At 40.5% G+C, this 57,671-nt stretch carries 58 protein-coding genes, 1 rRNA gene and 1 pseudogene (1 of these 60 running past the window's edge); 32 read left to right on the top strand and 28 right to left on the bottom strand.

From position 1 onward, the window contains the following. The 4 genes in view from FTU12_RS10405 to FTU12_RS10390 are tightly spaced (at most 28 nt apart) and all read left to right on the top strand, a layout consistent with a single transcriptional unit that may run on beyond the window. On the top strand, window positions 1–194 hold the final stretch of the coding sequence (locus tag FTU12_RS10405; protein WP_180114316.1) for an energy transducer TonB. Its footprint begins 505 nt before the window's first position; only the last 194 of its 699 coding nucleotides appear in the window; its start codon lies off the left edge, out of view; the stop codon is at window positions 192–194. Between the two features lie 28 nt (window positions 195–222). After that, entirely contained in the window at window positions 223–1,086 is an 864-nt protein-coding gene (locus FTU12_RS10400; protein WP_078194237.1) for a MotA/TolQ/ExbB proton channel family protein, read from the top strand. Between the two features lie 14 nt (window positions 1,087–1,100). Continuing rightward, window positions 1,101–1,526, top strand: coding sequence for a biopolymer transporter ExbD (locus tag FTU12_RS10395; protein ID WP_078190074.1), 426 nt, complete (start codon window positions 1,101–1,103; stop codon window positions 1,524–1,526). Window positions 1,527–1,544: 18 nt separating this feature from the next. Beyond that, window positions 1,545–1,958: a biopolymer transporter ExbD gene (locus tag FTU12_RS10390; protein WP_078190075.1), complete on the top strand. Its 414-nt coding sequence runs from the start codon at window positions 1,545–1,547 to the stop codon at window positions 1,956–1,958. Between the two features lie 104 nt (window positions 1,959–2,062). Here the strand turns inward: FTU12_RS10390 and FTU12_RS10385 are convergent, their stop codons facing one another. From FTU12_RS10385 to FTU12_RS10360, 6 genes are all read right to left on the bottom strand, one after another. After that, window positions 2,063–2,521: a nucleoside deaminase gene (locus tag FTU12_RS10385; protein ID WP_180008179.1), complete on the bottom strand. Its 459-nt coding sequence runs from the start codon at window positions 2,519–2,521 to the stop codon at window positions 2,063–2,065. 39 nt (window positions 2,522–2,560) lie between these two features. Further along, window positions 2,561–3,205, bottom strand: coding sequence for a dethiobiotin synthase (bioD, locus tag FTU12_RS10380; RefSeq protein ID WP_180114315.1), 645 nt, complete (start codon window positions 3,203–3,205; stop codon window positions 2,561–2,563). Continuing rightward, window positions 3,202–3,990 (bottom strand): malonyl-ACP O-methyltransferase BioC, encoded by a 789-nt coding sequence (gene bioC / locus FTU12_RS10375; RefSeq protein WP_180114314.1) that lies wholly within the window; start codon window positions 3,988–3,990, stop codon window positions 3,202–3,204. The genes bioD and bioC overlap by 4 nt, the downstream gene beginning before the upstream one ends. Before the next feature lie 7 nt (window positions 3,991–3,997). Then, window positions 3,998–5,155, bottom strand: a complete 1,158-nt coding sequence (locus tag FTU12_RS10370; protein WP_180026717.1) for an 8-amino-7-oxononanoate synthase — start codon at window positions 5,153–5,155, stop codon at window positions 3,998–4,000. Next, complete coding sequence (gene bioA, locus FTU12_RS10365; RefSeq protein ID WP_180114313.1) at window positions 5,152–6,444, bottom strand: adenosylmethionine--8-amino-7-oxononanoate transaminase; 1,293 nt, start codon at window positions 6,442–6,444, stop codon at window positions 5,152–5,154. Before bioA ends, FTU12_RS10370 begins: the two co-directional genes overlap by 4 nt. 86 nt (window positions 6,445–6,530) lie before the next feature. Next, window positions 6,531–7,262, bottom strand: coding sequence for a YqiA/YcfP family alpha/beta fold hydrolase (locus FTU12_RS10360; RefSeq protein ID WP_180114312.1), 732 nt, complete (start codon window positions 7,260–7,262; stop codon window positions 6,531–6,533). Between the two features lie 190 nt (window positions 7,263–7,452). Between FTU12_RS10360 and FTU12_RS10355 the strand changes: the two genes are divergently transcribed. Then, window positions 7,453–8,019, top strand: a complete 567-nt coding sequence (locus FTU12_RS10355) for a peroxiredoxin (RefSeq protein ID WP_180026714.1) — start codon at window positions 7,453–7,455, stop codon at window positions 8,017–8,019. A gap of 57 nt (window positions 8,020–8,076) precedes the next feature. Here the strand turns inward: FTU12_RS10355 and bfr are convergent, their stop codons facing one another. From bfr to FTU12_RS10340, 3 genes are all read right to left on the bottom strand, one after another. Then, a complete protein-coding gene (gene bfr / locus FTU12_RS10350) occupies window positions 8,077–8,541 on the bottom strand; it encodes a bacterioferritin (protein ID WP_067762676.1) in 465 nt (154 codons plus the stop codon). A gap of 361 nt (window positions 8,542–8,902) precedes the next feature. Beyond that, the gene (rlmF, locus tag FTU12_RS10345) at window positions 8,903–9,877 is read right to left on the bottom strand and encodes a 23S rRNA (adenine(1618)-N(6))-methyltransferase RlmF (protein WP_180005444.1); all 975 of its coding nucleotides are present in this window, start codon (window positions 9,875–9,877) and stop codon (window positions 8,903–8,905) included. A gap of 353 nt (window positions 9,878–10,230) precedes the next feature. Continuing rightward, complete coding sequence (locus tag FTU12_RS10340) at window positions 10,231–11,019, bottom strand: hypothetical protein (RefSeq protein WP_180114311.1); 789 nt, start codon at window positions 11,017–11,019, stop codon at window positions 10,231–10,233. Window positions 11,020–11,194: 175 nt separating this feature from the next. Here FTU12_RS10340 and FTU12_RS10335 point away from each other — a divergent pair, with 175 nt between their 5' ends. Then, complete coding sequence (locus FTU12_RS10335; RefSeq protein WP_180114310.1) at window positions 11,195–12,529, top strand: ISNCY family transposase; 1,335 nt, start codon at window positions 11,195–11,197, stop codon at window positions 12,527–12,529. 963 nt (window positions 12,530–13,492) lie between these two features. Next, window positions 13,493–14,554, top strand: coding sequence for an SDR family oxidoreductase (locus FTU12_RS10325; protein WP_373683069.1), 1,062 nt, complete (start codon window positions 13,493–13,495; stop codon window positions 14,552–14,554). 93 nt (window positions 14,555–14,647) lie between these two features. Here the strand turns inward: FTU12_RS10325 and FTU12_RS10320 are convergent, their stop codons facing one another. Both FTU12_RS10320 and omp38 read right to left on the bottom strand, forming a co-directional pair. Then, on the bottom strand, window positions 14,648–16,825 hold the full coding sequence (locus tag FTU12_RS10320) for a TonB-dependent siderophore receptor (RefSeq protein WP_180114353.1): 2,178 nt from the start codon (window positions 16,823–16,825) through the stop codon (window positions 14,648–14,650). A gap of 433 nt (window positions 16,826–17,258) precedes the next feature. After that, window positions 17,259–18,308 carry an outer membrane protein Omp38 gene (gene omp38, locus FTU12_RS10315; protein WP_180009167.1) on the bottom strand — a complete coding sequence of 350 codons (1,050 nt, stop codon included), beginning with the start codon at window positions 18,306–18,308 and terminating at the stop codon, window positions 17,259–17,261. A gap of 378 nt (window positions 18,309–18,686) precedes the next feature. Between omp38 and FTU12_RS10310 the strand changes: the two genes are divergently transcribed. The 3 genes from FTU12_RS10310 (at window position 18,687) to FTU12_RS10300 (ending at window position 21,154) form a co-directional block, all read left to right on the top strand. Further along, window positions 18,687–19,208 (top strand): GspH/FimT family pseudopilin, encoded by a 522-nt coding sequence (locus tag FTU12_RS10310; protein WP_180114309.1) that lies wholly within the window; start codon window positions 18,687–18,689, stop codon window positions 19,206–19,208. Window positions 19,209–19,321: 113 nt separating this feature from the next. Further along, complete coding sequence (locus FTU12_RS10305) at window positions 19,322–20,497, top strand: thiolase family protein (RefSeq protein ID WP_180114308.1); 1,176 nt, start codon at window positions 19,322–19,324, stop codon at window positions 20,495–20,497. Window positions 20,498–20,704: 207 nt separating this feature from the next. After that, a complete protein-coding gene (locus FTU12_RS10300) occupies window positions 20,705–21,154 on the top strand; it encodes a VOC family protein (protein WP_180114307.1) in 450 nt (149 codons plus the stop codon). Window positions 21,155–21,223: 69 nt separating this feature from the next. On the opposite strand, the gene FTU12_RS10295 is transcribed toward FTU12_RS10300, so the two are convergent. The 5 genes from FTU12_RS10295 to FTU12_RS10275 form a co-directional block, all read right to left on the bottom strand. Next, on the bottom strand, window positions 21,224–21,709 hold the full coding sequence (locus FTU12_RS10295) for a DUF934 domain-containing protein (RefSeq protein WP_180085417.1): 486 nt from the start codon (window positions 21,707–21,709) through the stop codon (window positions 21,224–21,226). Further along, window positions 21,702–23,345, bottom strand: coding sequence for a nitrite/sulfite reductase (locus tag FTU12_RS10290; protein WP_078194255.1), 1,644 nt, complete (start codon window positions 23,343–23,345; stop codon window positions 21,702–21,704). Before FTU12_RS10290 ends, FTU12_RS10295 begins: the two co-directional genes overlap by 8 nt. A 265-nt stretch (window positions 23,346–23,610) precedes the next feature. Further along, window positions 23,611–26,016, bottom strand: coding sequence for a glucose/quinate/shikimate family membrane-bound PQQ-dependent dehydrogenase (locus tag FTU12_RS10285; RefSeq protein WP_180114306.1), 2,406 nt, complete (start codon window positions 26,014–26,016; stop codon window positions 23,611–23,613). A gap of 171 nt (window positions 26,017–26,187) precedes the next feature. After that, the gene (locus FTU12_RS10280) at window positions 26,188–27,426 is read right to left on the bottom strand and encodes a carbohydrate porin (RefSeq protein WP_257227312.1); all 1,239 of its coding nucleotides are present in this window, start codon (window positions 27,424–27,426) and stop codon (window positions 26,188–26,190) included. A 216-nt stretch (window positions 27,427–27,642) separates the two neighbouring features. Next, window positions 27,643–28,764, bottom strand: a complete 1,122-nt coding sequence (locus FTU12_RS10275) for a CaiB/BaiF CoA-transferase family protein (protein ID WP_180102441.1) — start codon at window positions 28,762–28,764, stop codon at window positions 27,643–27,645. 210 nt (window positions 28,765–28,974) lie between these two features. Between FTU12_RS10275 and FTU12_RS10270 the strand changes: the two genes are divergently transcribed. Continuing rightward, the gene (locus tag FTU12_RS10270) at window positions 28,975–29,985 is read left to right on the top strand and encodes an AraC family transcriptional regulator (protein WP_180005120.1); all 1,011 of its coding nucleotides are present in this window, start codon (window positions 28,975–28,977) and stop codon (window positions 29,983–29,985) included. A 50-nt stretch (window positions 29,986–30,035) separates the two neighbouring features. Here the strand turns inward: FTU12_RS10270 and FTU12_RS16515 are convergent, their stop codons facing one another. Then, window positions 30,036–30,473 (bottom strand): hypothetical protein, encoded by a 438-nt coding sequence (locus FTU12_RS16515; RefSeq protein ID WP_257224698.1) that lies wholly within the window; start codon window positions 30,471–30,473, stop codon window positions 30,036–30,038. Between the two features lie 38 nt (window positions 30,474–30,511). Here FTU12_RS16515 and FTU12_RS10260 point away from each other — a divergent pair, with 38 nt between their 5' ends. The 3 genes from FTU12_RS10260 (at window position 30,512) to FTU12_RS10250 (ending at window position 34,680) form a co-directional block, all read left to right on the top strand. Beyond that, window positions 30,512–31,717, top strand: coding sequence for an acetyl-CoA C-acetyltransferase (locus FTU12_RS10260; RefSeq protein ID WP_180108973.1), 1,206 nt, complete (start codon window positions 30,512–30,514; stop codon window positions 31,715–31,717). 307 nt (window positions 31,718–32,024) lie between these two features. Further along, entirely contained in the window at window positions 32,025–34,157 is a 2,133-nt protein-coding gene (locus tag FTU12_RS10255; RefSeq protein ID WP_180114304.1) for a 3-hydroxyacyl-CoA dehydrogenase NAD-binding domain-containing protein, read from the top strand. A 184-nt stretch (window positions 34,158–34,341) separates the two neighbouring features. Next, window positions 34,342–34,680, top strand: coding sequence for a hypothetical protein (locus FTU12_RS10250; protein ID WP_078190097.1), 339 nt, complete (start codon window positions 34,342–34,344; stop codon window positions 34,678–34,680). A 79-nt stretch (window positions 34,681–34,759) separates the two neighbouring features. Here FTU12_RS10250 and FTU12_RS10245 read toward each other — a convergent pair whose 3' ends face one another. Together FTU12_RS10245 and FTU12_RS10240 are read right to left on the bottom strand one after the other, a co-directional pair. Further along, window positions 34,760–35,185, bottom strand: a complete 426-nt coding sequence (locus FTU12_RS10245) for a GNAT family N-acetyltransferase (protein ID WP_257222638.1) — start codon at window positions 35,183–35,185, stop codon at window positions 34,760–34,762. Window positions 35,186–35,196: 11 nt separating this feature from the next. Then, window positions 35,197–36,420: pseudogene (locus FTU12_RS10240) on the bottom strand (SAM-dependent methyltransferase). 107 nt (window positions 36,421–36,527) lie between these two features. On the opposite strand from FTU12_RS10240, the gene FTU12_RS10235 reads away from it, so the two are divergent. Together FTU12_RS10235 and FTU12_RS10230 are read left to right on the top strand one after the other, a co-directional pair. Beyond that, window positions 36,528–37,169 carry a hemolysin III family protein gene (locus FTU12_RS10235; protein WP_078190100.1) on the top strand — a complete coding sequence of 214 codons (642 nt, stop codon included), beginning with the start codon at window positions 36,528–36,530 and terminating at the stop codon, window positions 37,167–37,169. Window positions 37,170–37,314: 145 nt separating this feature from the next. After that, entirely contained in the window at window positions 37,315–38,628 is a 1,314-nt protein-coding gene (locus tag FTU12_RS10230) for an MFS transporter (protein WP_180011625.1), read from the top strand. A 293-nt stretch (window positions 38,629–38,921) separates the two neighbouring features. Here FTU12_RS10230 and FTU12_RS10225 read toward each other — a convergent pair whose 3' ends face one another. Next, complete coding sequence (locus tag FTU12_RS10225; RefSeq protein WP_180041733.1) at window positions 38,922–39,932, bottom strand: metallophosphoesterase; 1,011 nt, start codon at window positions 39,930–39,932, stop codon at window positions 38,922–38,924. A gap of 104 nt (window positions 39,933–40,036) precedes the next feature. Between FTU12_RS10225 and FTU12_RS10220 the strand changes: the two genes are divergently transcribed. After that, on the top strand, window positions 40,037–41,656 hold the full coding sequence (locus FTU12_RS10220) for a phospholipase D family protein (RefSeq protein WP_257224739.1): 1,620 nt from the start codon (window positions 40,037–40,039) through the stop codon (window positions 41,654–41,656). A 43-nt stretch (window positions 41,657–41,699) separates the two neighbouring features. Here the strand turns inward: FTU12_RS10220 and FTU12_RS10215 are convergent, their stop codons facing one another. Beyond that, window positions 41,700–42,524, bottom strand: a complete 825-nt coding sequence (locus FTU12_RS10215) for a 1-acyl-sn-glycerol-3-phosphate acyltransferase (RefSeq protein WP_180114352.1) — start codon at window positions 42,522–42,524, stop codon at window positions 41,700–41,702. 412 nt (window positions 42,525–42,936) lie between these two features. Here FTU12_RS10215 and hflX point away from each other — a divergent pair, with 412 nt between their 5' ends. The 6 genes from hflX (at window position 42,937) to FTU12_RS10185 (ending at window position 47,173) form a co-directional block, all read left to right on the top strand. Then, window positions 42,937–44,271, top strand: coding sequence for a ribosome rescue GTPase HflX (gene hflX / locus FTU12_RS10210; RefSeq protein WP_180114303.1), 1,335 nt, complete (start codon window positions 42,937–42,939; stop codon window positions 44,269–44,271). Between the two features lie 43 nt (window positions 44,272–44,314). After that, window positions 44,315–44,686 (top strand): hypothetical protein, encoded by a 372-nt coding sequence (locus FTU12_RS10205; RefSeq protein WP_168379556.1) that lies wholly within the window; start codon window positions 44,315–44,317, stop codon window positions 44,684–44,686. 11 nt (window positions 44,687–44,697) lie between these two features. Continuing rightward, a complete protein-coding gene (locus tag FTU12_RS10200; RefSeq protein ID WP_078190106.1) occupies window positions 44,698–45,372 on the top strand; it encodes an LrgB family protein in 675 nt (224 codons plus the stop codon). A 248-nt stretch (window positions 45,373–45,620) separates the two neighbouring features. After that, complete coding sequence (locus tag FTU12_RS10195; RefSeq protein ID WP_111884999.1) at window positions 45,621–46,073, top strand: DUF2147 domain-containing protein; 453 nt, start codon at window positions 45,621–45,623, stop codon at window positions 46,071–46,073. Window positions 46,074–46,133: 60 nt separating this feature from the next. Then, window positions 46,134–46,583, top strand: a complete 450-nt coding sequence (locus tag FTU12_RS10190) for a DUF2147 domain-containing protein (protein WP_168379558.1) — start codon at window positions 46,134–46,136, stop codon at window positions 46,581–46,583. Between the two features lie 143 nt (window positions 46,584–46,726). Next, a complete protein-coding gene (locus FTU12_RS10185; protein WP_180005129.1) occupies window positions 46,727–47,173 on the top strand; it encodes a DUF2147 domain-containing protein in 447 nt (148 codons plus the stop codon). Between the two features lie 53 nt (window positions 47,174–47,226). Here the strand turns inward: FTU12_RS10185 and FTU12_RS10180 are convergent, their stop codons facing one another. The 5 genes from FTU12_RS10180 to FTU12_RS10160 all read right to left on the bottom strand — a co-directional run bounded on the left by FTU12_RS10180 (window position 47,227) and on the right by FTU12_RS10160 (window position 51,255). After that, window positions 47,227–48,072 (bottom strand): symmetrical bis(5'-nucleosyl)-tetraphosphatase, encoded by an 846-nt coding sequence (locus FTU12_RS10180; protein ID WP_180050326.1) that lies wholly within the window; start codon window positions 48,070–48,072, stop codon window positions 47,227–47,229. A 6-nt stretch (window positions 48,073–48,078) separates the two neighbouring features. Further along, window positions 48,079–48,891, bottom strand: coding sequence for a 16S rRNA (adenine(1518)-N(6)/adenine(1519)-N(6))-dimethyltransferase RsmA (rsmA, locus tag FTU12_RS10175; RefSeq protein ID WP_180011634.1), 813 nt, complete (start codon window positions 48,889–48,891; stop codon window positions 48,079–48,081). 30 nt (window positions 48,892–48,921) lie between these two features. Next, window positions 48,922–49,779: a pilus assembly protein PilJ gene (locus FTU12_RS10170; protein WP_180114302.1), complete on the bottom strand. Its 858-nt coding sequence runs from the start codon at window positions 49,777–49,779 to the stop codon at window positions 48,922–48,924. A 21-nt stretch (window positions 49,780–49,800) separates the two neighbouring features. Next, window positions 49,801–50,784 carry a 4-hydroxythreonine-4-phosphate dehydrogenase PdxA gene (gene pdxA, locus FTU12_RS10165; RefSeq protein ID WP_180114301.1) on the bottom strand — a complete coding sequence of 328 codons (984 nt, stop codon included), beginning with the start codon at window positions 50,782–50,784 and terminating at the stop codon, window positions 49,801–49,803. Between the two features lie 90 nt (window positions 50,785–50,874). Then, on the bottom strand, window positions 50,875–51,255 hold the full coding sequence (locus FTU12_RS10160) for a hypothetical protein (RefSeq protein ID WP_180114300.1): 381 nt from the start codon (window positions 51,253–51,255) through the stop codon (window positions 50,875–50,877). Between the two features lie 191 nt (window positions 51,256–51,446). Here FTU12_RS10160 and rplM point away from each other — a divergent pair, with 191 nt between their 5' ends. Continuing rightward, complete coding sequence (gene rplM, locus FTU12_RS10155; protein WP_004722943.1) at window positions 51,447–51,875, top strand: 50S ribosomal protein L13; 429 nt, start codon at window positions 51,447–51,449, stop codon at window positions 51,873–51,875. Window positions 51,876–51,887: 12 nt separating this feature from the next. Continuing rightward, a complete protein-coding gene (rpsI, locus tag FTU12_RS10150) occupies window positions 51,888–52,274 on the top strand; it encodes a 30S ribosomal protein S9 (protein WP_180114299.1) in 387 nt (128 codons plus the stop codon). A gap of 62 nt (window positions 52,275–52,336) precedes the next feature. Here the strand turns inward: rpsI and FTU12_RS10145 are convergent, their stop codons facing one another. After that, window positions 52,337–52,582, bottom strand: coding sequence for a hypothetical protein (locus FTU12_RS10145; RefSeq protein ID WP_180114298.1), 246 nt, complete (start codon window positions 52,580–52,582; stop codon window positions 52,337–52,339). A gap of 164 nt (window positions 52,583–52,746) precedes the next feature. Here FTU12_RS10145 and FTU12_RS10140 point away from each other — a divergent pair, with 164 nt between their 5' ends. The 7 genes from FTU12_RS10140 (at window position 52,747) to FTU12_RS10110 (ending at window position 57,349) form a co-directional block, all read left to right on the top strand. Then, entirely contained in the window at window positions 52,747–53,400 is a 654-nt protein-coding gene (locus FTU12_RS10140; RefSeq protein ID WP_180114297.1) for a glutathione S-transferase N-terminal domain-containing protein, read from the top strand. 28 nt (window positions 53,401–53,428) lie between these two features. After that, a complete protein-coding gene (locus FTU12_RS10135) occupies window positions 53,429–53,857 on the top strand; it encodes a ClpXP protease specificity-enhancing factor (RefSeq protein WP_180041717.1) in 429 nt (142 codons plus the stop codon). Window positions 53,858–53,875: 18 nt separating this feature from the next. Beyond that, window positions 53,876–54,517 carry a hypothetical protein gene (locus tag FTU12_RS10130; protein WP_180114296.1) on the top strand — a complete coding sequence of 214 codons (642 nt, stop codon included), beginning with the start codon at window positions 53,876–53,878 and terminating at the stop codon, window positions 54,515–54,517. Window positions 54,518–54,946: 429 nt separating this feature from the next. Then, complete coding sequence (locus FTU12_RS10125) at window positions 54,947–55,306, top strand: hypothetical protein (protein ID WP_078190120.1); 360 nt, start codon at window positions 54,947–54,949, stop codon at window positions 55,304–55,306. 86 nt (window positions 55,307–55,392) lie between these two features. Then, window positions 55,393–56,052, top strand: a complete 660-nt coding sequence (locus FTU12_RS10120) for a hypothetical protein (protein ID WP_257227310.1) — start codon at window positions 55,393–55,395, stop codon at window positions 56,050–56,052. A 330-nt stretch (window positions 56,053–56,382) separates the two neighbouring features. Then, on the top strand, window positions 56,383–56,928 hold the full coding sequence (locus tag FTU12_RS10115; RefSeq protein WP_180114295.1) for an ATP/GTP-binding protein: 546 nt from the start codon (window positions 56,383–56,385) through the stop codon (window positions 56,926–56,928). A 10-nt stretch (window positions 56,929–56,938) separates the two neighbouring features. Further along, window positions 56,939–57,349: a roadblock/LC7 domain-containing protein gene (locus FTU12_RS10110; RefSeq protein WP_180114294.1), complete on the top strand. Its 411-nt coding sequence runs from the start codon at window positions 56,939–56,941 to the stop codon at window positions 57,347–57,349. Window positions 57,350–57,568: 219 nt separating this feature from the next. On the opposite strand, the gene rrf is transcribed toward FTU12_RS10110, so the two are convergent. Beyond that, window positions 57,569–57,671 (bottom strand): 5S ribosomal RNA (gene rrf / locus FTU12_RS10105); the annotation flags it as partial.

Genomic DNA, 57,671 nt, shown 5'->3' with positions numbered 1-57,671 from the left:
CTGTCCGCATCTCTGTATTGGTTGGGCCTGACGGCAGTGCGAAACAAGTGAAGGTCAAAAAATCGAGTGGTACTAAATCTCTAGATAAGGCTGCTAGCAAAGCATTCAGCTTATGTACATTTAAGCCTGCACTCAAAAATGGTGAGCCAGTTGAAGATTGGTTTGATATTGAATACGAATTTAAACTTGATTAATGAATCTACAAAAATTTGGAGAATATAAATGAATAAAATGATGAAATCTGCGCGTATTTTTGCATCTGCTACAGTTTTAGTAACAAGTACATTACTCCCACTGCAAGCAGCATTTGCTGAAGAATCTGCAAATACTGCAACAACACAAGTAGAAACTACGAATACAACAAATACACCTGCACCGCCACCAATGCCTACAGCAACCAAAGAAGTCTATAACCCGTATGGCTTAGAAGCACTATGGCGTGAAGGTGACATCGTTGCTAAATCGACACTCTTTATCTTGGTCCTGATGTCGATTGGAACTTGGTACATCATGGTCACTAAATTTATTCAACAAGCTAAAATTAAACGTCAAGGCAAAGAAGCCGAAGCTAAATTTTGGGATGCTGCTTCAATTGATAGCGCAGCAGAAACCTTAGACGAATCGAGTGCATACCGCTTTATTGCAGAAAAAGGCATTAATTCAACCAAAAAACACGGCGGTAATCTGCTGGAACGTATCGACTTCAACACATGGGTAACTATTTCAATCCAGCGTGCTATCGATAAAATTCAAAGCCATTTAAGTGGTGGATTAGCTTTCCTCGCTACTGTAGGTTCGACTGCACCATTTGTGGGTTTATTCGGTACAGTTTGGGGTATTTACCATGCTTTAACGGCAATTGGTATTTCAGGTCAGGCATCTATTGATAAAGTTGCAGGCCCAGTCGGTGAAGCCCTAATTATGACGGCAATTGGTTTGGCTGTAGCAGTACCTGCGGTTCTTGGCTATAACTGGTTAACACGTCGTAATAAAGCAGTTCTAGATAATGTTCGTACCTTTGGTTCAGATCTACACACCGTACTTTTAAGCGGTGAGATCAAAAACAATAATAACGACACAAAATAAGAGAGGCATCAGCCATGGGAATGATGGTCAATTCAGATGGTGACGAAGATGATGTAATTTCAGCCATTAACACAACACCTTTGGTTGATATTATGTTGGTGCTGCTCATTATTTTCTTAATTACAGTACCTGTTGCAATCCATACAGTTCCGGTGAAGTTGCCTGAGGAAAAGAATACGCCTTATGAAACTAAACCGATCAATATTCAGATTGCTGTCAATAAAAATGGCGATATCTTCTGGAATGAAAAATACATTGCAGATAAAGATACGCTGATCAGTCGACTACAAGCGGAAGCTAAAAAGCGTCCGCAACCTGAAGTTCATATCCGTGGCGATCAGGTGACAAAATATGAAGCGATTGATGAAGTCATTAGTGCAACACAAGCAGCAGGAATTGGCAAAATTGCTTTTGTCACCACCCCTGTTGCCGCACCATAATCGGATGAGGGACAAGGTATGGGAATGAATGTCGGTTCCGATAAAGACGATGATGTTATGTTGGACGTCAACATGACGCCATTGATCGATGTGATGTTGGTTTTGCTCATTATGTTTATTATCACAATTCCAATTCCAAATAACTCGATCAATATTGATTTGCCAAACGGTACGCCACCGCCAACCAATGAAAAGCCGCCTGAGCCGGTCACTTTACGGATTGATGCGCAAGGTAAATTATTTTGGAATGGTCAACCCGTTGCCAATAAGCAAGCTTTAGAAACACTTTTTGCTGGTGTTGCACAACAAGCAGATCAGGATACGATCAAAGTGCAACCTGACAAAATGACAGAATATAAAGATGTCGCTATGGTGATGGCAGCAGCACAACGTTTGAATGTCAAAAAAATTGGGGTCTCAGCAAATCAATAATTGCTCCCCAACAAAAAAAGCCAACTGATCACCTCAGTTGGCTTTTTTAATTCTTCACAGAAATCTATACAGTTAGTGACTCAGAAAGAAACTCTTAGTATTTATTAAGTATTTTTCTGCTTCCAAAATTCATATAGCTCATGATCACAGTTTGGCTTTAACTGACTAAAACTCAACCCTTGCTGCTCATGAGGTTCATGTCTTAATTTTTCGGCAATCTCTGCTGTAGATAAGCCATAGGCTTCTGCATCAGCATTTGAATAGGCATACACAATTTTTTCAACTCCAACCATTCGCAGAGCTGCCAAACACATTGGACACGGTTGTCCGCTCGCATAAACGACACAGTCCTTCAAAGACGTCGTATTTAAATTTTGTGCGGCTTGTCTTAATGCATTTAACTCGGCATGAGATGTCGGATCGCCTGAGATTAATATTTCATTCACCCCTGTACTCACCACAGCACCATGCTTAACGATCACAGCACCAAATGGTCGCCCACCTTGCTCAATATTTTCTTTCGCAAGTTGAATCGCAAGTTCTATAAACGCATGATCCGTCATAATTACACCCAATCATTGTCAATATATAGAGTTAGCCCATTATGCCAATACAGGAACATCAATCCATAACGCCTCTGGAAAGAGTTTGGCTAAATATGCTTTTAAATATTCAGCAGTATCTTTAGAAATCAATGCATCTTGCGATTCATCATTTAAATTATAAGCCAGTGCATAAAGCGCCAAGCCACGACTTTTTAGTGCTTCCAAACTTAAAATCGTATGGTTAATGCTGCCCAAACGCCCCGAAGTCACCAAAATAACGGGATATTGCTTCTCTACAACATAGTCGATGGTTAAAAGGTCCGTAGTCAATGGCACCATCAACCCTCCCGCACCTTCGAGTAAAACGTTGTCATATTTTTCAGTTAAACGTTTTGTCGCGTATTCAATTTTAGCAAAATCAATGTCACGTCCATCGAGTTTGGTGGCGAGATGTGGCGACGCAGGATAACTAAATATTTCAGGCATCGTAAGTTTGGTTTCATCTTCGACCAACAACCCCGTACCCATAATTTGACGATGTTGTTCTATATCCTCAGAAATATCGACATTGCCTGTTTGAATCAACTTTTGCGTGATCGTTCGCACCCCTTGTTCATTCCATATTTTAGCCAAATAGCCCGTGGTATATGTTTTACCGATGCCTGTATCGATCCCACTAATGAAATAAACTTGCCCTGTCATGGCATTCTCCGTGCAATACAAAAAATCGGATGATAGGTCAGTGTATAACGCATCTGCCCAGACTCATCACGCAAAGAAAACTGTTGATATGCTGAATAAAAATCAAAGAGCGATTGTTTCGTCCATCGGAAATGTGATGCTGTCGCAGTCACACCTGTCGCTTTTAAATGCTGCAAAACCTGCTTTGGATGATCAAAATATAATGCCGCTGTCTGCTCTGAAAGATGCAGAATTTCAAAACCATTTTGACTTAATATGGCTTGAAGCATTTCAACATCGAGGTAGTCCAAACCCTGCCCAGTCAAAGCTTTTATTTCCTGTAAATTTTGCTTTCCAAAGGTCGAAAAACAAAAATATGCCCCTGGATTTAAATTTTGAAAGGCTTTTTCAACAATGCCCGCAAAGTTCCCTACCCATTGCAAAGCCGAACTAGTTGCGATCAAGTCGATATGCTGTGGAAATTCAAGTTGTTCGATATCTCCAAGTCTGTACTGAATCTGCGGACTTGACGGAAAATGCTGTTGAATTTCTGCATATAGATCATTTAAAACCAAATGATTGATTTGCATATTTTCCAGCATTAAATGGCTTAAATTCCCCGAGCCACATCCAATTTCAAAAACCGTTTCTATAGGATGATTTTGCAACTTTAGACAATACTGCTGCATCAACTCAAATAAATGTTGAACAATCTCTTTTTGTACAACGGCATGTTCAGCATAGCTCTGCCCTGCCTGAGCAAATCGCAAAGCCACTTGGGATTTATCAATCTCAAAATTATTCACAAGTCACTCACAACAATTGAGTCAACTGATCAAGATCTGTTTGTGCAATCTGAGCAGTGAGTGAAATGCGTAAGCGCGAACTATGCTGCGGCACAGTGGGTGGACGTACAGGCATGATATAAAAACCTGCCGCTTGCAAAGCTTGAGCCTTAGCAACAGTTTTATTCGACTCGCCAATAATGACGGGCACAATATGTGATGTAGATGGACAATCAAAACCTTGGGATTGCACCGCTTGTTGCAAATTTTGACTGATTTGCTGTAAATGGTGACGCTCTGCTTTTAAATTTAAAACGTTCTTGAAAATAAAATCTGTCCACACCATACAGATCGGGGGCTGTGCAGTACTAAAAATCAACGGTCGCATCGAGTTAATCAAATAGTCACGAATAATCGAATGACAAATGAGATACCCCCCTATTGAAGCCAGTGCTTTACCAAATGTACCGACTAAAAGATCAATATCATCCATCACCTGATATTGCTCAGCACAGCCTAAACCACGCTCACCGCGCACACCGATTGCATGCGCCTCATCGACATACAACATCACTTTGGAAAATTGTTTTTTGATCCGTACCAATTCAGCCAAATCAGTTTCATCACCATCCATACTGAAAATCGATTCAGTCACCACAATGATCCGCTCAAAAGCCTCATCTTCATGGTATTTACATAAAAGCTGAAATAGATGCGCCAAATCATTATGGCGATAACGTACATATTTCGCACTCGATAATCGGATGCCATCAATCATACTGGCATGAATCAGCTTATCCGCCAATATCAAGGTTTTACTGTCTGCCAGTGCAGGTAAAATCCCGATATTCATGTGATAGCCGCTGTTAAATAACAGTGCTGATCGGCCATGAAAGGCATCACTTAATGTTGATTCAAGTTGCTCATATTCTGGAAAATTCCCCGTCAGCAACCGCGAAGAGGATGAACTCATCCAACGCTGTGCGTTCGGGGTTTCATCAAAAAATTGTTCACGTAGATGTTGGTTTGAAGCCAAACCTAAATAGTCATTTGACGCTAAATTCAACATGTTGTGATCGTGAATACTAATGTAACGATCGTGCTGATGATTTGAAGTGAACTGACGTAAGTTGCCTTGCTGTTTTAGTTGATCAAGTTGATCTGAAAAATGGTTGAGCAGATTCATGCTGGCTGCTCCATGTTTTTCACCACCTCAACCATTTGTTCTAGCAAAATTTTTAATTCATGCTCAGAAATAATATATGGCGGCATCACATAAACTAGCTTACCGAATGGACGAATCCAAATGCCACGACGGACAAACTCCTGTTGTAGCATTTTCATATCTACATTGAAGGTCAATTCCACCACACCAATAGCACCAAGTATTCGCACATCTTTGACATGTTCAAGCGATGAAAGTGCTAGTAAATGAAACTTCAATTGAGTTTCGATACGTCGAATATTGGCTTGCCAATCTTGAGAAAGCAGCAGTTCGGTACTTTTTACAGCCACAGCGCAAGCCAAAGGATTTGCCATAAAGGTTGGGCCATGCATAAACACGCCGGCTTCGCCTTGGCTAATCGTATTTGCGACTTTCTGCGTAGTCAGGGTTGCAGACAAGGTCATATAACCGCCTGTCAGCCCTTTACCAATACACATAATATCTGGCTCGACTGCAGCCCATTCCCAAGCAAAGAGTTTTCCTGTTCGCCCAAAGCCAGTCGCAATCTCATCAAAGATCAGCAAGATATTGTATTGCTTGCAGAGTAATTTAGCTTGACGCAAATATTGAGGATGATAGAAACGCATACCTCCTGCGCCTTGTACAATCGGCTCAAGAATCAATCCCGCAATATTTTCATGCTGTTCAATCAGAGTCTTTTCTAGTTCAGCAATATCCGCTGAATTCCACGCTTGGTCAAAGCCAATTTGCGGCGCAGGAACAAAAATTCGATTTGGCAAACTTGGGCCAAAAATTTGATGCATCCCTGTCACGGGATCACACACAGACATCGCATTCCAAGTGTCGCCATGATAGCCAGAACGTGGAGTGACAAAATTGGTTTTATTCGGTTGATGCAAAGACGCCCAATACTGCACTGCCATTTTCAAGGCTACTTCGACAGCAACCGAACCTGAATCAGCAAAGAAGATTTTATCTAAACTGGGCGGGGTGATTTTTAACAGTAATTTAGCCAGTTGAATCGCGGGATCATGCGTCAATCCACCAAACATGATATGAGACATCTGTTGCAGTTGATCGATCACAGCCTGATTTAGCTCGGGATGGTTATAACCATGAATCGCACACCACCATGAAGACATACCATCAATCAATTGACGACCATCTTCAAGCTCAATCATCACCCCTTGCGCACGTTTCACTTTAAACGTTGGAAGGGGCTGAGTCATCGATGTATAGGGATGCCAAATATGCTGCTGATCAAATTGTAGATCGGTTAAATTGGCCATCCCTCACTCCATGTATCAGGCTAAAACATCAATGTGGCAAGATGTTAAACCCACGGCAAGGAAAAATAAATTGCCATAAAGCCCAGCTAGTCAGAGATTTGTTCTATTTTCTTTAAATATTGGCAGATTTTGCAACTTATGACCTCAGATTGAAACAATGGAAAGCCATGTGAGCCAGAAACCAATTCTGTCTCCAAAAACTTTACAGCTAAATTACGCAGTAAGCGTTCAACTTTGTAACTAACCAAATAATCTTGCTTAGCAAAAATATGGTATTGATGACCTGTGTAGTTTTTCAAGATACTGACATTATTAAGCTTCTCCAAACAGTTTAATCCTGCTCGAAGCACATCTAAATTTTGCGCTTGAATCAAACTTTGCAAGATGATGAAATCTTGCTTGGTGCTATAAGTACCCTGACAAACCATATAACCAAACTTTTTTAGGGTCGAAATTGCATCCTGCTCGAAAGATTGTTTGAAGCTTTGAAAAGTCGCTTGATCCATCGCAGCAGACCACTTTTCATGAGCCACAAAACTTGGATTTGAGCCAAGTGTGATCAGCACTTTTTGTTGTTGATATTTTTTTTGAATTTCATCTACCAAAATCGTCGCCAATTGACCACCAAGTGACCAGCCAATAATCACATCAAATTGCTGCGCCAATTCAACTTTCTGTTCGAGCACTTCTAGATTTAAGGCATCAAAAATATTCCATAATTCGACCTGATAACCTTGCGCGATCAATGCCTGCTGTAAAGGAGTAAGTAATTTACGACCGCCGCCCCAACCAGTAATAAGTAAAATCTGTTGTTTCAATGCAAACTCTAAAATTAAACGATTCCAAATAGTATAAAAGTTCAGAGCAAGTTTGATAGTGGCATTTCAGCACATCAACCGGTTTGCCAAAAGACATTCAAAATCGACTTCAATAAATAAAAAATCAGCCAGCCTACAGCGCTTTAAAATTTGTTAAGATCGAATAAAGAACAATATAAACTGATGCTCTATGAAAGTTTCTTCATTGCTTAAAATCTGTTTAATGACATGTGCTTTAATAGCAACGACCCAAATCACAGTTGCCGAAACATCAATACTCAGCACCAGTCAAAACAAACAAAAACAATGGGTTGGCACACCCGCACCCAACTTTAAATTGCAAGATCAAAATGGAAAATGGCACGAACTGAAGCAATATCAAGGGAAATGGCTCGTTCTGTACTTTTATCCCAAAGACAACTCACCCGGTTGTACAGAAGAAGCCAATCAATTTAAAACCCTATATCCACAATTTTTAAAAACTAATGCGGTTGTTTTGGGCGCAAGCTTAGATGATGTTGCATCACATCAAACGTTCTCTAAAGCACTCGGACTTCCCTTTCCAATTCTTGCCGACCTCCAACATAAGCTGGCGACACAGTTAGGTATTGTACGAAACTTAGGGATTTTGAAAGTTGCCAAACGTGAAACCTTTCTGATTGATCCGAAAGGCATTATTGTTTATCACTACACCAGTGTGAATACACAGACACATGCGGCGCAAGTCTTGGCAGATATTAAAAAACTACAACAATAGTTTTCATGGCCCAATAAAAAACCCAGCAGAAGCTGGGTTTTTTGGATATTTTTTAAATTACATTTGAGACTGAATATAGTTTGGTAGACCAATAAGTTCGATCAAACGCATTTGCTTTTCAAGCCAGTAAGTATGATCTTCTTCAGTATCTGACATTTGCTGACGGAGCATATCACGGGTCACATAGTCACCCTTTTCTTCACACAATTTTACGCCTTGTGCAAGTTTCTCACGAACATGATATTCAAGCGCCAAATCCGCTTTTAAACAAGTCACAACGTCTGTACCGACTTCAATATCATCACGATTCATATTCGGCGTTCCTTCAAGGAACAATACGCGCCGAATCAATGCATCTGCATGTGAGCCTTCTTCTTGGCTTTCATGATCGATACGTTCAAAGATTTTACTTAAGCCCCAATCTTCATACATACGGGAATGAATTAAGTATTGATCACGAGCAGCCAGTTCGCCACCGATCAGCATATTTAAGTAGTCTACGACTTCTGGATTGCCACGCATTTTCTTCACTCCATACCCTTTTCAAATATTATGGACAAGTTTCAAAATGAATGCAAAATATAATTTTTGTAAGTTTATGATTTATATAAAATTTAAATGATAAACATACGCATTTGCAGTTCAATTCCGCGCATTTTTCACATATAAAAGAAGCCCTTGCAGAAAATTTAAGGCATTTGGAACACGAAATAATCAAAAATCGCTAGATGCTGTTTTTTGTAACAATTAACAATGCGTCTTGTTTAGCAAAAATATCTCCTGATTGATTCAACACACTGAGCTTATCGCTATGGGAAACTTTATATTGATGCCCTATGCATTGCTGTCAAAGACAAGGCGAAAATCTCCAACGAAGACAGACTTAAGCTGAAGTCCAACGTGCATTCTTCCACGCTTGCTGTTGCCTTAAATCTAGAAAAGTCCAAGCGACAAAACGGCTTTCTTTTTGTCCCTGCGTCATTTTAATGGTTTTCACATCCACTGCGCCGCTCTTCGCTAAGGCCTTTAAAAGCACGGGCAATGTTGTTTTCTTGGAAACCAGCGTACTAAACCAAAGGCATTGCTCAGCAAAATGAATACTCTCTTGCACCATTTGGCAGACAAATCGTTCTTCACCACCATCACACCAGAGTTCGTTCTTTTGACCACCAAAGTTCAATACCACCTTGGTCCGATTAACTGGCTTACCCAGTTTTCTTAATTTTTGCGTTGCTGTCGCGTTGGCTTCATCTTGCGAGGCATGAAATGGTGGATTACACATGGTCAAATCAAAACGATCTGAAGGTTTAATCACACCATTGAAAATATTGCTCGCTGTCTTCTGCAATCGAATCTGAATCCCTTTACGCAGATTCGGATTGGCCTCCACAATAAATTGAGCACTTTTAACCGATGCAGCATGTATGTCTGAGCCGACAAATTTCCAACCATAGCTCCGATGACCAATGATCGGATAAATACAGTTCGCGCCAACCCCAATATCTAAGACTTGAACGGCGTGTCCAGTTGGAATCTGCCCTTTATTGTTTGCACTCAACAGGTCAGCTATATAGTGGATATAGTCCGCTCTACCCGGAATAGGTGGGCAAAGATAATCTTGAGGAATATCCCAATATTGAATGCCATAAAAATGCTTGAGCAATGCTTTGTTGAGCATTTTCACAGCGTGCGGATCAGAAAAATCTACCGATAAATCATTATATTTATTTGGGCTGACAAAAGGCGCAAGTTCCGGACAACTCTTGATTAACTGCGGAAAATCGTAACGACTGCGATGCAGATTTCGTGCATGTAGTTCCGATTTTTGTTGCGGAAAAGATTTCTTTGCTTGCGCCATATGAATGCCAATAATCAACGGGAGAACAGAATCATCTGATAAGGCAGGATATCTACCTGCAAATTAGTTGATATTGTACGTGAATTTACCCCCCAATTGCTCCCCCAACCTGTTATTTGTCTTTCTGCAAATCAATAACCACGTGGACATCTATTCTTATTTAATCTGTACATTTTTGGTTGCTATAGCATTAGATTTCATTAAAAAAACCGTGGAAGATGAAGAATCAACAAAAAAGCCCAATCTGTGATGATAGGGCTTTTCATATCAGCATAAAATAATGATTTATATGAAATAAAAGTTAGTATTCGTATAGCGTGTATTATGTTAATTTTAGGGGAACTTAATATTCATTATCCATCTAAATCAAATATATCTAGAGAATCAACATACGGTAAGATCATATAATTATGATCTGATAAATGTCGTTTCAACCTACTACTAGTTTCTTGATTATAAGAATAAATGTTATCTAATTCTTCGAAGAGAGAATCCAGTTTCTCTAAGGTAAAGCTTGGCTTCTTGATAAAAAATAATAAACTCGCACCTAAGCCAACATATTCTAGATCAAAATTCTTATCCAAATATTGGATTAAACTGAAAGATTCAAAAGGAGATAGATCACAACTAAAATATCCATTGAGCTGTGCTGCAAATTTTTCATGATCATTTTCAGAATTAACTAATTTAATTTGAATAACTTCATCTAAAATTTTTTCAGGCTGCTCATTAATTTTTAATAAAACAGATAGGTCTTGATCACTATAATTAAATTTTCCATGTAGATCATGAATGTTCACCTTATTTTCAGATCTTAATAATTGATCAATATGATACTTAACCTGAAATGGCAGGGTGTTGTCATAGCTTATATCTTCATCTTCACCCTCTTCAATAATTTCCGATGTATCAAAATAAAGTCCATCTCCCATCGAAGCATGCATAGACGTATATTCACACTGTCCTATATCTTCTAAAAGCATTAACACTTTCTTAGGAGCATTTTTTGCTTTAATTTCTAAATACAAATTGAGAACATCTTTCCAAGATTTAGATCCACTAATTGTTGCAAAACACAACAATTCTTGAGCCTCATCACTTAAAAGGGGATTTGCTTTCTTTTCGATATTAAGTGTAGTCATAAGATTTTTAGAAAGTTAACTGAAGCCAAGAATTATGTCAGATCTCCTCCATTTAACATAATGGCTGTTATACGAAATGAAAATGTTAGAACCCATTTAAAGTGTCTATATTCTCACCAATAAAAATGTCTAGTTTATGATGGTTTTTATCACCATGGACTGGATATAAATATAGATGCTGATCACTATGTCTGACAAAGAAATTCAACGGCTTGCAGTTCTGCAAGACGTTCGAGATCATCGTATTACCCAGGTCCGTGCTGCTGAAATCCTAAATCTTTCCACCCGTCAAATTACCCGGTTATTGCAGAAGCTCAATCAAGATGGTGTCTCAGGTATGGCACATGCCAGTCGTGGTCAACCTGGCCATCGTCGCCATGATGACTTGTTAAAATCAAAGTGCCTTTCCATTATTGCTGAACATTTACTGGGCTTTGGACCCACCTTGGCGCATGAGAAGCTCAACAGCATGTTTGACCTGAATATCCCGGTAGAAACGCTTCGGCGCTGGATGACGGCCAATGACCTGTGGATTCCGCGATCCAAGCGCCTGAAGCGTCCATATCAGCCACGTTATAACCGGGATTGCTTCGGTGAACTGATCCAAATTGATGGCTCATATCATGACTGGTTTGAAGGTCGAGCTGCAAAATGCTGCTTGTTGGTTTATATCGATGATGCCACTGGAAAGCTGTTGCATCTGCGCTTTTGTGAGGCTGAAACGACCTTTGACTACATGCTTTCAACCCGAGCCTACATTGAACAATACGGCAAACCTCTAGCCTTTTATAGTGACAAGCATTCGGTATTCAGAGTTAATCAGAAATCCAGGCAAGACAGCCAGATTACGCAATTTGGGCGGATTCTGAATAATTTGAACATCGATATTATCTTTGCCAACTCACCCCAAGCCAAAGGTCGTGTGGAACGTGCCAACAGAACCCTTCAGGACCGTCTGATCAAAGAGATGCGCCTGGAAGGCATCGGTTCGATTGCAGAGGCCAATATATGGTTACCCTGCTTTATTGAGCAGTTCAATCAGAAGTTCGCCAAATGTTCGCGAAACTCAAAGAACCTGCATCGGCCATTAAGCGAATCTGATCTTGAACTGGATGATATTTTTACCTGGCAGGAACCGCGTAAGGTCACCAAGAATCTGACCCTGACCTATGACAAGTGTATTTATATGCTTGAACCGACAGAGCTGAATCATAAGCTTGTTGGGCAATACATTTCATTTCTGGAGTACCCGGATGGTACTGTGGCAATCATGCATGAAGGACGGAAGATCAACTATAGCGTCTTCAATAAACTGGCTGGACTACAGCAGAATGATGTGGTTGAGAATAAAAGATTAGGTTCGGTCCTGGCCCATATCCAGCAGCAACATGAGGAATTGGAGAAACAGAATAAACGTTCCCGTCTCAAGAAAAGTATGCCGAGTCGTAAAGCTCAGAAAGTTGTTATTGAACAAAGAAATTTAAATCCTGTGCTTGACTCTTGTAGTTAAAAACAGGACATTTTAAATGGTTTATCGCATAGACATTTTAATTGGTGAATAACAGAAAAAACCTAGGCACTGGTCTAGGTCTTAAATTTTAAAAAATACATAAAAATTAATATAATAGTCTCAACATTTGCCTATTGTGACTTGTTTTAACTCTAATGAATCATCAAATTCAAAATGTAAATAGTTATCAAATATTCTGTATTTAAGCCAACTGTCACCTTCTCTTTCGGGGGGGGGCCAAATAGATTGGCTACAGATTGCTTCGTACTTTTATGATTAATACCTATAATCAGATCTTCTAAAAACGGGTATAAGTAATATTCTTCATTCTCTTTGACTTAGATAAAAATGGTATCTAGTATTTGATGTTCATTAAACCTGAACGTAACCCCTCTCTTAAAAATTGCCAATAGAATAGCTTTTCTCCACCGAAATTAGTCTCTAATGAGTCAAACTCACTTGCAACAAGAATAACTGCTTTCAAAATATCTGAACTTGACTCTTTAGTTCCAAGACAGGATACAAAAATCTCTACATCACCTGAAAAATTCACTTATTACATACCAATCAAAATCTTCTTTATTCTTTGGTTTTATCATATTTAAAGTGAAATCTCTGATTCAAAATTAAAATTTTCAAAAGCTGCATCTATTACGAAATGAAGAAGCCTAGACCTAAGATCTAGGCTTTAAATTAAAGCTCACAAGTTAGATATGACTCTTTGTCCATTTATTTATGAGATTTTGCGCCCATAATCATAAGAATATGCATCTATCCAACACTCATCCCATCTGAGCATTTTTAAGATCAATAAAAAATCACTTTTGTAGCGCTCTCATGAGATTTCTGCTGAATTTAGAGCACATTAAACTCAATAATAAAAATATATTTTTTCAAATTAATCAAAGACAAAACTAAATATTCTCAATATGATAAAAAATGCGTCAATTAAAGTTGAAGAACATGAATACCAAGACAACACCGATACTCGTTACAGGCGCCACAGGCTATATTGCCAGCTGGGTCATTAAAAATCTGCTTGAACAAGGACATACAGTTCACGCCACCGTACGCGATCTGAATAAGAAAAAAAGCTTTGCTCACTTAGAGAATATCGCAAACCAAAGTACTGGCACATTCAAACTGTTTGAAGCCAATTTACTTACACCGCATGCCTTTGATGAAGCCATGCAAGGCTGTGAAATTGTGATCCATATGGCATCCCCTTTTGTAGTGACCAACTATAAAGATGCAGTAAAAGATATTATTGAGCCTGCGGTAATAGGCACAGAAAATGTATTAAACAGCGTCAACCAAACAGAATCTGTAAAACGCGTGGTGGTGACATCCAGTATTGCTTCAACTTATGGCGATGCGATCGACATTAAGCAAACAGCAAATAACCAATTTGATGAGTCTCACTGGAACACCACCAGCTCTGAAACCCATCAGCCCTATCCATATTCAAAAGTCATGGCGGAGCGCAAAGCTTGGGATATGCAAAAAGCACAAAACCGCTGGGAACTGGTTTGTGTCAACCCAGCGCTGGTTCTTGGCCCTTCACTAACTGCGATGACCAAGTCTGGCAGCGTTGAAGTGCTTGAGCAGTTTGCTAACGGTATGACCCTCGCAGGTGTACCGCCGATGTGGAATGGCATTGTAGATGTCCGTGATGTTGCGGATGCACACTTGCAAGCAGCCTTTAACCCAAATGCAAAAGGCCGTTATATTATCAGCGGCGGCACGCTCAGCCTGCTGGAAATGGGCAAAATTCTGCGCCAGCACTTTGGTCCAAAATTCCCCTTCCCGCGCAACCAGTTGCCTAAAGCCGCATTTAAATTGTTTGGCCCGCTGGCAGGTTTTTCCAAGTCTTTTGTTGAGCTGAATATGGGTTTTCCAATCTACTTCAATGCCGACAAAAGTAAGTCCGAGCTAGGCATCAGCTACCGCAATATTGAAACCAGTCTTGTTGAGCATTTTCAGCAGCTGCTGGATGATGGTGTGGTGAAGCAATATATTCCCTAAATTAGACATTCATTAAGCTAATAACTTGCTCAATTAGTTTGAAAAAAAGCCACCTTAAATAGGTGGCTTTTTGAATTGACGTGTATTGGTTATTTAAAAGTCGAATGTTAAGCCAACTTTATAGGTACGTGGACCACCCACTAAGGCATAGCCTGAGTTAAATGTACCTTCCCAATATTTTTCATCAGTCACGTTATCAATATTCGCTAAGAACGTTGTGTTCACACCACCTAATTGAGTTTTATAGCGCGCACCAAGATCTAAAATTGTGTAGTCTGGCAGTTTAAGTGTATTGGTTTCATTTAAGTACTGTTCACTCACGTAGTTTGCACGTGCATTGACATTCAAACCATCCACATACGGCACTGCATAATCCAAGCTGAGTGTTGCGGTAAAGTCAGGAATACCATATACCGTATTACCTTGATTAGTTACGCCACTTTTCACCGCTGCTTTGGTATATTCAGCATCAATATACGCCAAACTACCCATCAGATTTAGTCCTGTATAAATCTCTCCAGAAAATGCCCATTCGACGCCACGTGAACGTGTTTCTGCATCATCTGTTGTGATTTGATTAACACTACTGCCGGTAATTCCATCAGAATAATCAGAAGACATCGTCGATGGTTTTTCAATTTGATACAGTGCAAATGTATTTAACCAACTACCTGTTTGATATTTAGCACCCAATTCATATTGTTTGGTTTGGAATGGCGCAAAGGTGACATTATTGTTGGCATCTGTAACATTATTCACCGTTACACCTTCAGAAAGACCTTCAACATAGTTTGCATAAATAGAAAGATTCTCACCAAATGGTTTAACCACAACACCTAAGCTTGGGGATATTTTATCGTCTTGATAGCCTGTATTTTTCTGTAAATTCTTTGTGTCGATATCTTGATAACGTGCACCAACAATAAATTGCAACTTATCATCTAACATTGAAATCTGATCAGATACCGTATAGCTGGTATATTTATTATCTAAATTCGGTTTAACCACTGGGTACGCAGAAGGCATCCCTACAGTCGTATCAGGATCATACAAATTAGTTGAATTAATTTTCTCTTGTGTTGCCGCAACATGCTGATCTGTTTCTTTGGTCAAATAATCAGCTCGAACATTTACAGCATGTTTTACAGCACCCGTATTAAACTTATATTGAATACCTGTATTTGCTGATGTAATCGACTCTGATGACCCCGTACGATAGTACTGAGATGTGGCATGACCATCTGCTTGGCCAACGACAAGACGCGTACCAAAAATATGGCCACTATAGGCCTTTTCAATATGTCCTACACCTGCATAAACATTTAAGTCAGGTGTAAATGCATATTCACCACTTAAGCCTACAAACTCACTATCAGTATGGCCTTCCAAATTTTTAAAATAATTGGTATCGCCTTTAGGTGCAGCAAGCACGCCATTATAGGTATGGCCATGAGCATCTTTGACACCAAATGCCACCATCGCAGGCGAACCACCATTACGATCATCACGTACCGCATAGGCATCAAAATTCAGTTTCAATTTATCGGTTGTATAGTCTGCAGCAATTGCACCTGATGCATGTTTATCTTCCATGCCTTCAATAATGTGCTCACCTTGACCATAAGCACCATTCACACGTAGACCAAATTCTTTTTCAGCACCAAAACGTCGCGAAACGTCAAAACCTGATTGGTAAAACCCACCTTCTTCCATCGAAGCTGAAACTTGAGTTTTTTCTTTATCTGCACGCTTAGTTTTAGCGATGACCACACCACCGACCTCACCAGCAGGCGACATACCTGCAACCAAGGCATTCGGGCCTTTTAAAACCGTTACCGAATCTAGAAATTCAGTCGGTACGCGTCCATAAGGCGCCATACCGTACATACCATTGAGTGCAATGTCATCGTGATTGATGTCAAAGCCACGAATATTAAAGTTTTCATTCAAGTGGCCTTGATTGGTGGTAATGCGGATACTTGCATCATTTCTCAGCACTTCACCCACGGTGGTCGCTTGTTGTTCTTCAATTAACTTTTCACTATATGCAGCAACGCTAAATGGCGTATCAACAATTTTTTGATTTCCCAGTGCACCAAGGTCTGTTTGCGCTTTCAATTTTCCATTTGCAAGCTGCTTTTCGGCTGGCACCTCAACTTCAATCGTCTCAAGTACCGTTGTATCCGCTGCAAGCGCAGATGTTGACCCTCCAACACCGAGTAGCACCATAGTTATAGAACGTACTAAGTGTGTTTTTGCAAAATTATTCATCATTTCAAGATTAGTTTTATTTGAATAAGAATCATTATTATATTTAGAATAATTCTCAACTTCATCATGAATCCCGATGATTATATTTTTTTAATGAGAAATATAAATATTATTTTTTTATAAATTGTAGATAAGACAAATGTAAATAATTGTTTTTTTATTGCTTTTATAAAAAAATAAAAATACAACCTGGTTATGTTCAATTAAAGCTCTTAGGCAAACAGATGATTAATTAATATACAATAGTTTGAATTTTTACATGCTTAATTGCCACATGAATAGATAAATCCTTTTACATCCAACGATTATTTAAAAGTAAACAACGCTTTTGCGTTAGTGCCTTTTAGCCAAATTTAAATCTCCTTTTTTAAATTTTTAACAAAAAAAAGCGACTCAAAAGAGCCGCTTTTTTCTAACCGAAGTTAAACTCAAATTATTGAGCTTGACCAGGTTGAGCCACTACAGTACGGCTACCAGAAATCGTAGCGAATACGCGACGGTTCATAGCACGGCCTTCTTTAGTGTTGTTGTCAGCGATTGGTTGATCCCACGCGAAACCTTGAGTAGATAAACGAGCTGGGTCAACGTTGTATTCGTTAACAAGCGAAGATTTAACAGAGTTAGCACGAGCTAGTGATAAACGTTCGTTTAGAGCACGTGGACCAGTGTTATCTGTGTGACCTTCGATGTTCGCTGTAGCATTAGGGTATTCGCCTAATTTTTCAGCTACTTTAGCAATTTCAGGTTTGTATTGATCTTTGATGTTAGATTTGTTTGTATCAAAGAACACACGAAGTTCCATGTTAAGATCTTCAGTCAATTCTTGAGGAGCTGGAGCAACTGGAGCAACTGGAGTTACAGGAGCAACTTCAACTACAGGAGCAGCAGGTTTCAAGTGACCGCCAAGAACTACGTTAAGACCAGCTAAAGCTGTATAGTTCCAGAAATCTTCATCGATGTTGTAAGTAGCACGAGCTTCAGTACGTAGAGATAAAGCATCGTTTAAGCGCCAGAAAGCACCAAGACCTGCATTACCTAAAGTACCTTCTTCAGTAGTACCACGGTCAGTGCCAGCACCACGAGCATTTACGTCGTCAAATTTGTATTTGTAGTGACCAGCACCTAACAATACATATGGCTTAACTTTGCTGTCATAGTTTTTAGTGATCAAATCAGAAGTAGCATAGAAGTTACCGTTGATTTGAGTTTGTTTGTATTCGCCGAAATCAACGTCTACATCACCTTTCACTTGGTTATATTCAGCTTCGAAACCTAACCATGGAGTTAATTCAACACCAAGTGCTGCACCAACAAACAAGTCATCTTGTAGCTCAGGACTTTCAGTTAAGTTACCACGGCTGTTGTTGTGTTGAGAATCTTGGAAAGTGTAACCAAGCATTAATGGAGTAACAGTTACGCCTGCGTTTGCAGCTGCTAAAGGAGCAGCTACGAGCATTGCTAATGCAATACGACTCATTTTCATGGATTTATCCTCCAGAGATAACAATTGTTGTTCAAGCTCAAGCCGAAAAATTGGCTATCCTGAGATAGGCTTTCTTATACCCCAGTTTTTTTTTTAAGCTATTCACGCTGAATCATACAAACACTTTATTCTTTTTCCAAGTGCTTGATTAATCTAATCAAGTAAATTATTGACAAAATTACTTACAATTTCCGTTGTAATTCGGTAAATTTTTACTCAATTTTGAGCAGTGAATCGCCTATTGTCACTTGCTATTTTCATTTTAACAGCTTTATCTAAAATTGAGTAATAAAATTCTATACTCAAAATTAATATCGCCATTAAAAACACATATTACATTAGACATATAAAAATAATATTAAATTTTGGATTAAATCAATGCCTTACAACAAAGAAACCGGCTTTACTTTATTTGAACTTTTGGTCTCAATTGCGATTATGGTCATTATCGTGACGATAGCTTTACCACATTTCAACAATTTAATGGCGCAGCGCGAAGCGAATAACATCAAATTGACTATTCAGAATCACAATGCTTTCGCACGGGCTCAGGCCACAATTTATCACTCCAATATTGTGATTTGTCCTAGTCTTGACTTTAAACTTTGCCAACCTAACAACTGGAACAGTGGTCTGATCATATTTATTGACAGTAATAAAAACCGTCAAGTCGACGCAAATGAAAAAATATTACTGCAAGATAAACTCAACTTAAAATATGGTGATCTCTCTTGGCGTGGGACTCTACACATTCCAAGTCTAACCTTTCAGGCCAGCTCAGGTTTACCCAATGGTTCAAATGGCAGTTTCTACTACTGTTCGAAATCAACGCTTCAACCGATCCGAGCGGTCTTAAGTCGAATGGGACATATCCGATTTGAAAACCCAGCCACTTGCTAATTTGAGAACCGGTGAGTCCAAAGCAGCCTTTTAAATTTGCTTTATTCCTGTTCAATTTTACTTATACTGCTGACGTATTCAAAAATTAATGTATAAGAAAATGGAGATATGTAATGACTGATATCGTCATCGTGAATGGTGCCCGTACAGCAATGGGTGGTTTTCAAGGGAGTTTAGCCGCAGTTACTGCACCTGAATTAGGCGCAGTTACGATTAAAGCAGCCATCGAACGCGCGGGTTTACAACCGACAGATGTTGAAGAAGTCATTATGGGCTGTGTGCTTCCGGCTGGTCTGAAACAAGGTCCTGCCCGTCAAGCGATGCGTAAAGCTGGTCTTCCAGATTCAACTGGTGCCGTAACCATCAACAAGCTGTGTGGTTCAGGTATGAAGGCCGTGATGCAAGCGGCAGATATGATTAAGGCAGGTTCGGCTCAAGTCGTGGTTGCAGGTGGTATGGAGTCAATGACCAATGCGCCGTATGTATTGACCAAAGCACGAGCTGGCTACCGTATGGGCCATGGTGATGTTAAAGATCATATGTTCTTAGATGGCCTAGAAGATGCAGAAACGGGCCGACTCATGGGTTCTTTTGCGCAAGATATGGCAAATACAAAAGGCTATACACGTGAACAAATGGATGACTTCGCCATTCGCTCGCTTAAACGTGCTCAAACTGCAATTACTGAGGGTTATTTTGCTGACGAAATCGTGCCTGTCACTGTTTCGAGTCGTAAAGGCGATGTGATTATCGATAAAGACGAACAGCCTTTTAACGCCAATATCGAAAAAATTCCAACGCTGCGCCCTGCTTTTGCTAAAGATGGAACGATTACCGCTGCCAATGCAAGTTCTATTTCTGATGGTGCGTCTGCTTTAGTTTTAACTTCAGCAGATCAAGCTTCAGCAAAAGGTTTAAATCCGCTCGCAAAAATTGTGGCTTATGCATCAAATTCACAACATCCATCCGAGTTTACCATTGCACCTGTAGGCGCAATTCAAAAAGTTCTAGATAAATCGGGTTGGAATGTTGCTGATGTCGATTTATGGGAAATCAATGAAGCCTTTGCGATGGTCACGATGTGCCCAATTGATGAATTTAAATTAGATGCTGAAAAAGTAAATGTCAACGGTGGTGCTTGTGCGCTTGGACATCCTGTTGGTTCTACAGGTTCACGCATTATCCTAACGCTGATCCATGCATTAAAACGTACTGGTGGTAAGCGTGGTATTGCTGCGCTGTGTATTGGTGGCGGTGAAGCGACTGCTGTGGCGATTGAATTGCTTTAATGCTCTGTAGACTCCTTTCGCAAAGGGCGATTTAGAGGGAATATTCTTTAATCCTCCCCTAACCCCTCCTTTAATAAAGGAGGGAGACTGAAAAATCCCTCTGTAAGAGGGATTTTTTATGCTTACATTTTAGACATAAATTGTTCACATACAGGTCAGCAAAGGCTCTTAAAATAAATGTCTAAATAATAAAAATGGATGACCTTTATGCAGCTCAATCACTACTTGAATTTTCAAGGCAATACCGAGGCAGCCTTTAATTTTTATCGTTCTGTATTTGGTGGAGAATTCCTCAATGTGATGCGTTATGGTGATATGCCTGCTGAGGAAGGCATTTCATTATCCGATGCAGATCAGCAAAAGATTCTGCATATTTCCTTGCCAATCAATGAATTTAACGTGCTGATGGCCTCAGATGTCAACGAACAATTCTGTGCGCAATCCAATCAACCCTTTACCTTAGGCAGCAATCACTATATTTCGATTAATTTAGAAAGCAGTGAACAAGCTGAAGCCAAACGATTGTTTGATGCATTGTCCAAAAGTGGCTCTATAGAAATGCCTCTCGAAAAGACCTTTTGGGGTGCACTCTATGGCGCATTTACCGATCAGTTCGGTATTAAATGGATGGTCAATTGCCAGCTTAAAAATGAATAATCACTCATTAAAAGTATTTCGATCAATAAAAAAGCCTCCGAATGGAGGCTTTTTTATTGATCAAGGCACTTAAGCACCAGTTTGATAATGCGCTTGCGGCACTGCAGTTGAAGCTTGATATGGATTGGTAAAATCACCTAAGCCAGCAGCAGCTTCCGCAATGTCTTTACCTTCTTTCACTACAAAAGTATCGAAACCTGAACGCTTCATGTAGTTCAACACATCTTTGAATACATCACCTGTTGCACGTAGCTCGCCTTGAAAACCTTGGCGACGTAACAACGCAGCAAATGAATAGCCACGACCATCGTTAAAGCCTGCAAACTCGATAAAGATTGCGTCTAACTGGTCAAGCGGGAATTCATTGGTTTCAGGTGAAGCATCCACCGTTACGAAAAGTGCTTTTTTACCAGTTACATTCGCAAGTTGATCTAACTGCTCAACTGTTAAAACCACGTCACCTTGTGGCAACACACCATCTTCACCAATGACTTGGTAAGTATTGTCTGCAATCGAGCCATCTTTAGAGAGGACTTGTAGTGCTGTATTAAGCATATGCACGCTCCTTAAATGGTTGGATGCCAACACGGCGGTAAGTATCAATAAACTCTTCGCCTTCTGCACGAAGGTCTAGATAAGTATTTAAGATTTCTTCGATGATGTCTGGTACAACTTCGGCTGCAAATGATGGGCCTAAGATGTCACCAATTGATGCATCATGGTCTGCATTACCACCCAAAGTGATTTGATAGAACTCAGCACCCTTTTTGTCTACACCTAAGATACCGATGTTACCCACATGGTGGTGACCACACGCATTCATACAACCAGAGATGTTCAGATCCAATTTACCTAAATTGTAAATGGTATCTAAGTCATCAAAACGACGTGTAATGGCTTCAGAAATTGGAATCGATTTCGCATTTGCTAATGAACAGAAATCACCACCTGGGCAGCAAATGATATCGGTTAAGAACCCAATATGCGCACGTGCAAGATTGTGTTGATCAAGGATTTTCCATAGATCAAACAAATCTTTTTGCGGTACATCCACAAGCGCAATGTTTTGCTCATGTGTGGTACGGAACTCACCAAAGGTATATTTGTCAGCCAAGTCAGCAATCAGGTTCATTTCTTCAACAGTCATATCGCCCGGTGCAATACCCGCACGTTTCAAAGAAATCGTAACGATGCGGTAACCTTTGACTTTATGTGCATTGGTGTTGATGTTGAACCATTGTTTAAATTTCGGCTCTGCGGCAAATTGCTCTGCAAAATCTTCATCCGCATAATCTTGGTAATCAAATGGTGTGAAGTTCTCATCCATTTTCGCCAAGGTATCAGCATCAATTTTTAAAGTTTTGATGGTATGTGCAAATTCAGCTTCCACTTTCTCTGCAAATACTTCTGGTGTTAATGCTTTCACCAAAATTTTGATACGTGCTTTATATTTGTTATCACGACGACCGTGTAAGTTGTATACACGAAGTACCGCTTCTAAATAAGCAATCAAATCTTCACGTGGCAAGAAGTCACGAATAAAGCTACCAATCACTGGTGTACGGCCTAAACCACCACCAACTTTGATTTTATAGCCAATCTCGCCTGCTTCATTTTTCACGATATACACACCGATATCATGGAAAGACGTTGCCGCACGATCAGTTTCTTCCAGTGCTGAAACTGCAATCTTGAACTTACGTGGCAAGAAAGCGAATTCTGGGTGGAAAGTTGACCATTGACGAATCAATTCACACGTTGGGCGTGGGTCAGCAATTTCACCCGCAACCACACCTGCATATTGGTCAGTAGTTGTGTTACGAATACAGTTACCCGAAGTTTGAATCGCATGCATTTGAACAGATGCGAGCTCTTGTAACATGTCAGGCACATTTTCTAGTGCAGGCCAGTTAAACTGAATGTTTTGACGAGTAGATACGTGCGCATAACCACGGTCATAGTCCTGAGCCAATGACGCAATTTTACGTAATTGTTTAGAATTCATCAGGCCATAAGGAACTGCAATACGTAGCATCGGTGCATAACGTTGTACATAAAGGCCGTTTTGAAGACGCAGTGGACGGTATTCATCTTCCGTCAATTTACCTGCTAAATAACGTTCCGTTTGATCACGGAACTGTGCAACACGTTCATTAACCAGTTGCTGGTCAAAATCAGTATATAAATACATGGCGTACAGCTAGTAATTTCTATTATAACAATGCACAGCATAACGAGATTTCATCTATCAAGAAAATGCGTTTTTTACATATTTAATAGCGATTTTATTGATAAGACTGTCGCAATTTCACTGATATAGCGGATTCCGGTCATTTACTTTTTATTTATTAATATATTGAATTATTTCTCCATTACTTAGCATAAATTTACATAAAGAATTTCAGCCAATAAAAAGCCCGATAAATCGGGCTTTTTATTTAGCGATGTAAAATCACTTATTTTTTATCTGGTAACGCATACGCAACAAGGTAATCACCAAGTTTTGTACCAAATGAACCATGACCACCAGCCATGATCACAACATATTGTTTACCATTTGCTTCATAAGTCATTGGAGTCGCTTGACCACCTGCGGGTAGACGACCTTCCCACAAAGTATCACCATTCGTTACATTGATTGCACGGATATAGTTATCTTGTGTTGCGCCTACAAACATGACATTACCAGCAGTCGAGATTGATCCACCAAGACCCGGTACACCAATTTTCACAGCAGGTAATTGGAACAATTTCGGTAAACTATCACGAATTGTACCAATACGTTTTTTCCAGACCACTTCATGTGTATTTAAATCTACACCTGCAGTAAAGCCCCATGAAGGTTGTTTACAAGGTAAGCCAAGTGGTGACAAGAAGGCTTTGATTTCCACACCATAAGGTACGCCATACATCGGTTGCACGCCTTGTTCAGTACCTGCACCTTTCGCAGTTTGCTCACGGTTTGGATCTGTAGGAATCAACTTAGTGACAAATGGCAAGCCAATTGGGTTCATCACAGCAACTTGACGATCTTGGTTCACCGACATACCGCCCCATTCAAATACCCCAAGGTTACCTGGGAATACCAATGTGCCATTTTCAGAAGGTGGTGTATAAATACCGTCGTAGTTTAATGATTTGAAATACACACGACACATCAACTGGTCAAACATAGTGGCACCCCACATTTGTTTATCAGTCAATTTATCTTTGGGTGCTAAATCAAAATCAGAGAACGGTTGAGTTGCAGAATAATACTCACCTTTAGTTTGTGGACCACGTTTTACAGTTTGTGGAACCGCTTTTTCGGTGATTGGCACAATCGCTTTACCGGTACGACGGTCAAGGACGAATGCATTACCTGTTTTGGTTAAGACATAGATCGCAGGAACAGTATTACCTGATTTATCTTTGATATCTGCCAATGAAGGTTGTGATGGTACATCCATATCCCACAAATCATGATGTGTGGTTTGGAAGTTCCAGATCAATTTACCAGTCGATGCATTAATCGCAAGCATTGAGTTTGCATAACGTTCATCTAATGGCGTACGGTGACCACCGAAGATATCAGGAGTACCCACACCTGTAGGAACATAGACAATATCTAATTTGTCATCATAGGCTAAAGGTGCCCATGCATTCGGTGAGGCTACAGAGTATTTTTGACCTTCGCCTGGCATGGCATTTGGATCTTCCGCCCCTGTATCAAAGATCCACAATAATTCACCAGTATTGACATCATAACCACGGATGACACCAGATGGCTCTTTAGTCGAGAAGTTATCGGTAGTTGAACCGCCAATCACAATGGTTGTGCCAGTAACCACTGGAGGTGAAGTTGGGATATAACCGCCCGGATACGGATAAGGCATATCTTTTTGTAGATCGACTTCGCCGTTATGACCAAAATCACTACATGCTTTACCTGTGTCAGCATTGACTGCAACCAAACGACCATCATTTACAGGCAAGATCACTTTGCGCGGACATTCAGTTGAAGTCGAGCGTTTGTTCTCTAAGCTTTTTGCAAACTGAGTGGTATTTGCAGCGTCAAAATAAGACACACCACGACATGTTAAATGTTGATAGGTATTGTCCGCTTTAAGTTTCGGATCGAATGCCCATTTTTGTTTACCTATCGCAGGATCAAGTGCAATTAAACGTTGGTGAGTTGTACACATAAACATGTCATTACCGACTTTAATCGGAGTGACTTGGTTTGTGGTTTCACCTGAGTCATTTTCTGTTGGCAATTCACCTGTACGGAAAGTCCACGCCACTTCTAAATCTTTCACGTTGTCGCTATTGATTTGAGCAAGTGGAGAATAACGTACACCACCTTGTGTACGACCATAGGCAGGCCAATCTTCAGGAGCAATGCCCTCAATCGCTTTGGCAGTTTGAGGTTGTGCATTTTTAATTTCACCGTTAATTTCTTGCGGATCATTAAAAATTGAATAGATCATTACGATAATCGCAATCACCAGTGTGCCTGATAATGCAATTTTCGCCGTTTTGCCATTTTCCATGCCGCGTGTCACGGCAGGAATCAGTAACCAAAGGCCCAATAAGCCTAAAATATCAAAACGCGGTGCAAGTGCCCAAAAGTCAGAACCTGCTTCCCAAAGTCCCCAAATCACTGTACCCAGCATCAACGCTGCATAAATGTATAAAGAACTGTTTTGAATTTTTCTTAAGTATATTGCTGAAGCCAGCATTAACAGGCCAGCGATTATGTAGTACCAAGAACCGCCAAGGACTGCCAGCCAGATACCACCAATCAATAGAACTAAGGCGAAAATTGCCATCACAACGACGGTAAATGTTCGCATCCCAGTTCCAGTAGATGGGTTGCTCATGTTGACCACCTCTATTGTCGAATGTTGTATTTGGTGCGTGAAACACATTCAACGCACCACCGTTTTTATGTCGCAAAGAGAAGTTGTTACAAAAACAATTCAAGGGGGAAAAGTCGTAATTCTTCTCAGAATTACCGAATTGCTTTTATAAGAACTCTAATTGGACATCAATTAAAATGCTGTTTGAAATTTGATACCGCCGACCCACGCATTCTCACCATTTTTGTAAGCACCGACATGACGGATATATTGAATATTTGGACGAATAGTCAGCCAGTTTGCCGCATGAATACCGTAGTAAATTTCTGCGTCATACTCTTCACTTTGTAGGCCGCGTGCATCAACGCTGTTATTGGCAATATTGGCGTCATTCACATCATCATTGATACTGATACGACCCAAACCAATCGCAATTTCATCCTGAGGACGTGCATCGAATGCGCCTTTGTATACCAAGCCAATGTTTTGCATATCACTCACATTGTTGGTGTCTGAGTCATGCACTGTGACATTTACAAAACCACTCAAACCACGTGAGGCATCGTCTTTGTGTGCTGTCAGTTGTTGTTTCGCCACAATCCAACCACCTTGATGGTGATCTTTTTCATTTACTGGGCTATCAATGACATCGGCATCAGCGGTACTGTAGTAGTAACCTGCACGGTATTCACCCGGAAGCTTTTGTGTCCCCACTTTTGGAGTCCACACTACTTCAGCAGGAATAATCGCACCTTTAGAACCATCGGTACTCAAGTTCCAACCTTTACCACGTTTTAGATTTTCAGGGTTGTATTCATAAACCCCGACTTGTGCATAGAGTTCAGGCTGAATGTTATATTTCACGCGAGCAGCCCATTGGCTGACTGGCCAGTTGTACCATTGGTCACCGACCCAGTTACCCACTTGTGAACCACAAAGTGCTAAGTTTTGAAAGTCACAGTCAAAGCTGTTGAAATCTTCACCTTCACCAAAACGACCGACTTTAATATCTAATTTTTGGTCTAAGAATTTTTTCTTGATCCAAAAATCAGTCAAACGCCAAGTTTGACCACGACCCCACACTTCTTGTGTTGCACTTAAATGACCATTTAATGCATCTGAAGTTTGAGACAATGAACGACCATTACGTTCAGTGATATTGATTTGTGCTTCGGTATCTTTCCAACCTGCAATTTTTTCTAAATCGAGATGTGCCCCGATCGCGAATTGGTCCGCATATTCAGTGCCATGACTTGAAGCATGCTTTGCATCTAACAAAGTGGCTAATTCGCCACCATAACTAAAACTAAAATCGTAACCTTTCTGTTGAAGCGCTGTTCGTTGACCGTTCCAATCACCGAACATCCATGGGCTTTCAGAACTGAAAGCATCTGCAGTAGTTGCCGCTTGGGTTGCTGAACCCGCAAACATTATTCCGAGGCTAAGATATAAAGATCCAAGTTTACTCACAGCTATTTTCATTTGGAGACCTATATACCAATTGTGTTAATAGTTCATATAATACTCTCACATTTGTATAATTTATTTATTTTTTTGTTAACAACTCTCAATATTTACATAGATGTTTATCTAATTAAGAGATTTTAAAGGTTTTATTGTTTAACTTATCACCTTTTTTTATACCATTCATAACCAATTATCCGCACCTAAAGTTTTACCCACATGGGTATAAATCAATGCTGATCTAGAAAATTTAATCGGACATGCCAGTTGAGTTTGTGTCATTGTGTCGCCTTCTTGTAGCGGAACTTCAACACACCAATGCCGCTCTTGGGCCAATTGTGAATTTAGAGCTTCGTCCAAACTTAAAACTGGTTCCACACAGACATCTTGAGAGGCAAAAATCTTTTTCCACTCAGCCCATGTTTTGGTTAGTATTTTTCGGGCAATTGCATGCTTAATTTCAGTTTGGTCTTGCGGATCAAATGACATGCCTTGCGTTGCTAAAGCGGGTAAATCTAGAATTTGCGCCAATCCATGTAAAAACTGTGGCTCCAAACCACCTATAGACAGATAGCGACCATCTTGGGTTCGATAATAGTCATAGAAACTTCCGCCATTCAGATGTGCAGTTTCTGCGGCTGTTACAGCATTGGCAGCCAATACGCCAGCTGCAGCCATATTGTTCAATGCGACGGCACAATCGGTCATGGAAATATCAATATATTGTCCTAAACCGCTACGGTAACGCTCAATCACCGCAGCTAAGATGCCAGTAATTGCATGCATTGATCCGCCTGCCACATCGGCGATTTGAATCCCCATCGGTGGCGGGCCACTGTCTTGGCGTCCGCTATGACCTGAAATGCCCGATAAAGCCAAGTAATTGATGTCATGCCCTGCACGGTCTTTGTAATGTCCGGTTTGACCATAACCCGTAATCGAGCAATAAATAAGTCGCGGATTAATTTCGGCCAAAACTACATAATCCAAACCCAAGCGTTGCATGACACCTGGACGAAATTGTTCTACCACAATATCAAAATCTGAAATTTTGGCTTTGATCAATTCAATACTTTTCGGATCTTTTAAATCTAATGCGATGGATTGTTTATTGCGATTTAAATAACTATGCGCTGTGGCTTGCCCATTGGCATAAGGTGGCATCAAACGAACTAGATCGGGACGCGTCGGTGACTCAATATGCACAACTTCCGCACCCATGTCAGCCAAATACAAGGTCGCAAATGGCCCTGGGAGTAATGTCGAAAAGTCGAGTACTTTCAATCCTTTTAAAGCAGCTTCCATGGATATTTTTCTCTAATTGTGTAGATTTTTTATCCATGGTAGAAATATAAAATGATTAAAACAATGTCATGTTCAGCCATTTACCTTGATAGTTTCGGCAATTTACCATGTAAAAATGGCAAAACCGCTGTTGTAAATTGCCATGATTTCTTTTTTTAGCGTCATTTAGGTCAAACATTTGTGAACATTAAAGAGACTGAAGGATTAAACATGAGTCGTGATACGATCAGTATCCATTTCGTCAACGCAGCCTTAACTGGTGTGAGACGTCTCGGCATGGATGTCGAAACTTTACTGTCTCATGTTGGCATTGAGGCTGAACTTCTACGCCAACCCAAAGCGCGTATTTCACCTGAACAATACACACGTTTTATTAAAATGTTGTGGATGGTGACTCAAGACGAACATGTCGGTTTTGATATTCAACCGCGCCGCTTGGGTACTTTTGCCATTATGTGCCAATTGATTATTCATGCAAAAACCCTCGGTGATGCACTCGAATTGTCTTCGCAGTTCTACAAACTGTTTGGTGATGAATGGTCGGTGACACTAGAACGTGATAAACATGAAGCACGTTTAGTTCCTCAAATTCCAAAATCTATGGACCCAGACCATTTCATTACAGAAAGTATGCTGATGATTTGGCATGGTCTCGCTTCTTGGTTGATTGAACGTCGTCTGCCTTTAGAGCGTGTTCACTTCGGTTATGAACGTCCTGAACATGCTGACGAATATGATGCCTTGTTTTTTGCACCTGTCATGCAGTTTGATACACCACGAACTGAAATTACATTTGCAGCGGATTATTTAGATTTACCCATTCGTCAAAACGAAGAAACGCTTGAAGAATTCTTAAAAGCGGCTCCTGCACAGTTATTGGTTAAATTTAAAAATACTAATTCATTAACATCTCGTATCCGTGATGTGCTGAAGAGTCAAATTGGCGAAGAAATGCCAACCTTGAACGATGTTGCTTCAATGCTGTATCTATCGCCGCAAACACTACGTCGTCGTTTAGCCGCTGAAGGTAAGAGCTACCAAGGTGTGAAAGATGCCTTACGTCGTGATGCTGCAATTCACTTATTGCTTAATCCAGACTTAACGCTTGAAGATGTTGCACAGCAAGTCGGTTTTAGTGAAACCAGTACTTTCCACCGTGCCTTTAAAAAGTGGACCGGTGTAACACCAGGCCTATATCGCCAATTACATGGTTATCATTAAGCAATATTCAAAAATAGCATTCTCTAAAACCTGATCTCGATCAGGTTTTTTTATTTCGGAAAATCTGCACGTTGTTTTTGACAAAGCAATGGATCGACGGGCGTGATCACGCGTTTGCCATCCTGTATCCGATACATTTCTGCCTTGGTTACATGATCATTTCGATCATACTCACAGGCTAAGCCGCCAGTCCCTTCATCTGAAGGATGAATGCCATAGATCATATAAATATAAAAACCGATCAAGCATACAAAACCTAAGCAGCCTGCAAAAACAAGCCAAGCCAGACCTTTCAACACTCGCTTCACATTTTTATGCATAAGCAGATCTTCAATATGTACTGAATCGATAGCAACTGATCTTAACCGATCCTCGCTTTCAATGTGCAGGTTGATTTTTATCTTATTCAGCAGCAAGCGTTGACCAAAAATATCAAACGACTCGCCCGTTCTCATCATTGCACCGGCTTGATTAATCCGTACACTCAAAAAACCAATAAAAATTTATAGATCATAGGGACAGGATTATGAGCGAGGCTTACATCATTGATGCCATTCGCACACCGCGCGGCAAAGGAAAAAAAGACGGTTCACTACATGCCGTTAAACCGATTAGCCTACTGACCAGTTTATTGAACGAATTACAAAACCGACATCAATTTGACACCGCTGCAGTAGACGACATTGTACTGGGCTGCGTGACCCCCATTGGTGACCAAGGTGCGGACATTGCCAAAACCGCAGCCATTGCAGCAGGTTGGGACAATGATGTGGCAGGTGTTCAGATCAACCGTTTTTGCGCCTCAGGTTTAGAAGCAGTCAATATGGCTGCGCAAAAGGTCCGCTCTGGCTGGGAAGACCTTGTGGTGGCTGGCGGTGTAGAGTCGATGTCTCGTGTGCCGATGGGCTCAGATGGCGGTCCTTGGGCGCTTGACCCTGAAACCAATATGGCCTGTGACTTTATTCCACAAGGCATTGGAGCCGATTTAATTGCCACCATTGACGGTTACAGCCGAGCAGATGTGGATGCCTTTGCAGCCAACTCTCAGCAAAAAGCCGCAGCAGCTCAAGCCAATGGTTATTTTGACCAATCTGTCGTTCCTGTTAAAGACAAAGCAGGCGTGACAGTTTTAGCCAAAGATGAATTTATTAAACCAACGACCACAGCAGAAGGCTTAGGCAAGCTCAACCCAAGTTTTGCCATGATGGGACAAATGGGCTTTGATGCCATTGCCTTGCAAAAATATCCTGAAGTCGGCGCAGTCAACCATGTACACCATGCAGGGAATTCATCGGGCATCGTTGATGGTGCTGCCGTAGTATTGCTTGCCTCTGAAAAAGCGATCAAAGAACAAGGCCTAAAACCGCGTGCCAAAGTGCTTGCCACTGCATTGGTGGGTGCAGACCCAACCATTATGCTGACTGGCCCTGCACCTGCTGCACGTAAAGCCTTAGCCAAAGCTAACTTAACCATTGATGATATTGACCTATTTGAAGTGAACGAAGCTTTTGCAGCAGTCGTGATGCGTTTTATTACCGAACTCAAGGTTGATCCTACCAAAGTCAATGTGAATGGCGGTGCAATTGCATTAGGACATCCGCTGGGTGCAACAGGCGCCATGATTTTAGGCACCCTGATGGATGAACTAGAACGCCAAGGTAAAAAACGCGGTTTAGCAACCTTGTGTGTGGGCGGTGGTATGGGCATCGCAACGATTATTGAGCTAGTTTAATTAACCGAACCGTACACAGCATTTGATACTTGGTATGTGTCATCCACAACCTGACCAAAAATTGAAAATAATGTTTCTGCGAACTTTTAGAAAAAAGACATTAGTTGACAGGTTTTGTGGATGACAAATGGTTTTGCCTACTTTTGCCGAAACAAAAGTAGGTCGAACCTGAATGAAGCTAAAGCACTGCTTTAGCTGAAATGAAAAAAACAGTAATAAACAAATTTGTAAAGACTCCGTAGTGACGATGAATAATTTAAATCTCAAAAATCACTAGCAAAGTCATAAAAATATTTGGATAAAATTTATGAGCGCAATTCAATTTGAAAAAAATGCCGACAATATCGTCATTTTAACTTTAGATTCTCCAAACCAATCTGCCAACACCATGAATGCAGACTTCCGCACGGCACTGGCTGAAACGGTAGACAAACTGCAAGCAGATGAAAATATTGTAGGGATTATTTTCCGTTCCGCAAAAAAAACCTTCTTTGCAGGCGGTGATTTAGACGAACTGATTCAAGCTACACCTGAGCATGCAACTGAATTCTTCAATATGATTGAAGAAATGAAAGCCAAACTGCGTTATATCGAAACACGCGGCATTCCTGTTGTTGCAGCCTTAAATGGCACAGCGCTGGGCGGTGGTTGGGAGTTAGCACTCGGTTGTCATTATCGAATCGCACTGAATGATGCTAAGGCGAAATTTGGCTTACCAGAAGTAACTTTAGGCTTACTACCGGGCGGTGGCGGTATTGTACGTATGGTACGTTTATTGGGTCTGCAAAATGCTTTTCCGCTCTTGATGGAAGGCAAACAAGTTGGTGTCGAAAAAGCCAAATCGCTCGGGCTGATTCAAGACACTGCAGATAGCCTTGAAGACCTGATGGACAAAGCGATTGCGTGGGTCAAAGCCAATCCAAAATCACAGCAGCCCTTTGATGTAAAAGGCTATAAAATTCCGGGCGGTACGCCATCGACTCCTGCTGTGGCGCAAATGCTCGCCATTGCCCCCGCTATGCTGCGTGACAAAACCAAGGGCTGTTACCCTGCGCCTGAAGCCATTATGTCGGCTGCTGTTGAAGGCGCTCAGGTCGATGTTGATACGGCGCTCACGATTGAATCACGTTACTTTACTTACCTTGCAACCGGTCAAATTTCTAAAAATATGATCGGCACCTTCTGGCATGGTCTTAACGCCATTAAGTCAGGTGCAAGCCGTCCAAAAGACGTCGCGAAATGGCAAGCTACTAAAGTCGGCATTTTGGGTGCAGGCATGATGGGTGCAGGCATTGCTTATGCCACAGCATCAAAAGGCATTGCAGTTGTACTCAAAGATGTTTCTCTTGAGGCTGCTGAAAAAGGCAAAGCCTATAGCCAAAAACTGCTAGATAAAAAAGTATCTCAAGGCCGTTTAAGTGCAGAAAAACGTGATCAAGTTTTAGGACTGATTCATGCCACTGCAAATGCGGCAGATTTACAAGGCTGCGACTTGATCATTGAAGCTGTGTTTGAAAATGTCGAATTGAAAGCCAAAGTGACGCAAGAAACAGAAACCTATTTGGCAGATGGTGGTATTTTTGCATCCAATACCTCAACCTTGCCAATTTCAGGCTTAGCCAATGCATCTCAAGATCAAGCTAAATTTATCGGTCTGCATTTCTTTAGCCCTGTCGATAAAATGCAATTGGTCGAAATAATTAAAGGTAAAAACACGTCAGCTGAAACCTTAGCCAAAGCCTATGACTATGTACAGCAAATTGGCAAAACACCAATTGTGGTGAATGACAGTCGCGGCTTCTTTACCAGCCGTGTCTTTGGCACTTTTGTACAAGAAGGTTTACGTCTACTGTCTGAAGGCGTACACCCTGCCCGCATTGAAATGGCTGCACTAAAAGCTGGCATGCCTGTAGGCCCATTGGCGATTCAAGATGAAGTGTCTTTAACACTCTCTGAACATGTCGCGGCCGAGACACGTAAAGCCTTGCAAGCTGAAGGCAAAGACCTGCCTCGCTCAGGAGTGGATGACGTGATTCAAACGATGATTCATGAGTTTGGCCGTAAAGGTAAAGCTGCCGGCGCAGGTTTTTATGAATATCCTGAAGGCGGTAAAAAGCACCTCTGGGAAGGCTTGAGTAAATGGCAGAAAGATAATGCTATTTCTGAACAGGAAATGATTGACCGCTTCCTATTTGTACAGTCGCTCGATACGCTACGCTGCCTAGAAGAAGGTGTTTTGGAATCGACTGTCGATGGCAATGTCGGTTCAATCTTCGGGATTGGTTTTGCCCCTTGGACAGGTGGTGCACTTCAATTTTTAAATCAATATGGTTTGGAAAAAGCGCTATTGCGTGCCAATACACTAGAAGCAAAATATGGCGAACGCTTCAAAGCACCGCAATTGCTGAAAGACAAAGTGGCGAAAGCTGAGAAGATTTAATTATTCATTTTGAGCATGCAAATTTTGCTGTTCAATCACATCAAAAGGAGCTTCGGCTCCTTTTAATTTTCCTTCGCATTCGCGTGTTTGCAAACAAGTCTAGATTTTACGCGAACTCTCATCTGTTTTATGTTATAAAGTAACAAGTTTTTTGATTTCTTTTTATCCGATTGAGTAGCTTGTTATGACTGATCATACTTCTCCTGAAAAATCACCGTGGGGCTGGAAAGCACTGATTATCTTCTGTATTTTAGGTGCGCTATTCATGGGTATTTTCTGGCTTGCTGTGACCAATGAACCAGACTATATGCCGAGCCAACAGAAAAAAGACAATACTCAACAGCATGCATTTAAAAATGCCCCTGTGATGTCAGAAGAAGCGTTGAAAAAGGCGCAAGCTGATCAAGCAGCTCGTGAAGCATCTGCACCGACTGCAGCAGATATGCATATGACTGAAGAACAACATGCACATATGGATGACATGAGCCCTGAACCTACTGCATCGAATGATCATGGCCACTAAGCTTTGACCCAATCTATACAAATAAAAAACGCTTAAAATATTAAGCGTTTTTTATTTATAGCTGTCCAATTTTAAGTATTTAAGCCAAAGCCATATACATATCTTGATGCGGAATACCACAATCTAAATATTCATCACCTTCAACAACAAAACCCAACGCTGCATAAAAAGGGATAGCATGCACTTGTGAAGATAGTTTTAAATATTCACGTTGCTCTAATGTCGCTTGTTGAATGATGGCTTGCATCAAGATTTTACCAATCCCCTGACCGCGATGAGCCTTTAAAACAGCAACACGGCCTATACTGTTATTTTTCAACAAACGAGCAGTTGCAATAGCTTTCATCCCATCATGAACAATAAAATGCAGTGAAATCTCATCTTCTGCATCCCATTCATCTTCGGGCGATATCTGCTGTTCTAAAATAAAGACCTGTTCACGTATCGGCCGAGCTGCAGATGCCAGTTGCTCCCACGGACCGAATTGAATATTTAACTGCTGCATCCCTTCATCCTTTAGCATTTACAGCCAATATCTTGCTGGTCCCATTGATCATTCAACAATAATTCTAACGAATGCTTTTGAATGCCATACATGTCTTTTAAAGCTTGGATCTGCGCCAATACCGCTTGATCAGGTTCGACATAGTCTGCACGTTTGGTTGCCAAGATCATTTTATTTTTACTGGTATGTTCAAGTGCCACAAATTCAAAGACTTTGGTTTCATAACCATATGCTTTCAATAAAAGTGCACGAATCGTGTCGGTGAGCATTTCTGCTTGCTGGCCGGCATGAATGCCAAATTGCAACATCGGCGCAAGTACTTGCGGCGCTTTCAATTGCGGACGCAGTTCTTTATGACAACACGGCGCACACATGATCATTTGCGCATTTAATCGAATGCCGGTATGAATCGCAAAGTCCGTTGCCACATCACAGGCGTGCAGCGCAATCATGACATCTAAGCGCTCAGGCGCATAGGTACGAACATCGCCTTGGAAAAAATCCAGTTGGCTGAAATTCGACTGCTGAGCAACGCTTTGGCAAAATTCCACCATTTTTGGATTCAGCTCAACCCCAGTCACTTTAGGCACTTGCTGGTGTTTTGCTAAATAATCATATAATGCAAAAGTTAGATATCCCTTGCCTGAACCAAAATCTACAACATGTAGAGATTGATCAGTCTCTTTAATCTGACTTAAAGCGCCTGAAAAAATTTCTACAAATTTATTAATTTGTTTCCATTTACGCGCCATGCTCTGAATAATTTGTGCTTTGGCATCCGTAATACCGAGTGGCTGTAAGAAATAACTGTCTTGATCGACATAGCGATGTTTTGCTCGATCATGCCCTTGCTGCTCCGTAGGATTTTTCCCTAAAGCAGGCTGCTTTTTGCTAATGCTTAGCATGGCTTTCTTTTTATTTTTCTTAAGCTGAATTTCTTCATCTAAGGTCATCAGGTTGGCTTGCTTACAACAACTCAATAAACTTTCGACTTGTTGATATGCAGATACGATTGGATAATTTTTGGTGATATCTTGAGTTTTGTAACGATATAAACAGCTGAGAAATGACTCACCTTACAGCGAAATGACTCGTAAGGTCATTTTTTCTAATTGGTCTAATTCACCTTTATACTGACTCAAGATCATGCGATCAAAACGCTGTGTTTCAATGGCTTGCTGAAAGGCCGCTAAAAATTGCTGCTCTTGCGTAGAGGGAGAAGCCAAAGATGACATAATATAAACCTAGATAAATTTGCAAAACAATTTTAAATCTTCTTACACCAAAAGCAAAATTGAATTACTATACATGTGTATATTTAAATTATTATAAAAGATACGTTATGAATACTCCCCATCTTTTAGCTTATGACCCAGCTGAAGAAAGACTGAATTTCTATACCCATGCTTTCGGTGCAGCGTTGTCTGCCATCGCAGGTATCCTACTGATTTTAAAAGGATCATATCTTCCAACTGGACAATGGCTTGCACTTTGGGTGTATGCATTCAGTATGCTGTTATTATTTTCGGCTTCGAGTCTATATCACTTCGCAGAATCTCCTGAGCGCCGTGGTTGGTACAAAAAACTCGACCATACCGCAATCTATTATTTAATTGCAGGTACTTACACCCCGTTTCTGGCAATCGCATTGCCTACCGCAAAAGCGCATTATTTACTCATTGCACTGTGGGTCATTGCTGCAATTGGAACACTATTCAAATTAATTTTCATTCATCGTTTTCAAAAGATTTCGTTGATTGCCTATTTGGTGATGGGATGGCTTGCAGTACTGGTAATGGATGATATGCAACGCTTTTTATCTGATCAAGCTTTAACCTACCTGATCATTGGCGGGCTATCTTATACAATCGGTGCATTGTTTTATGCCTTAAAAAAGGTAAGATATACACACGCTATCTGGCATATTTTTGTATTGATAGGTGCAGGATCACATTTCCTGTCGATTTATCTCTACGTGATATAACCCACTGACACTGCATTCTTTAGTGACCCTAATCCCGCAGTTCGTAAGTTGGTATTTCGTATTTTTTTAAGAAATTACGCCTTTTTTAAAAAGATTACGCTTTTAAAACTAAGTTCAATTATTTTTAGTAAGTGTAAGGTCCACCATGGCGTCTTCAAGTGCTGCTGCCACTGAACAGCAACCAACAAATTCAAAATTCCGCGTACTTACAGCAAGTCTTGTAGGTACCACAATCGAATTCTTCGATTTCTACATCTATGCAACTGCGGCTGTAATTATCTTCCCGCATCTGTTCTTCCCTGCAAGTACAGATCCAACAACCGCAACGATTCAATCTCTAGCAACGTTTGCGATTGCCTTTATTGCTCGCCCGATTGGTGCAACATTCTTTGGCCATTTAGGTGACCGTATCGGTCGTAAAGCCACATTAGTTGCCGCTCTCCTCACCATGGGGATTTCTACAGTATGTATCGGCTTGCTTCCAACCTATGCTCAAATTGGTATCGCTGCTCCGCTCATGCTTGCACTTTGTCGCTTAGGTCAAGGTCTGGGTTTAGGTGGTGAATGGTCAGGTGCCGTGCTACTTGCAACTGAAAATGCGCCAGAAGGCAAACGTGCTTGGTATGGTATGTTCCCTCAATTGGGCGCGCCAATCGGCTTTATTCTTGCAACAGGCTCATTCTTGACCTTAGGTCACTTCATGTCTGAAGCTGAGTTTATGCAATGGGGTTGGCGTATTCCATTCATTGCAAGTGCGCTATTGGTTATTGTCGGTCTGTGGATTCGTTTAAAATTACATGAAACACCAGCGTTCCAAAAAGTTTTGGATAAGCAAAAAGAAGTAAATATTCCGTTCAAAGAAGTGATCACTAAGCACTGGGGTATGTTAATTCTCGGTACGATTGCCGCGATTTGTACATTCGTCGTGTTCTACTTAACTACCGTATTCGCTTTACAATGGGGTACAACTCAGCTCGGTTACACACGTGAAGAGTTTTTAAAACTTCAACTGGTTGCCACACTTTGTTTTGCTGCCTTCATTCCACTTTCTGCTGTATTTGCTGAAAAATTTGGTCGTAAAGCGACTTCGATTGCGGTGTGTGTTGTATCTGCATTGTTTGGCTTAGTCTTCTCAAGCATGCTTGAGTCTGGCAGTACTGCGATGGTGTTCTTATTCCTATGTATCGGTCTTGCGATCATGGGTTTAACCTATGGTCCAATTGGTACGGTATTGTCTGAAATCTTCCCAACGTCTGTACGTTACACAGGTTCAGCTTTAACCTTTAACATGGCAGGTATTTTTGGTGCATCTTTCGCGCCATTGATCGCAACTAAACTTGCAACTGGCTATGGTTTATATGCAGTAGGTTACTACCTGACTGCAGCATCAATCCTTTCATTGATCGCGTTCTTAATGATTCGTGAAACTAAAAATGATGATGTGAATAATCAGGTTTAATCTGCACATAATAAAAAAGCCAGCACCTATTGCTGGCTTTTTTATGTCTCAAATTGAGTCAATGAACTGATGAATACTCTGTAGTTGACAGCATTTTGATGTAATTCATGAATGCAGCTTAGATCCAACTGAGCAATACACATCATCTGTTCCAAGACACGGTCATTCACTCAACTTCAAACAGCAAATGTTTAATGGCACGGTTCAATTTTATTAACAAAACAAGGTTTGTAGCTCTTCATCAAGAGGAACAGTCACCAAACCGTTTAGCGATAATGAACGGTAGTTTTTGATTAAACCAACTCGATAATATCAATGGTCGGTGGCACAAGAAAACGAAAAGGCACCCCAACCATGCCCGTACCAACAGTGACAAAGACATCTGCATTGTCATGCTGATATAGCCCTTTTTTATGACCTAAAATCGACACTTTTTTCATTACATAATCGGTCAACCATGGCAATTCCACTTGTCCACCATGTGTATGACCCGACAACATCAATGGTCGTCCTGGCAGTTTAGGTACCATATCAACGGTATCTGGATTATGCGACAAAATGATCCAAGGTTTATCTTGTGGCAATTCTGGCAAATAGCGCATATCGGCTTTACCAGCCCATAAGTCCCCAACGCCTAATAAGCGAAACTCATTAAATTCCACCACTTGCCCTTCGATATCCACCACATGATTACTTTCTAATGCATGTTTTAATAACGCTTGAATAGGCGGGCCGGGATATTGCTCATCATGATTACCATTCACCGAATAAATCGGCGCAATAATATTTTTCAGTACAGCCAGTTCTTCAGCCAACTTATTTTCAGGCTCATAAGTCCAATCCCCTGCAACCACGACCAAATCAGGATTTTGCGCATTGATTTTATCGACGATCATTTTTAACTGACGTTCATGACCTGAAAATAAACCAATGTGTAAATCACCAATTAAGGCAATGCGTACAGGCTTTAATAATTGTCGTGTTTCATGCAATTGATATTGACATTTTTTCACCTGAATCATGTGCGGCTCGATAAATCGGGCATAGCACAAAAGCCCCGTAACAGCACCGACAAAAATCGCTTCATGTAGTGAATAATAGCCACTCCAGCCTGCATAAAAGCTAAAGAAGAATAAAGGGATAAGTAAATACGAGAGATAAAACGCCAACAAATGTACGAAGGCTTTAAACGGATGAATCGTTTCCGTGCGCGACTGGCTTAACCAAGCTTGGGATATTGCCCAAACGCCCAGCACAGCCAACCCGATATAAAAATACATCACTACGGAATCTAATTCCCACATACATTTGCTCTACAATTTGCCTAACGAGAAAACTCGGTCACTATATTTATCTTTTCACAGCTGACACTTATACTCAAATCAAATTTTTTAGTATGTCTAACAGTATGAACTCAGCTACACCGAAACAGCAAAATTTGCCCTTCATACACAACCGCACTAAGGCGGTTTTGCTGAGTTGTAGCCTTGTTTTGACTTTATCTGCATGTAGTACCTTGCCTAAACAGCACACTCAACCTGTGGAATATGCCTTTAATACTCCTACAGACGATACTAGCCTTGCCAAAATTGTGTTGCCGCTACGGGAACAAAATCCTAACTTAACCGGTTACCACGTTCTTTATGACCCATTAGAAGCCTTAGCGGCTCGAATCGAGCTAATCAATAAAGCCGAAAAAAGTTTAGATCTACAATACTATATTTGGGATAACGACAAAATTGGTGCTTTGGCCCTACATGCCATGATCAAAGCTGCAGATCGTGGGGTGAAAATTCGTTTATTGGTCGATGACAACAATGCCAAAAAAATGGAAGGCATTTATATGGCACTCGACCAACATGCCAATATTGATGTCAAACTGTATAATCCCTACCGCTTCCGACATTTCCGCCCTGTCGATATGGTGCTGGATCTAAAACGCATCAACCGCCGTATGCACAACAAAAGCTTTATTGCAGACAATCAAATTGCTCTGATTGGTGGTCGCAATATGAGTAACCAATACTATAACGTCAGTGATAATTATCAATTTTCCGATGTCGACGTCATGTTGGTCGGTGCGGCATCCGATGAAATCATCCATTCTTTTGACGAATATTGGAATGATGATTATGCCTTTCCAGTACGTCAATTGGTCAATCCACGCCACTATAGTTTGCGCTTCGACAGTCTCAAACAACAACTCGATGACTATAACCAAGAAGCCACTGTGGTCAATTATTTGGACTTAGCTAACCGTTCACATGCCTTTGATGACTGGCTCAATAATAAAATCCAATTTGACTGGGTCAAAGCCGAAGTCGTCAAAGACTCCCCGAGCAAAATCAAATCTAAAGCCAAAAAAGAAGAGCACCTTAACTTTCAGCTCCTCAACCGTTTAGATAAACCGGAACAAAGTGTCGATATCGTTTCAGCCTACTTTGTCCCAGAAAAAAAAGGGGCTGAACGCCTAAAAAACCTTCGTGCAGATGGCGTAAAAGTCAGAGTCTTGACCAACTCATTCCAGGCCAATGACGTACCATTGGTTCATGCTTTTTATAGCAAATATCGTCAAGATCTCTTGGAACACGACGTTCAACTCTATGAATTTCTCTCTAGACCTGATGCAGAAAACCTCAACACCAATACCAAAGAGTTGGCGGAAAAATCTAAAGTTAGTCTAAAAGGTTTAAGCCGTTCAAGCCTGCATGCCAAACTGATGGCAATTGATGAAAAACAAGTCTTTATCGGCTCATTTAACTTTGATCCACGTTCAGCATATTTAAATACTGAAATTGGGGTATTACTGAATAGCCCACGCTTAGCCAAAGCCGTCCACTACACCATGGATGAAAATTTAAGTAAATATGCCTATAAGTTGGTGCTCAATGCAGACCAACAGATCAATTGGAAAATTAAGCTGTCAAATGGTCAAACGCGTATTTATCCACGTGAACCGAAAATCAAGTGGTGGCAAAAAGCGGGAGTGAAATTTATCTCTTGGTTGCCGCTCGAAGGCTTTATGTAAGGATTGTGCTGCAAAGGCATCCCCTGCAGCCTGTATCATTAAATTATTTAGCTTCAACTGGAACTGGCGCTTTAAGAACTTTAGCTTGAAGATCTGCTAATCCCTGATTCATTTTTTGCTGCACTTCTTGTGTCAGACTGTCAACAGTATGGCCTGCCGAATCAATTGCGGGCAATGTCATCAGATGCGCTGTGACTTTCGGCATTTCTAAGACTTTTTTGACATGTCGATCAAAGCTAATGTCTCCGACATAGGGCGCAATATTATCGAGTTCACCGTCCTGATTCACATAGCAAATTAAGCAAATTTGGACTGGACGTTCGGCTTCAATTGCCGCACCTAAAATACGACCATGAATTTTTTTAATTTTGCTGCCATCTGAAGTGGTGGCTTCTGGAAAAAAGAGTACCGGCGTATCTTGTTTTAAGAAGCCCGTAATTTGTTCTTTAATTTTAATCGAGTCGCCAGAGCCACGCTTAATAAATAAGGTGCCACCGCCTTTCGCCAAATTACCCAGCACTGGCCATTTTTCAATCTCAGCTTTCGCCAAAAAGAAAACACGTGCGCCAGAACCCAAAACTGCCACATCTAACCATGAAATATGATTACTTACCCAAAGGGCTGGTTGACGTGGAATTTCGCCATGCACTTTGACTTCAAGATTAAATACTTTGCATAACTTGCGACAAAAATACTGCACATAGCGGGTATTTTGCGGGTTATTCGGGTCTTTATACAATTGATGACGATAAACCAAATAAAAACCCTGCGTCACGGCAACAGCTGCTGCACCGACTTTTTTACAATACAAATAAAATTTTGAAAACACATTAATTTGCGGTGTATTGACGATTTGAGGTTGATTCATAAACGGTTCACTAAAAGGACACGGTGCCACAATTTGGCGTAAATTTTCATCATCATATACCGAAGACAGTTTTTTTGCATTGATCATAAAAACCGAAGTCGAAGATAATATTTTCCCATTTTAATCGTTTTTAAAAATCAAATATCATTTTTATATCGGTTTTTAAGGTTATGAATTATGAATCACTCACATTCGGACAATCCCCCTATTTCTTCATGGCAAGCTTTAAAAGCCATTGCTGGTTTTTCATTGATATATATGAGTGTGCTTTTTTTATTGGCGCTGAGCTTTCGCAGCTCTCTCTAATTGAACAACAGGTCATACAGTAACTTAGTCATTAATCCCTCACTTAGATTAACCCTCGCACTGCATTTTCGCCTAAAATGAATCTTTAAACAGGAGTGTGTGCTGAGTGGAAAATTTAAATCAACATCAAGCGAGCGGTGAACGCGTAATTTTAGTCAGCGTGGCAGTACAAATGCTCGCAGACCTTGATGCCGAAGAATTCCACTTACTAGCTCAATCTGCAGGTGCCAATATTCTGCAACATGTGCATGCTCAGCGTATTAAGCCGGATGCCAAATTATTTATCGGCTCAGGGAAGGCTGAAGAAATTGCAGACGTGGTTGCAGAGCATGAAGCCGAATTGGTCATCTTTGACCATGCCCTCACCCCTGCCCAAGCACGTAATCTTGAACGCATCATGCGATGTCGTGTGGTTGATCGCACGGAATTAATTTTAGATATTTTTGCCCAACGCGCACGTACCTATGAAGGTAAATTGCAAGTTGAATTGGCCCAATTACAACATATGGCTTCACGGCTGATTCGTAGTCGTGGCGATCTCGATAGCCAAAAAGGCGGGATTGGCTTACGTGGCCCGGGTGAAACCCTGCTAGAAACCGACCGTCGTCTACTCAAGCTCCGCATGGGACAACTCAAAGCAAAACTTGAGAAAGTCCGCCAAACACGTATGCAAGGTCGTGTGGCACGTCAAAAAGCCGCAGTTCCGACCGTGTCATTGGTCGGTTATACCAATGCGGGTAAATCGACCTTATTTAATAATTTAGCAAAAAGTGATGTCTATGCAGCAGACCAACTTTTTGCGACACTTGACCCAACTTTACGCCGTCTACATTGGGATGGCATCGGCAACTTAGTTCTCGCTGATACCGTAGGTTTTGTGCGTAATTTGTCGCACTCATTGGTCGAGTCCTTTAAAGCCACCTTAGAAGAAACCTTGGAGGCGACCTTATTGTTACATGTCATTGACTCCAGCAGTCCAGACATGATGGAACAAATCGAGGCTGTCGAAAAAGTACTGAAAGAAATTGGTGTCGATGTTCCGATTCTGCGCGTTTATAACAAAATTGATGTCAGTGGTGAAGATCCTAAAATCATCTATGGCAAGCCTCATCAGCCGGAACGTGTTTATGTCTCAGCGCATAGTGGTAAAGGTCTACCCTTATTACGCCAAGCGGTTCAAGAATGCTTAATGGGTCAAATTCAAAGCTTTGAAGTCCATCTAAAACCGGCTTATGGTAAATTAAGAACACAACTATATGCGCTCAATGTGATCCAAAATGAAAGTTATGATGAACAAGGCAACTTAATTTTGCATGTCATCATTGCCCCACATAAGTTAGAACAACTGATTAAACAGGCGCATTTACCCATTGATGAAATTTTGGGAACACGTGCGCAACAATTCCAACATCCTCTTGAAGAATTTGAAATTAAAGATTAAATCGGTTAAAACTTGATTTGTATAATTTTAACGAAAGACAAAAATGGACTGGATCAAGCGCATCGACTGGAAAGCCTGGATAGGCACTCTTGCATTAATTATTCTTTTCCGTGAAGGTGCGGTCTGGGTCATGAAGCAATTCAGTCACCCAGAATTAGGTAATCTCGTCGGACTGATTAGCTTGCTGATCGTGCTTTCATTTTGGAGAAAATTCAACAAAATTCCAGCCAGTTTGGTCGATACCAATAATAAAATCATGAAAGAAAGTGCCTTTGCCTTCTTACCCATTAGTGCAGGCTCATTGCTGATGATGATGCATTTAGGTGATGAAATTCCAATGTTTTTGATTGTTCTCTTTGTCAGCACCCTCATACCGCTGTGGGTCTACGCAAAAATGTCTAAGAAATGGCTATAAGGAGAATCAACATGCTTTCAATCATCTCTGGATTCATCATTACCCTGATCGCCTATCTTGTCGCAAAACCCATTAATAAAAAATTACCGCAAATCCCCGTGATTGTGATTGGGATGTTTTTCGTCATTGGTATGCTCTATCTTTTTGGCATTTCCTATGAAAGTTATATGGCACAGGTCAATCCACTGTTCAATAACTTACTCGGCTATGTCACAGTGGCCTTGGCCATTCCTTTAGCAGCAATGCGCTACGATGACTTGCCATTAAAAGCCGTGGGCGGGATTTTAGTCTTTGCCAGTATCAGTGCCGTTGCCCTCCCTATGGGGCTGGCTTATTTATTGCATTTGTCAGATCCAACCATTATGGCTTTTGCTACACGGGCAGTGACCACCCCAATTGCCATCAACATTGCGACGCTGCTGCATTCCCCGATTCCTTTGGTGATTTTGATTGTGATTTTATCAGGGGTGATTGGCGCAGCATTTTCACCCATCATACTCAAAAATATTCATGATGAACGTGCATCAGGACTCGCCTTAGGACTTGCTGCACATGCGATTGGCACAGCTCAAGCTTGGCAGCGCGGCAGCATTGCTGGGCGCTATGCAGCATTTGGCATGGCGGTAAATGCAGTCTTCACAGCAATCTGGTTGCCAACTTTCATACTCTATCTACAAAATATGTGACTGAGCAATCACTTTTAAATGATTGTTTTGTATAAAAAATAAACTTAATATAAATTCAAGGGTACGCCACAACACATTGAACGATGTGCTGTGGATGTTACATTTTTGGTAAAGTCACTTTTGTGCAACATGTCAACTTTCCCGAATAAAATGTAAATATTTAGGCTTAGAGTAGTTGCTCTAAGTCCAAATATTACCTAGTATGATCAATAAACCCTCACAAAGTGTATTGATAAAGGATTATTAATATGATCGAAAAAAGTTTGAAATGGGCTGCATTATTTGGTGCTGTAGTCACAAGCTCTGCACTCTATGCTCAAGATCTTACAGGGACTTGGCAACAAATTGACGATAAAACCGGTTCGCCTAAAGCACTGATCGAAATTCGAAAAGATGCCAAAGACACCTATACCGGCAAAATTGTGAAAGTGACGCCACGTCCGGGTTATACACCAAAGGAAAAATGTGTGAATTGCCCTGCACCTTATACCAACCAGCCTATTTTAGGGATGGATGTATTTAAGGGGCTGAAACTTGAAAGTGAAAATACCTACTCTCAAGGAAAAATTATTGATCCTTTAGCAGGCAAAATTTACAGCTTAAAAGGCAAAATTTCTGCCAATGGTAAGCGCTTACATTTACGTGGATATCTGGGGATTTCCGCAATTGGTCGTACACAGACATGGATTCGCGCTGAATAAATTTTAAATTTATTCAGTAAATTGATTTGATATAGGTGAACCACCTACAGGGAATATCTGATGAAAAAATTAAAAGTGAGCCTCTTATTCTTAGCTGCTGTAATGAGTGGTTCAGCTTTTGCTCAAGACCTTTCAGGGACTTGGCAACAAATTGATGATAAAACAGGTTCACAAAAAGCCATTATTGAAATCCGTAAAGAAAGTAATGGCACATTCGTGGGTAAAATCATCAAAGTGACGCCGCGTCCGGGCTATACACCACGCGACACCTGCGTAAACTGCCCTGCACCCTACAAAAACAAGCCAATCTTAGGCCTTGATATCTTAACAGGTTTAAAACATATTGAAGGCACTAATAACTACGACAAAGGCCGTATTATTGACCCTCTTTCAGGCAAAGTTTACGACACAAAAATCCGTTTAAATGCCAGTGGGAAACGCCTAACTTTACGGGGTTATATGGGTGTTTCTGCACTTGGTCGTAGCCAAACTTGGATTCGCCAAGAGTAACCCCAAACAAGTAAAAAAACCGCCGACATGGCGGTTTTTCTTATTCCGAATATCTTCAAATTATTTTTAAATTAAAGTTGACTATTCTCATAAACTTTCTAACATACGTGCTCATAAATCATGCTTCTCGGGGACAAGCGATCATGTTTAAAAAAATATTATTCAGCCTATGTACATTGGGTATGATGAATGTTGCATTTGCAAATGACATTGCTGGCACATGGCAACAAATTGACGATAAAACAGGAGCTGCAAAAGCAATTATTTCGATTCACAAAGAATCAAATAATACCTATACCGGTAAAATTATTAAAATTACACCACGTCCGGGCTATACACCGCAAAAAAACTGTAATAAGTGCCCTGCGCCTTATACCAACCAACCGATTCTCGGCATGGAAATTGTTAAAGGTTTAAAGCAAATTAATAATACGAATAATTATGAAAAAGGTCGTATTATCGACCCTCTTTCTGGCAAAGTTTATGATGCTAAAGTCCGCTTAAACAGCACAGGAAAACGTATTTCGATCCGTGCAAGTATTGGCGTTTCAGTCTTGGGTCGTAACCAAACTTGGATTCGTTTAGACTAATCCACACACCAATAAAAAAGCCGCACGAATGCGGCTTTTTTATTTTTAAATACTTACATTACAGGATTATCGACCGCAAACATGCACTGATCTTCTAAACGATAGGCCATCAACTGATTGCCCCAAACACATCCGCCATCCACATTTTGGATTTTTGCTGAAATGCTTTTTCCTTGTAAAGCAGCCCAATGACCAAAAAGAATTTGATGGGTCTGAGCTGCTTGTGACTCAAACTCAAACCATGGCTTAAAACCCTTCGGCATAGGGTCATCGAGTGAATCTTTAAAACTGAACTCTAATCGACCTTCTGCATCGGTTAAGCGCATGCGGGTCAAATAGTTGGTAATACAGCGTAAGCGCGCATGACCAGACAAATCATCCGACCATAGGTTCGGCTCTTTACCGTACATCACTTGAAGAAACGCATCGACCACATCAAAGTCGTCATGACCAATCACCGCTTCCACTTCCTTTGCCAAGTCTGCGGTTTGCTGCGCAGTCCAATTCAAAGGAATACCCGCATGAGTCAAAATGGTTTGCTCATTCGGAAATAGACACAGCGGCTGCTTGCGTAACCAATCAATCAAATCATCACTTTCTAAAGCGTGAATCACATCATCGATATTGTCTTTAGGATTGATATCCTTAATACCGCGAGCGCATGCCAGCAAAGTCAGATCATGATTGCCCAGTACCGTCGCCGCAACTTCACTATCCACTAATTTTTTGATGAACCGCAAAGCGCCTACCGAGTTTTCACCCCGTGCGACGAGATCACCGGCAAACCATATAAAATCTTGGTCTGCATCAAACTTAATCTCTTTCAGTAAAGCTTTTAATGCTTCAAAACAGCCTTGAACATCACCAATGACATAGTTATAGCGAATATTGCGAGTCATAATTATTTAAGCCACCATTTGATCTGCTAATGCGACAAATTCTGCAAGTGTTAGGGTTTCTGGACGCGCCATTGGATCAACCCCTGCATTTTCAAAACCATCTTCAACCAACATGCCTTTTAAGCTGTTACGCAAGGTCTTGCGGCGCTGAGTAAAGACATGTGAAACTAAACGCGCAAGCGCTTTTTCATCTTTCGCCATAATCGGTTTAACGGCATAAGGCTCTAAACGGAATACCGCAGAGGTGACTTTTGGCGGCGGATTAAATGAGCCCGGTGGCACTTCAAATAAAAACGTCGGTTTGCAGAAATATTGAATCATCACCGATAAACGACCATATTCTTTAGTATTCGGTGAAGCGGTAATACGGTCCACGACTTCTTTTTGCAGCATGAAGTGCATGTCTTTGACTTTGTCGCCAAACTCCAAGAGATGAAACAGCAGCGGAGTCGAGATGTTATACGGCAAGTTGCCAACCACGCGCAGAGGACGGCCTTCGGCAAACAGCTCGGTAAAGTCATATTTCAGCGCGTCGGTTTCAACAATGGTCAAGCGCTCAGGATGTGGCACACGACCCGGCAAACCTGCGGCTAAGTCACGGTCCAGCTCAACCACAGTTAAAGCATCGCATTCACCAATTAAAGGCGATGTAAGCGCAGCAAGGCCGGGACCAATTTCGACAATATTGTCACCAGTACGCGGATTTACCGAACGTACAATTTTGGCAATAACACGTTGATCATGTAGGAAATTCTGTCCAAACCGCTTACGCGTGTGATGCCCTTCATCTTTTGGGTTTAGGGCATTAATTTGATACATAAAATTCTCCGCATAGGTTTATTACAACGATTACTGATTTGATTCAAATTCACTCAAGCGAGCAAAAATTTCTTCGGACTTGGTCACATTATCCCGAGCCGCTTTAATTACACTGAGCAATGGCTCTCTTTGTTGCAACAAAGCCATTGTTTCAGATTTCATCATTTCTTCAGTTTCAGCCTGAATGGAGAGCAAACTTTCGCGCATTTCAGCATTGTTTACGCGCTCTACACCCAGTTCAGGATTGCCATTCAGCTGAGCCTTCAAATAAAGATTGAAAGTTTCAAAATCCGCTAAAAAGTCATCTAAATCGTCTGGATGAATAGAATTCACATCAGTTAAATTCAGCAAAGAATCCAACAGCCGTCCCGCAATAAAGACTTGATTTTTAGCAATAATCGCTTGCATTGCTGAATTGTTTGCTCTAGCCATCATATCAGCCAAAAGGTTGTATTCAGCTTGAATACCTGGAATGGTTTCACTTACAAGAAGTTGATATTCATATAGTGCACTCAGGCTATTTTGATGCTGTACAAGCAGATCAATATTAGCATTGATTGCCTGTCCATCTTGAAGCATTTTATCAGCACCGCCACGATTCGCATATTTTTTATGCATCGCGGTCAGCGCTTGATTAAATTTTTGCTGATTATGTTTAAAGCCATCCACAGCACCCGGTGATGCAAAACGTATAAATCCTTCCGTCTGTTTCGGAATTTGCAGCGATAATACTTTTAAGTCACAAGAATGATGATCTGTAGCGAGCGTTGAGCATGCTGACAGCATCAACGCTAACGCAATCCCCAAAAATGGGCGAATGATCGATTTCGCCCCAAGCATCTTGTTATTTTCCTGTATTGTTTTTAATAATTTTTCACTATTATTCATATAAAATTCAAACCTTTATTATTAAGTTTCGTTATTTTTCGCACGCGCCAATTCTAAAGCTAAATCGACCGCCACCTGTAAACTCGAACTTTTAGCAAGACCGCTTCCCGCCAGTGACAGTGCGGTGCCGTGATCCACTGAAGTCCGGATAAACGGCAAGCCCAAAGTGATATTGATGGCTTCGCCAAAGCCCTGCGACTTTAACACAGGCAAGCCCTGATCGTGATACATCGCCAAAACCGCATCAGCATCTTTTAAATTTTCAGGGGTAAATAAAGTATCGGCAGGTAAGCTCAGGCTCATATTCACCCCTTGAGCGCGATAACGCTCTAGCACCGGATTGATCACTTCAATCTCCTCCATGCCCAAATAGCCATCTTCACCCGCATGCGGATTTAAACCGCAGACTAAAATATGCGGATGATCTTTTTTAAATTTGGTTTTTAAATCATGAATTACAATATCAATGACCTGATGCAAGCGTTCTTGAGTAATGGCATCGGCTACATCACGAAGCGGTAAATGTGTAGTTGCCAATGCGACACGGAGCGTTTTGGTCGCAAGCATCATCACGACACGATCAACGCCTGCAGATTCTTGATAAAACTCCGTATGTCCGCTGAAATGGATACCGGCATCATTAATAATCGACTTTTGCACAGGTGCAGTTGCAACACCTACACTTTTGCCAGACATCGCATAATCTGCAGAACGACGTAATTGTTCCAACACATAGGCTGCATTGTTCACATCTAACTGACCTGCGATGACAGATTTAGCCACAGGTACATGTTCCACATAAAGCTGACCTAGAGCTGCCGACGCTTCCTGCCCAACATAGTCAATCAGTTCAACTTCGAGCTTTAACTGTTGAGCGCGCTTGATCAGCAAATCTTTATCAATAAGAACCACAAGTGGCCTTTCATCTATTCGATTGGCTAAGCTCAAACAAATATCAGGTCCGATACCTGCGGGTTCACCGCTCGTGATATATAAAGGCAGCATGGGTCTATCCTGTGTGTGCAATAGCATTATTATACTGTGTGATGCACATGACAGACCTAATTTTATTGACTAAAAATATCGGACTAAAACTCAAAAATAATTACGTTGTGCGACATTGTATGGAATGAAATCGAAAGCAAAACCTGAAATGCCAATGATCCAAATCAGTGCAATAAGAATTACAATGCCGCGCTGAACGGTCGGTACATGCTGCGGGTAGTTCGTTATCAGCCAAAAAAACATACCGCCCACAAGCAATAATCCAATCAACAGATAAACCAATAAATAACTAAGGAAAAATAAAGTGAGCATCATTAACAAAACGATGATTGCGCCATCCGCCCCATGCAAAGACACCAAATACAAAAAAGTTGGGCTTAAAATCAAGGTGCTACATAAGCCCATTAAATACCACCAATGTCGCCAAAATAAGGGGTCAGATGTGGTTTTTAACAGATTAGAATTCGACATGATTTACATTCACCCGCTTTTTTTATAATTTCTGGATTATCTGCTGTTTATTGCTGAAGAAATATACTACAATACAGCGCTTGAAATTTTATATTTTCATTTGTGATTCTTCACGTATTCGTATAGAATCGCGTCTCCTTTTGTTTGGACAGCTTCCATAGTCCAAACCAACTATAATAGGTAGTGGTTTAATGAAAACTCTCAGCGCTAAGCCAGCTGAAGTTCAACACGACTGGTACGTTGTTGATGCTTCTGGCAAAACTTTAGGTCGCCTTGCGACTGAAATCGCTCGTCGTTTACGCGGTAAGCACAAAACTTCTTATACTCCTCACGTTGACACTGGTGACTACATCGTTGTTATCAATGCTGAGCAAGTTCAAGTGACTGGTAAAAAATCACTTGATAAGAAATATTATCGCCACACTGGTTTCCCTGGTGGTATTCGTGAAACTAATTTCGAAAAATTAGTTGCTCACAAACCAGAAGAAATCTTCGAACGTGCTGTAAAAGGCATGTTGCCAAAAGGTCCTCTTGGTTATGCAATGATCAAGAAAATGAAAGTGTACGCTGGTACTGAGCATCCACATACTGCTCAACAGCCACAAGTTTTGGACATCTAAGGGATACAGCACATGGCTACTAACTATGGTACAGGTCGCCGTAAGACCGCAACTGCACGTGTTTTCCTATCAGCTGGTACTGGTAAACTCGTAATCAACAACCGTTCTTTAGAACAATATTTCGGTCGTGAAACTGCTCGTATGGTTGTTAACCAACCACTTGAGCTTTTAGAAGCTACTGATAAATATGACCTTTACATCACTGTTGCTGGTGGTGGTATCGGTGGTCAAGCAGGCGCTATCCGTCACGGTATTACTCGTGCATTGATCGCTTCTGACGAAACTCTTAAACCTGCTCTTCGTCAAGCTGGTTTCGTTACTCGTGATGCTCGTGAAGTTGAACGTAAGAAACTTGGTTTACGTAAAGCTCGTAAACGTCCTCAATTCTCTAAACGTTAATTCGTTTACCGAATCGGACAAAAAACCTTGGCTTATGCCAAGGTTTTTTTATGCCTTGATTTTTATGAAGATGATGCAAATAGAATAACGATCCGATAAACAAAGAGACTCAAACTCGCAATACAACATAAAACCGACAGTGTTAGTGTAATTGTACAAATGGTCATTTTGCTTTTTTGTTCAGGACTATCATCCTCTGCTCCATAATCAGAGGCATAACCTCCAGCGAGTGCCGTATAAAAGCCAATGCCCATAAAAATAACAGCAGCTAAAAATAATAATTTTTGTACCAGTGCAATGGTCATCATGCGGTGATGATCAGGTAAATGAATGACATGAAAATCTATCAGATAAAATCAAATAAAACAAAACTGTAATTTTCACTGTAGCTGCATTGATATTGCTAAAGTCTCCGTGATTTTAATGTCTAATTTTAGTATCCTATCTTATTCATTTCTCATCGTCTCGGATTATGTCAGTCGAAAATGCACCTCTCCAAGGGATTACGCTTTACAGTCATGCGGATGACTTTCGCTCACACTGGATACGCTATGTACTTACAGAGAAGCAAATCAAACATAATTTAATTATTGCTGATGATGAAGACGAAGATCTTGCGAGTTTAAATCCATACAATCAACTTCCAATGATGATTGAAAATGGACTAAAACTCTATAACAGCAGTATTATTGCTGAATATCTGGATGACCGTTATCGTCAAAATAAGCTGTATGCCGATGCACCTATGCCTCGTGCAGAGCAACGTCAATATGTATGGCGCTTCGAACAAGACTGGTTAAGACTGGCGGATATTATGCTTCGCCATCCCGATACCCTCGATGAAAAAGCCAAGCAAAAAGCACAAAAACAATTACGTGATACACTCATTTCACTAACCCCCTTGTTTCAGCATTATCCTTATTTTATGTCTGAACAATTTAGCATGTTAGACTGTATGCTCGCGCCTATATTTCTGCGCCTAAAAGCCATGGGGATTGAGCTTCCCAAACAGCAATGCCGCCCTATATTTCTCTATTGCCAACGCATCTTTAGCCGCCCAGCATTTATCAAATCAATGACATTGCAGGAAAAAAATCGCTATAGCGAGCTATTAGCAAAAAATTAATTTTTCCATAAATATTCGAGTAAGCATTATGTCTGAACAGGAACTACAACTCACTCCAACGCGTCCATACTTAACACGGGCACTTTATGAATGGATTTGTGAAAATCAACTTACGCCCTACCTACTTGTTGATGCGACACAGAATGGTACGATGGTGCCAGTTCAATATATTCAAGATGGCCAAATTGTCCTGAATATTGCACCTCATGCAACGCATGCGCTACACATGAGCAACGAGACGATTACTTTCTCTGCACGCTTTGGTGGCGTTTCGCAAAACCTCTATATTCCCTTTTCTGCTGTTCTAGGCATCTATGCACGTGAAAATGGTCAAGGCATGTTCTTCGATCCTCAAGAATATGAAGGTATTCAGAATGATCAAAATGCTTTAAAATCAAACGACCAAGAACAACAAGAGCAACCGAAGAAAAAACCGGGTTTAAGGTTGCTCGATTAAAGAATAAGGAAGCGAATAATGGCTTTTGATTTAGTACAATATTTTGTCGAACAAATAGAATCTCAAAAGCCTACGCTTTTAAGTCATTTAAATCGTGAAGAAAAACGACAACATTTACGTGAAATTAATGCTTTAACCTTAGGTGAATTGATTCATCAGCTACGCATTAATGGCGAAAAGGTTTATCAAGAAATTACTCAGCCTGATGAACTCTATATTCAGGAAGTTTCACGCCATCTCACCACTAACCCTTCAAATGCATCAACATTAGAACGCTCTGAACTCGAAAACCTAACTACAGAAGTTTTTCATTTACAATTAAATGAATTAAAACAACTTCATGATACAGGCTCACATTCATCACAAAGTATTCGAGAATTACTTAACGGACAAATTGAACATCTTTCTGGTCAAGCGGATGATTGGGTTTGGTCAACAAACAGCCTAACAGAGCTGCTTGGTTCTAAACCAAATCTGCAAGAAGAGATATCATTAGAAGCATCAATGAAGGAGTTCAATCAAATGGTTAATCAACAACATACGCAAGATGACGTGACAACTGAAGTACAAGTACCAACTTGGTCAAAAATTGTAGAGCCTATCGTTGCAGTGGTGATTTTATGGATTCTGGCATCTGCAGCTTGTAATATTTTTGCTTAAGTGACTTCATTTTTCTAAATCAATAACCTGCTTTTTTTAAGCAGGTTTTTTTAAATCGAATATTCTAAATTACACGCCTTTAGATCACTTTTTGTTTTCTTTATGTAAATCAGTCAGCTTTAGTCTGCAAAAATCGAGTTTTATCACACTATTTACAAAACATTACATTTGAATTTTTGGTAAATTTTACATCAAAAATGAAGTCCGAAAACACATAAAAAAATATATACAGCAAATTAAATCACATTTTTTTAATCCAAAAACTAAACACTATAATTAGAAAATATTATCCTTTTAAAGCAAAAAATTAATTTGATTGCAAAGCAATGCTTGCTTCCTATTATTAAATTAAGTAGTTAAAAACGCTAATTTAATTACCCAAATATCTACAAATAATAATCATGTATAACCTAAAAGAGGGGCATAACAATGGCTAAAGTTTCATTAGAATCACTCACAACAATTGACGGTTTTCATGCAGCGGCACTGGTAGACGGCGAAAGTGGCCTAGCTATGGCGACACAAGGCGGAGGAGATATTGATTTAGAGTTAGCAGCTGCTGGAAATACTGAAGTGGTTCGCTCCAAAAGACGTGTCGCTCAGTCACTCAACTTAGATGATCATATTGTCGATATTTTAATTACCTTAGGAAAACAGTATCACTTGATACGCCCACTGGAAAATAATGAATCTGTGTTCCTATATTTAGTACTAGATCGTGCCAAAGCAAACCTAGCCATGGCTCGACACGAATTAAAAACCTATGAAAAAAGTTTAGATTTTGCTTAATTTCACCCAACCCTCTTATACCAATAAGAGGTTTTTTTATTCCCAAAATGTTTTACAGATTTGAATAAAATTAGTCGAGGAACACCATGAATAAGCAATATATCAATATCGGCATTGCTGGATTAAGTATTCATGATTCAGATCAACTCAAACATCAGCTTTACGCAATTTTTCCACAGCACTTTAATATCCAATGGAAAAGTGCATCTGATGTGAATCTCGATTGCCTATTTATTCATGAGCGTTTTTTTAACACCGAAGGAATTCAAAAAATATTAACACGCCGCGCTTTACCGTGGCTCAAGATCTCGAAAGACAACCAACAATCAGGGCGCGTCAGAAATAATACGCTGTTCCTACCCGTGGATGACAATCAAGAGCTCAATCAATGGATTGATAAACATCTCGTCAGCCAGAATGGCCTTAATGAATCGATAGAGCATGCTCAACATAATCAAACTCAAAGCTTTAGCGATTTTAATTTGGAAGATGATTACTTCAAAAAAATGTATGCAGAAGATAATCATGAAAAATTGCACCTATATGATGATCTAGGCACTATAGCGGTAATCGATACCGCACAAAACATAGCTTGGCTCAACCTCGAGCGTCAACTACAACACACCGATGCTAGTTTTAAATATGATTTCGCATCAATTGAAGATATGACCCATGTAAGTCGAAAGCATCCCGTCATCCTTCAAGACTGGATATGGAATCTATTTTGGCAAACTCCGAATTTTTAACAAACAGTTCCTGAAGATGGTCATTTTCGAATTTTAAGCTGGCCAAAACCTGCTGAACATTTATCTCATAAACAAATTTTTCAACTTTCTGCATGCTTTATCCAGGGCGCAAAGATATCAACGATTGCAGAACAATATGATATACCCCTCAGCACCGTTCGACAGTTCATTGCTGCAAATATGGCATCACTGAATATTAAAAAAATAAATCTTTGGGATAAACATTACACGCCACCTGAAAAGCATGAAACAACAGAACAAAAGAACTTTTTGCAAAACTTCTTTCGTAAATTACGCCGTAAATTTGGATTTTAGAATAGGACATCAAACATGATTCTTCAGCAATATAAAATTGTCTTTGCTGGTTCTATGGGTGCTGGAAAAACTGAAGCGATCCGTTCACTTTCGGATATCCCTGTTTTACTTACTGAAGCGCTTAACACTGACCAAACCAGCCATCAAAAACTCGAAACCACAGTGGGTATCGACTACGGAGAAGTGACCTTAGAAGATGGTTTAAAAATAGGTTTATATGGTACCCCTGGACAAAGTCGTTTTGATTTTATTTGGCCAGTGATTTGTCAGGGCGCAATCGGGGCGATTATTCTGATTGATCATAATGTTAATGACCCCTTATGTGAACTCGAAAGCTATTTAGAAACCTTCCAAAACTATACAGATAACATAGCCATTGGAATTACCCATACAGACGAAATCACAAGTTCAACGAATACTGCTATCTACAAAGATTGGTTAATTAGTCAGGACTTATATTCACCCCTATTCTTTATCGACTGTCGCAAAAAATCTGACGTTTTACTGCTACTTGAAGCTTTAATTACCACAATCGAAGTAAATCACTACATTACCGCATAAGGAGCTATTAATGTTTAATGTCACAAAACGCACCGCTTCGAATGAGTTAATTCAACATGCCCGTGAACAGATAAATAATATTATTAACAATGCACGAGGCGTTCATTTCATCATGGTGTGTTCAACAGATGGATTTGAGCTAACGAGTGTTTACAAACGTGGGCAATATAACAATAGCAAGTTAGCTGCGGTTAGCAGCTCTATCCTTGCAATGATGTCAGCATTTATTAAAGAAATTCATTTGGTCGGTTGTCAAAATATAACCTTAGAAGCCGAAAATGGAAAAGCGATACTTGCATCAGTCTCTGCTCAAAATCACCCCATGATTATTGTGGCGCTAACAGACAAAGATATTTTATTAGGCCAAGTCTTATATATGCTTAAAGCTGCAACGCAATCAATTATTTCAGCGGATCAATAACCTTGATAGAAAGATTGAGGACGTCTTACTTTATATTTGAGTGAGAAATATTCATATATTATCCACTTACAACATATTCATTTTCATATTTTATTCTTTTTCATTTCTTCTTATTTTCCTATTTTGTTCTTCTGTTTTTCTTCTTATTTTTCGCTTTTTCTCTTTTCTTCACACATAAAAAAACACCCCCTGACGTATCAGGGGGTGTTTCGAATAATGAGCTGGCGATGACTTACTCTCACATGGGTAACCCCACACTACCATCAGCGCTAAGAGGTTTCACTTCTGAGTTCGGGAAGGGATCAGGTGGTTCACTCTTGCT

Origin of the sequence: Acinetobacter sp. YH12063 (assembly GCF_013419715.1) — a bacterium.
Taxonomy (GTDB): domain Bacteria; phylum Pseudomonadota; class Gammaproteobacteria; order Pseudomonadales; family Moraxellaceae; genus Acinetobacter; species Acinetobacter amyesii.
Note: the sequence above shows the minus strand (reverse complement) of the source record. Positions and strands in the feature narration are given on the sequence as shown.

Coding starts and splice junctions, on each gene's coding strand:
- FTU12_RS10245 (WP_257222638.1), bottom strand. CDS start 35,185: ATGCAGCAGTTAAATATTCAATTCGGTCCGTGGGAGCAACTGGCATCT.
- FTU12_RS10200 (WP_078190106.1), top strand. CDS start 44,698: ATGCTTTCAATCATCTCTGGATTCATCATTACCCTGATCGCCTATCTT.
- rsmA (WP_180011634.1), bottom strand. CDS start 48,891: ATGTATCAAATTAATGCCCTAAACCCAAAAGATGAAGGGCATCACACG.
- bioD (WP_180114315.1), bottom strand. CDS start 3,205: ATGACAGGGCAAGTTTATTTCATTAGTGGGATCGATACAGGCATCGGT.
- FTU12_RS10275 (WP_180102441.1), bottom strand. CDS start 28,764: ATGGAAGCTGCTTTAAAAGGATTGAAAGTACTCGACTTTTCGACATTA.
- FTU12_RS10170 (WP_180114302.1), bottom strand. CDS start 49,779: ATGAATAATAGTGAAAAATTATTAAAAACAATACAGGAAAATAACAAG.
- FTU12_RS10110 (WP_180114294.1), top strand. CDS start 56,939: ATGTTTAATGTCACAAAACGCACCGCTTCGAATGAGTTAATTCAACAT.
- FTU12_RS10125 (WP_078190120.1), top strand. CDS start 54,947: ATGGCTAAAGTTTCATTAGAATCACTCACAACAATTGACGGTTTTCAT.
- rplM (WP_004722943.1), top strand. CDS start 51,447: ATGAAAACTCTCAGCGCTAAGCCAGCTGAAGTTCAACACGACTGGTAC.
- FTU12_RS10250 (WP_078190097.1), top strand. CDS start 34,342: ATGACTGATCATACTTCTCCTGAAAAATCACCGTGGGGCTGGAAAGCA.
- FTU12_RS10130 (WP_180114296.1), top strand. CDS start 53,876: ATGGCTTTTGATTTAGTACAATATTTTGTCGAACAAATAGAATCTCAA.
- FTU12_RS10335 (WP_180114310.1), top strand. CDS start 11,195: ATGCTGATCACTATGTCTGACAAAGAAATTCAACGGCTTGCAGTTCTG.
- FTU12_RS10205 (WP_168379556.1), top strand. CDS start 44,315: ATGGACTGGATCAAGCGCATCGACTGGAAAGCCTGGATAGGCACTCTT.
- FTU12_RS10295 (WP_180085417.1), bottom strand. CDS start 21,709: ATGCTTAATACAGCACTACAAGTCCTCTCTAAAGATGGCTCGATTGCA.
- FTU12_RS10395 (WP_078190074.1), top strand. CDS start 1,101: ATGGGAATGATGGTCAATTCAGATGGTGACGAAGATGATGTAATTTCA.
- FTU12_RS10310 (WP_180114309.1), top strand. CDS start 18,687: ATGCCTTACAACAAAGAAACCGGCTTTACTTTATTTGAACTTTTGGTC.
- rpsI (WP_180114299.1), top strand. CDS start 51,888: ATGGCTACTAACTATGGTACAGGTCGCCGTAAGACCGCAACTGCACGT.
- FTU12_RS10300 (WP_180114307.1), top strand. CDS start 20,705: ATGCAGCTCAATCACTACTTGAATTTTCAAGGCAATACCGAGGCAGCC.
- bfr (WP_067762676.1), bottom strand. CDS start 8,541: ATGCGTGGCAATCCAGAAGTCGTAGACTACTTAAATATGCTGATCGGT.
- FTU12_RS10195 (WP_111884999.1), top strand. CDS start 45,621: ATGATCGAAAAAAGTTTGAAATGGGCTGCATTATTTGGTGCTGTAGTC.
- FTU12_RS10190 (WP_168379558.1), top strand. CDS start 46,134: ATGAAAAAATTAAAAGTGAGCCTCTTATTCTTAGCTGCTGTAATGAGT.
- FTU12_RS10370 (WP_180026717.1), bottom strand. CDS start 5,155: ATGAATCTGCTCAACCATTTTTCAGATCAACTTGATCAACTAAAACAG.
- FTU12_RS10120 (WP_257227310.1), top strand. CDS start 55,393: ATGAATAAGCAATATATCAATATCGGCATTGCTGGATTAAGTATTCAT.
- FTU12_RS10270 (WP_180005120.1), top strand. CDS start 28,975: ATGAGTCGTGATACGATCAGTATCCATTTCGTCAACGCAGCCTTAACT.
- FTU12_RS10305 (WP_180114308.1), top strand. CDS start 19,322: ATGACTGATATCGTCATCGTGAATGGTGCCCGTACAGCAATGGGTGGT.
- FTU12_RS10145 (WP_180114298.1), bottom strand. CDS start 52,582: ATGATGACCATTGCACTGGTACAAAAATTATTATTTTTAGCTGCTGTT.
- FTU12_RS10230 (WP_180011625.1), top strand. CDS start 37,315: ATGGCGTCTTCAAGTGCTGCTGCCACTGAACAGCAACCAACAAATTCA.
- FTU12_RS10325 (WP_373683069.1), top strand. CDS start 13,493: ATGAATACCAAGACAACACCGATACTCGTTACAGGCGCCACAGGCTAT.
- FTU12_RS10220 (WP_257224739.1), top strand. CDS start 40,037: ATGAACTCAGCTACACCGAAACAGCAAAATTTGCCCTTCATACACAAC.
- FTU12_RS10135 (WP_180041717.1), top strand. CDS start 53,429: ATGTCTGAACAGGAACTACAACTCACTCCAACGCGTCCATACTTAACA.
- FTU12_RS10185 (WP_180005129.1), top strand. CDS start 46,727: ATGTTTAAAAAAATATTATTCAGCCTATGTACATTGGGTATGATGAAT.
- omp38 (WP_180009167.1), bottom strand. CDS start 18,308: ATGAAAATGAGTCGTATTGCATTAGCAATGCTCGTAGCTGCTCCTTTA.
- FTU12_RS10260 (WP_180108973.1), top strand. CDS start 30,512: ATGAGCGAGGCTTACATCATTGATGCCATTCGCACACCGCGCGGCAAA.
- FTU12_RS10160 (WP_180114300.1), bottom strand. CDS start 51,255: ATGTCGAATTCTAATCTGTTAAAAACCACATCTGACCCCTTATTTTGG.
- FTU12_RS10115 (WP_180114295.1), top strand. CDS start 56,383: ATGATTCTTCAGCAATATAAAATTGTCTTTGCTGGTTCTATGGGTGCT.
- FTU12_RS10320 (WP_180114353.1), bottom strand. CDS start 16,825: ATGAATAATTTTGCAAAAACACACTTAGTACGTTCTATAACTATGGTG.
- FTU12_RS10290 (WP_078194255.1), bottom strand. CDS start 23,345: ATGTATTTATATACTGATTTTGACCAGCAACTGGTTAATGAACGTGTT.
- FTU12_RS10340 (WP_180114311.1), bottom strand. CDS start 11,019: ATGACTACACTTAATATCGAAAAGAAAGCAAATCCCCTTTTAAGTGAT.
- FTU12_RS10285 (WP_180114306.1), bottom strand. CDS start 26,016: ATGAGCAACCCATCTACTGGAACTGGGATGCGAACATTTACCGTCGTT.
- FTU12_RS10225 (WP_180041733.1), bottom strand. CDS start 39,932: ATGTGGGAATTAGATTCCGTAGTGATGTATTTTTATATCGGGTTGGCT.
- FTU12_RS10280 (WP_257227312.1), bottom strand. CDS start 27,426: ATGTTTGCGGGTTCAGCAACCCAAGCGGCAACTACTGCAGATGCTTTC.
- FTU12_RS10255 (WP_180114304.1), top strand. CDS start 32,025: ATGAGCGCAATTCAATTTGAAAAAAATGCCGACAATATCGTCATTTTA.
- FTU12_RS10235 (WP_078190100.1), top strand. CDS start 36,528: ATGAATACTCCCCATCTTTTAGCTTATGACCCAGCTGAAGAAAGACTG.
- FTU12_RS10400 (WP_078194237.1), top strand. CDS start 223: ATGAATAAAATGATGAAATCTGCGCGTATTTTTGCATCTGCTACAGTT.
- bioA (WP_180114313.1), bottom strand. CDS start 6,444: ATGGCCAATTTAACCGATCTACAATTTGATCAGCAGCATATTTGGCAT.
- FTU12_RS10390 (WP_078190075.1), top strand. CDS start 1,545: ATGGGAATGAATGTCGGTTCCGATAAAGACGATGATGTTATGTTGGAC.
- FTU12_RS10355 (WP_180026714.1), top strand. CDS start 7,453: ATGAAAGTTTCTTCATTGCTTAAAATCTGTTTAATGACATGTGCTTTA.
- FTU12_RS10215 (WP_180114352.1), bottom strand. CDS start 42,524: ATGAATCAACCTCAAATCGTCAATACACCGCAAATTAATGTGTTTTCA.
- FTU12_RS10140 (WP_180114297.1), top strand. CDS start 52,747: ATGTCAGTCGAAAATGCACCTCTCCAAGGGATTACGCTTTACAGTCAT.
- rlmF (WP_180005444.1), bottom strand. CDS start 9,877: ATGGCGCAAGCAAAGAAATCTTTTCCGCAACAAAAATCGGAACTACAT.
- FTU12_RS10385 (WP_180008179.1), bottom strand. CDS start 2,521: ATGACGGATCATGCGTTTATAGAACTTGCGATTCAACTTGCGAAAGAA.
- FTU12_RS10180 (WP_180050326.1), bottom strand. CDS start 48,072: ATGACTCGCAATATTCGCTATAACTATGTCATTGGTGATGTTCAAGGC.
- pdxA (WP_180114301.1), bottom strand. CDS start 50,784: ATGCTGCCTTTATATATCACGAGCGGTGAACCCGCAGGTATCGGACCT.